The following is a 55,622-nucleotide window of genomic DNA, read 5'->3' as shown; positions in this document are numbered from 1 at the left end:
ACCTGGACCCACTGGCATTGGCGTCCTGCCGTGCGAATGCCGAACTCAACGGGGTTGAACTGGGCTATTCGGCGGATTTTTTCGCCGAGGCCGACCGCTTCGACCTGATCCTGGTGGCCGACGTGCTCTACGACCGCGCCAACCTGCCGCTGCTCGACCAGTTCCTCACGCGCGGGCGTGAAGCACTGGTGGCGGACTCGCGGGTGCGGGACTTTCAGCATCCGGATTATCAGCGCCTGGCGATACTCGATGCCCTGACATTGCCGGACTTGGCCGAGCCTTGGGAGTTTCGCAAGGTGAGCCTGTACCATTCGCGGCGCCAGCCCTTATAGTTGCCCCATTCCCGCTTTATTCGAGACGCCCCATGAGTGAGCCCACGCCGTATATCTTCGACGCCACCACCGCCACGTTCGACCAGGCGGTGATCCAGAACTCCTTCGAAAAGCCCGTGCTCGTGGACTTCTGGGCCGAGTGGTGCGCGCCGTGCAAGGCGTTGATGCCGATGCTGGCGAAGATCGCCGAGAGTTATCAGGGCCAATTGCTGCTGGCCAAGGTCGATTGCGAGGCCGAGCAGGACATCGTTGCGCGCTTTGGTATTCGCAACCTGCCGACGGTGGTGCTGTTCAAGGACGGCCAACCGGTGGACGGGTTTGCCGGGGCGCAGCCGGAGTCGGCGGTGCGGGCGATGCTCGAACCTCACGTGCAGATGCCGCCGCCGGCTGCGGCGGACCCGCTGGAGCAGGCTCAGGCGCTGTTTGCCGAGGGCCGTATCAGTGAAGCCGAAGCCGTGCTGGTCGCGCTGCTGGGCGAAGACAACAGCAACGCCGGCGCGCTGATTCTGTACGCGCGCTGCCTGGCCGAACGCGGTGAATTGGGTGAAGCCCAGGCCGTTCTCGACGCCGTCAAGAGCGACGAGCACAAGGCCGCCCTCGCTGGCGCCAAGGCGCAAATCACCTTCCTGCGCCAGGCCGCCGACCTGCCCGACCCCGCCGACCTGAAAAGCCGCCTGGCGCAAAACCCGCAGGACGATGAAGCGGCCTATCAGTTGGCCATTCAGCAACTGGCGCGCCAGCAGTACGATGCCGCGCTGGAAGGCTTGCTCAAACTGTTCATCCGCAACCGCAGCTACAGCGAAGGCTTACCGCACAAGACCTTGCTGCAGGTGTTCGAACTGCTGGGCAACGATCACCCGCTGGTGACCGCGTACCGCCGCAAGCTGTTCGCCGCGCTGTACTAATCGCCCTGTAGGAGCGAGCTTGCTCGCGAAAAACTCAAGGACACCGCATTCATTCAGGATGGGCGCGTTGTGGTTGACGCTCTTCGCAAGCAAGCTCGCTCCTACAACGGGTCAATCCAGGTATAGAGCGGCGTATCACCGCCGCTGCTGACCTTGACCTGGCCGCTATGGCGCAGGCGCACCAGCAGGCGCTTGCCCGCCGCGGCGTCGCCGGCCAGTCCTTCCAGTTGATCGAGCAATTCCAGCCCGTTGAGCTGGCCGGCGGCGCGCAACAGGTCCTGGGCGTTCTGCCACAGGTCATCGTTCTGCTTGACCGCAACAGCCGGCGCAGCGGTGGCGCTGGGCACCGGCGGCGTCTGCAACTGCGCGCGCAGGCGTGCCCAATCAGCGTCATCCAGCTCCAGAGTCAAGTCCACCGGCAGGTCGCCGACAGTTCCACGAATCCGCAACATCGTCCCTACTCCTGCATTTTTTCCGACGGGCATGCTCCCATGCGGCTTGCGCAACGCCAAGCGGACGGTCAAACTCTCGGCACTATTGTTATAAGATCACATAACATAAATTTCATGTTCTGGAGCTTCCCCATGCGCCGTCTGCTGCTTGCTTTGCCGTTTGCCCTGCTGCCACTGGCTATCGCCCACGCCGCTGACGAGCATGATCATGAGCATGCCAGCCTGGGAGCCCATGAACACGGGGTCGGCCGTCTCAACGCGGCGCTCGACGGCCAGGCCCTGGAGCTTGAGCTGGACAGCCCGGCGATGAACCTGGTGGGGTTCGAACACCCGGCCACCAGCGCCGCCGACAAAGCCAAGGTCGCCGCCGTGCGCAAACAGCTGGAAAACCCAGCCGCCCTGTTCAACCTGCCCAAGGCCGCCGGTTGCGTGGTCAGCACCCAGGAACTCAACAGCCCGCTGTTCGGCGACAAGCCCGAAGCCGAGCATGATGACGACGATGACGACCACGCCACCGCCGACAAAGACGCGGCCGCCCACGAGCACCATCACGACCACAGCGAAATCCACGCCCACTACCAGTTCACCTGCGCCACGCCGACGGCCTTGAGCAACCTCGACCTGAGCCAAGTGTTCAAGACCTTCCCCGCCACCCAGAAAATTCAGGTACAACTGATCGGCCCGAGCGGCCAGCAAGGTGTGGAAGCGACGGTCACAGCAGCCACCCTGAAGTTCTGAGTAGCCATGAGCCACGCATTGATCGAACTGTCCGACCTGGGCTTCAACTGGCCCGGACACCCGCCGTTGCTGGACATCCCCGCGTTCCGCCTGGAACCGGGGGAGACCCTGTTTCTCAAGGGTCCCAGCGGCAGTGGCAAGACCACCCTGCTCGGCCTGCTGGGCGGCGTGCAGACACCCGGCCGGGGCAGCATCCGTCTGCTCGGCCAGGAACTGACCGACCTCTCGGCCGGTGCCCGCGACCGTTTTCGCGTCGACCATACCGGCTACATCTTCCAGCAGTTCAACCTGCTGCCGTTCCTGTCGGTGCGCGAAAACGTCGAGTTGCCGTGCCACTTTTCCAAGCTGCGCGCGCAGCGGGCCAAGCAGCGCCACGGCAGTGTCGACCAGGCCGCCGCGGCGTTGCTGGCGCACCTGGGGTTGAAGGACAGCGCCCTGCTGGAGCGCCGCGCCGACTCGCTGTCGATCGGCCAGCAACAACGGGTGGCCGCCGCCCGTGCGCTGATCGGCCAGCCGGAGCTGGTGATCGCCGACGAACCCACCTCGGCGCTGGACTACGACGCCCGCGAAGCCTTCCTGCAACTGTTGTTCGCCGAATGCCGCGAGGCCGGCGCCAGCCTGTTGTTTGTCAGCCATGACCAGAGCCTGGCTCCGCTGTTCGACCGTCACCTGTCGCTGGCCGAACTCAATCGCGCCGCCACGCCCGCAGAGGTTTGAGATGTATCTGTTCCGTCTAGCCATGGCCAGCCTGGCTAACCGCCGCTTTACCGCGATCCTCACCGCCTTCGCCATCGCCCTTTCGGTGTGCCTGCTGCTGGCCGTGGAGCGGGTACGCGTTGAAGCGCGCAACAGTTTCGCCAGCACCATCAGCGGCACCGACCTGATCGTCGGCGCGCGCTCCGGCTCGGTCAACCTGCTGCTGTATTCGGTGTTCCGCATCGGCAACGCCACCAACAATATCCGTTGGGACAGCTACGAACACTTCGCCGCCAACCCGCAGGTGAAATGGGCGATTCCGATCTCCCTCGGCGACTCCCATCGCGGCTACCGGGTGATGGGCACCAACGAATCCTATTTCGAGCACTACCAGTACGGCCGCAAGCAACACCTCGAACTGGCCAGCGGCCGCGCCTTCGCCACCGATCCGTTCGAAGTGGTACTCGGCGCCGAAGTGGCCGAAGCGCTGCACTACAAGCTCGGCGATCAGTTGGTGCTGGCCCATGGCGTGGCCGTGGTGAGCCTGGTCAAGCACGATGACAAACCGTTCACCGTGGTCGGCATCCTCAAGCGCACCGGCACCCCGGTGGACCGCACACTGCATATCAGCCTCGGCGGCATGGAGGCGATCCATATCGACTGGCACAACGGCGTGCCGGCCCAGGGCAAAGGCCGCATCAGTGCCGATCAGGCGCGCAACATGGACCTGACCCCGCAGGCGATCACCGCCTTCATGCTCGGCTTGAACAACAAGATCTCCACCTTCGCCCTGCAACGCGAGATCAATGAATTCCGTGGCGAACCAATGCTGGCGATCCTGCCCGGCGTGGCGCTGCAAGAGCTGTGGAGCATGATGGGCACCGCCGAAAAAGCGCTGTTCGTGATCTCGCTGTTCGTGGTGCTGACCGGTTTGATCGGCATGCTCACCGCGATCCTCACCAGCCTCAACGAGCGTCGTCGCGAAATGGCGATCCTGCGTTCGGTGGGCGCGCGGCCGTGGCATATCGCGACGTTGCTGATCTTCGAAGCCTTCGCCCTGGCGCTGTCCGGTGTGATCGCCGGCGTGGGTCTGCTGTACGTGTGCATCGCCGCTTCACGCGGGTACCTGCAGGCCAACTACGGCCTGGACCTGCCGATGGCCTGGCCCAGCGAGTATGAATGGAGCTTGCTCGCCGGTATCCTCGCGGCGGCGCTGTTGATGGGCAGCGTGCCGGCGTGGCGGGCCTATCGACAATCCTTGGCCGATGGCCTGTCCATACGTTTATGAGGAAGGCTTCGATGCGTCGTGCCCTGTTTGCCCTGTTGTTGCTGCTGGCCGCGCCCGCCTGGGCGGAGGATCAGCCCAAGGATTTGTCCTGGCAGGAAATGATCCCGGCGGACGCGCCGCCGGAAATCCCCAATATGAAACCGCTGCACGACCTGTCGAAAATGGCCGATGCGTTGTCGGTGGAGGCCGCGCCAGCGGCCAAGCAGGACTTGCCCAACGCACCGGTGGTGCCAAGCCTCGACGGCCGGCATATCCGCCTGCCGGGCTATATCGTGCCGCTGGAAGTCAGTGAAGAAGGCCGTACCACCGAGTTCCTGTTGGTGCCGTATTTCGGCGCGTGCATTCACGTACCGCCACCGCCGTCGAACCAGATCGTGCATGTGAAAAGCGAAGTCGGCGTGAAGCTCGACGAGCTGTATCAGCCGTATTGGATCGAAGGCGTGATGCAGGTCAAACCGTCCTCCAGTGAGCTGGCCGACGCCGGCTATCAGATGGATGCCGAGAAGATTTACGTCTACGAATTGCCGGAATAGCGCTTATCACCCATTCATTGAGCTGCGTCAAAAGACCGAACGGAACGATCTTTACCATTGGATGTACAACCTTTAAACGTCCTCTGGAGCTCCCATGAACAATAAGTCTCTGCTCGGCGCGTCACTCTTCGCGCTCGCCCTCGCCGCCCCCGTTGCCCACGCTTACGAGGCCGGTGACATCCTGATTCGTGCCGGTGCGATTACCGTGAACCCGAACACAGACAGCGGCAACGTCAAAGTTGACCAGGGCCCATCGACCGGCGCCAACCTGGGCGGCAAGGCGACCTTGAGCAGCGACACGCAACTGGGTCTGAACTTCGCCTACATGTTCAGCAGCCACTGGGGTATCGAACTGCTGGCGGCCACCCCGTTCTCGCATGACGTGAAACTCAAGGGCACTTCCGTAGGCGCAGCCAACGGTAAGCTCGGCTCCCTGAAACAACTGCCGCCAACCCTGAGCGTCGTGTACTACCCGCTGGACAGCGCCTCGAAGTTCCAACCGTATGTGGGTGCCGGTATCAACTACACCTGGATCTATGACGAGAGCCTCAGCGGCAGCGCGAAACAAAGCGGTTTCAGCAACTTCAAGGCCGACAACTCCTGGGGCTGGGCCGCACAGATCGGTGCTGACTACATGATCACCGACAAGTGGATGATCAACGGCCAGGTCCGTTATATCGACATCAGCACCACGGCCACCGTGGAAAACAACGGTCTGGGCCCAGGCACTCGCGCCAAGGTCAATGTTGACGTTGATCCATTCGTTTACATGGTTGGTATCGGCTACAAGTTCTAAGCGATATTTAACAAACACCGCAAAACCAATGTGGGAGGGGGCTTGCCCCCGATAGCGGTGGCTCAGTCAATGAATCTGTTGACTGACGCCACGCTATCGGGGGCAAGCACCCTCCCACATTTTGCTTTGGGGTGTTTCAGCTACGGCGGTAGAACCGATCCAGCAACGCCGGCAACCCTGCTCGCCACGCCCGCGGCTTGATGCCGAAGGTGTGGAGGATTTTCTTGCAGGCCAGCACCGCGTGTTGTGGTTCTTCACCGGCATCCGGCCGAGCCGCATGGGCCTGGGCGGTGGGGGCTTCGATCACCAGCGCACGGAAACTGCGCGCTTCGGTGAGGATCGCCTGGCCCAGCGCCAACGGCGTGGTCGCCTCGTGACCGGCGTAGTGATAAGTGCCCCACAGCGGCGCCGCGCAGTCGAGTTGCTTGAGCACGGAGATGATCACCCGCGCCGCATCGTCCACCGGCGTCGGATTGCCGCGACGGTCATCTGCCATCAGCAGTTCTTCAGTCTGCTCGGCCCGCGCCAGGAAACGCCCGAGGGTGCCGTCGACACTGTCATCCAGCAGCCAGCCAAAGCGCAGCAACACATGCTGCGGGCAGGTGGCGCGCACGCTCTGTTCGATACGCCACAACGCCTGGCCGCGCAGGCCCAGGGGCACCGGCTCGTCCTTTTCGCTGTAGGCAGTGGCGCGGGAGCCATCGAACACGCGGTAGCTGGACGGTTGCAGCAAGGTGATGCTGTGGTGCTGACACAGTTCGGCCAGGCGTTCGATCGCCGACTCCTGGGCGGCCAGACGGCTTTCGCTGACCGTTTCGGCCTGGAACCAATCGAAATAGTAGGCGAGGTTGATCAACGCATCGGGACGGGTGTCGTCGAGCAATTGGGTAAGGCTCGCGGCATCCCAGCCGTCTTGGGGCGGTTTGGGGGCGAGGAAACCGATGTCTTCCTCTGCACCGAGGCGAATCAGCGCCTGCCCGAGGGCATTCCCGCCGCCCAACAACATAAGGCGCATTCGCATAGATTGAGCTGGCCCGGTCTGTTTGGAACGATGGTTAGTATCGACAGGCGTTTGAGCCTTGCCGTGGGTATTTGCCAGAATCGTTGCATTTTGCGGGTTTGTAGCGCAACCGTCACGGACAAAGTGCGGGCTTGCAACTTGGCCCGGGCGGTTGCATATAGGGATCATGAACCTTCCTGAAACAACCGATACGGTCTTGAACGGCTTTCACCCCGCCGTCAGCGCCTGGTTCCGCAGCACCTTCCCCTCGGTGACCCACGCCCAGGCCCAGGCGTGGCCGCTGATCCGCCAGCGCCGCTCGACGCTGATCGCCGCACCCACCGGCTCCGGCAAGACGCTGACGGCCTTCCTCGCAGTGCTCGATGACCTGGTTCATCAAGGCCTGGCCAACGGCGGGCAACTGCCGGATGAAACCCAGGTGGTGTATGTGTCGCCGCTCAAGGCGCTGTCCAACGACATCCAGATCAACCTGCAAACCCCGCTGACCGGGATCACCGCGCATTTACAGCAACTGGGCCTGCCACCGCTGGCGATCCGCACCGCCGTGCGTACCGGCGACACGCCGCAAAAAGACCGCGTGCTGATGCGCAAGCGTGCGCCGCATATTCTGGTGACCACGCCGGAATCGCTCTACGTGCTGCTGGGCTCGGACTCCGGCCGGCAGATGCTCGCCAGCACGCGCACGGTGATCGTCGATGAGATCCATGCGATCGCGGCGAGCAAACGCGGCAGTCACCTGGCCCTGAGCCTCGAACGCCTGCAAGGCTTGTGCGCCGAGCCGTTGATACGCATCGGTCTGTCGGCCACGCAAAAACCCATCGAGGCGGTGTCGCGTTTTCTGGTGGGCACGGCACGTCCGTGCGCAATCGTCGACATCGGCCATGCGCGCCCGCGTGACCTGGATATCGAAGTGCCGCCGGTGCCGCTGTCAGCGGTAATGGCCAACGACGTGTGGGAATTGGTCTACGACCGCCTCGCCGCCCTCGCCCGCGAACACCGCACCACGCTGATTTTCGTCAACACCCGGCGCCTGGCCGAACGCCTGGCGCGGCATTTGAGCGAGCGCCTGGGCAAGTCCGCCGTGGCCGCGCACCACGGCAGCCTGGCCAAGGAGTTGCGCCTGGACGCCGAACAACGGCTCAAGGCTGGCGCGCTGCAAGTGCTGATCGCCACCGCATCCCTGGAACTGGGGATCGATATCGGCGAGGTCGACCTGGTGTGCCAGATCGGCTCGCCCGGTTCCATCAATGGGTTTCTGCAAAGAGTCGGTCGCTCCGGGCACCAGGTCGGCGGCACGCCCAAGGGGCGCCTGTTCGCCACCACCCGCGATGACCTGATCGAATGCGCCGCCCTGCTCGACTGCGTGCGCCGGGGCGAGTTGGACACCCTGCACATCCCGGTCGCGCCGCTGGACGTGCTGGCCCAGCAAATCGTCGCCGAAGTCAGCGCACGGGAATGGCCGGAACAGGCGCTGCTCGAACTTATCCACCGCGCCGCGCCCTATGCCGAGCTGGATGAACGCCATTACCAGGCGCTGGTGCAGATGCTCTGCGACGGCTACAACGGCCGCCAGGGCATCCGCAGCGCCTACCTGCACCGCGACGCCGTGACCGGCACCCTGCGCGGCCGTCGGGGCGCCAGGCTGACCGCCGTGACCAGCGGCGGCACCATCCCCGACAACGCCGACTACAGCGTGTTGCTCGAGCCTCAGGGCCTGAACATCGGCAGCGTCAACGAAGACTTCGCGGTGGAAAGCATCGCCGGGGATGTCTTCCAGCTCGGTAATACGTCCTACCGGATCTTGCGGGTCGAAGCCGGCAAGGTGCGGGTCGAGGACGCCCATGGCCAGCCGCCGACCATCCCGTTCTGGCTCGGCGAAGCGCCGGGGCGCAGCCGCGAACTGTCGGCGGCGGTCGCGCGTTTGCAGGGCCAGTTGGACGAACTGCTCGGCGCCACGCCCGGCGATCTGCAACCCACCCTCGCCTGGCTCACCGACACCCTGGGCCTGAACCGCGCCAGCGCCGAGCAGATCGTGGATTACCTGGCCCGCGCGCGCCTGGCGCTCAGCGCGTTGCCGTCCCAGGACACGCTGATCATGGAGCGGTTTTTCGACGAGTCCGGCGGCACCCAACTGATCATCCACACGCCGTTCGGCAGCCGCATCAACCGCGCCTGGGGCCTGGCGCTGCGCAAGCGTTTCTGCCGCACCTTCAACTTCGAACTGCAAGCGGCGGCCAGCGAGAATGCGATCGTGCTGTCGCTGTCCACCAGCCACAGTTTCGCGCTGGATGAGGTGTGGCGTTATCTCAACAGCCAGACCGCCGAGCACCTGCTGATCCAGGCCGTGCTCGACGCGCCGTTGTTCGGCGTGCGCTGGCGCTGGAACGCCGGGGTGGCCCTGGCGTTGCCGCGTTTTACCGGCGGGCGCAAGGTGGCGCCGCAGATCCAGCGGATGAAAAGCGAAGACCTGATCGCCAGCGTGTTTCCCGACCAAATCGCGTGCCTGGAAAACCTCGCCGGCGAGCGCGAAGTACCCGACCACCCGCTGGTCGAACAAACCCTGGATGACTGCCTGCACGAAGCGATGGACAGCGACGCCTGGCTGGCCCTGTTGCGGCGCATCGAGCGCGGCGAGGTACGCCTGATCAGCCGCGACCTGCCGGCGCCCTCGCCCATGGCCGCGGAAATTCTCAGCGCGCGGCCCTACACCTTTCTCGACGACGCGCCGCTGGAAGAACGCCGCACCCAGGCCGTGCTCAACCGGCGCTGGAGCGACCCGCAGAGCACCGACGACCTTGGCGCGCTGGACGCCGACGCCATCGCCGGCGTGCGCGAAGAGGCCTGGCCGGCGCCCCATGGCCTGGATGAAATGCATGAAGCGTTGATGAGCCTGGCGTGCATCGTCGACAGCGAGGTCACGCCGCAATGGCGGCAGTGGTTGCAAACGCTGGCCAAGGGCGGACGCGCCTGTCATCTGCCCCAAGGCCAGTGGGTGGCGGTGGAACGCCTGAGTTGCTTGCGGGCGATTTACCCCAACGACTTGCCGCTGTTGCCCGGCTTCGATGAGCCCTGGACCTTCGATGACGCGCTGGTGGAAGTGCTGCGCGCGCGCCTCGGGGGGTTCGGCCCGCTGAGCCTGATCGAAATCGCCGCGCCCCTTGGGCTGCCGGTGACCGACATCGCCCAGGCCCTGGCCCGCCTGGAGCAGGAAGGCTATGTGTTGCGCGGGCGTTTCAGCCCCGGCGCCCGCGAGGAACAATGGTGCGAACGGCACCTGCTGGCGCGGATTCATCGCTACACGGTCAAGCGCCTGCGCCGGGAAATCGAGCCTGTGGCGTTGCAGGACTTCATGCGCTTTCTGTTCGATTGGCAGCACCTGTCCGACGGTACGCGTGGCCAGGGCAGCGCGATGTTGCCGCAGATCGTCGCCCAGTTCGAAGGCTACGCGGCGGCCACCTCGGCCTGGGACAGTGACTTGCTCAGCGCGCGGCTCAAGGATTACACATCAACCTGGCTCGACGACCTGTGCCGCAGCGGCAAGCTGGTGTGGACACGCCTGAGCAACAAGCCCGGCGCCACCGCCCTGCGCAGCACGCCCGTGGTGCTGCTGCCACGCAGCCAGGTGCCGCTGTGGAGCGGGCTGACCGAACAGACCGACAGCACGACGTTGTCGCCCAAGGCGCAGAAAGTCCACCAGACCCTGCGCGAACACGGCGCGTTGTTTTTCGATGAGCTGGCCCACGAAGCCCATCTGCTGCGCAGCGAGCTGGAAACGGCGCTGCAGGAGCTGGTCGGTGCCGGCCTGGTGAACGCCGACAGCTTCGCCGGGCTGCGTGCGCTGACCACACCCGCGAGTAAACGCCAGGCGCGCAGCAGCCGGCGCGGGCGCGGTGCATTCGTCGGCGGCATGGACGATGCCGGGCGCTGGGCGCTGATCCGGCGCCCGTCGACCGCCGCCGGCCCGCACTCGGCCGAAACCCTGGAGCATGTGGCGATGACCTTGCTGCGCCGCTACGGCGTGGTGTTCTGGCGACTGCTGGAGCGCGAGGCGGATTGGCTGCCAAGCTGGCGCGAACTGTTGCGCACCTTTCACCGCCTGGAGGCACGCGGGGAGATTCGCGGCGGGCGGTTCGTCAGCGGGTTGGCGGGCGAACAGTTCGCCTTGCCGGAAGCGATCCCGCTGCTGCGTGAGGTGCGGCGGCGGGCCCATGATGGAAGCCTGATCGCGGTGTGCGGGACTGATCCGCTGAACCTGGTGGGCACGCTATTGCCGGGCAGCAAAGTGCCGGCGGTGAGTGGTAACCGGATTGTGTATCGCGATGGGTTGCCAGCGGCAGTGATGGTGGCTGGCAAGCAACAGATACTGCTGGATGTGGATCAGCAGGCGGTGCAGGAGAGGCTGATCAGGCATTGAGTCGGGGTGACTTTGAAGGCCTCATCGGGGGCAAGCCCCCTCCCACACGTTGATCTGTGAACACAATCAAATGTGGGAGGGGGCTTGCCCCCGATGAGGCCAGAACATCATCAGGCCTATAGGAAGCTGACGAGGCGAGCGAGGGCGGTGACGACGAAACATTCTTCACACACCAAACCGGCTGCGATACTCGCTGGGCGCCAGGCCGGTGATTTTCTTGAAGGTGGCGCGAAACGCGCTGGGGTCCTGATAGCCCACGGTCCAGGCGATATGGTCGATGGTGCCGTTGGTGAACTCGAGCATTTGCCGGGCTTTGCCCACTCGCAGGTGCTGGCAGTATTCGGTGGGTTTCAAACCCGTCGCGCCGCGAAAGCGCCGCAGGAACGTGCGTTCTTCGAGGCCGGCTTCCTGCGCCATCGCCGCCACCGAGACATCCACCGCGCCACTGGCTTGCAACCAGTGCTGCACTTTCAGGATCGCGCCGTCGCCATGCCCGAGAATCGGCGCAAAGTTGCTGCCGCACTGGCTGGCGCTGTCGCTGTGTTCGATCACCAGAAAGCGCGCCGTGTCCGCCGCAACGCTCGGCCCCATGAGGCGGTCGACCAGGCGCAGGCCCAGTTCGGACCACGCCATCAGCCCGGCGGTGGTGATCAGGTCGCCGTCATCGACGATCGGTTTATCCGCTTCCAGACGCACCGCGGGGTAATGCTCTGCGAACGTACTGGCGGAAGACCAATGGGTGGTGGCGCTGCGCCCGTCCAGCAAACCACTGCGCGCCAGCATGATCGAGCCGATGCACACGCCACCGAGCACGGTGCCCGCCGCGTGTTGTTGGCGTAGCCATTGCAACAACGCGGGTGGCGTCTGTTGCTCGGTGAATTCGCCAATCGACGGTGGTACCAGCACGGCCATCAGCGGTTGGCCGGGGCCGGGATGGCTGGCGAATACGCGCGCGGGCGTACCATCTGCCGCCACCTGCCAATGGCTGACCCGCAGCAGCGGCAATTGCGCGGATTGGTGCGCGGCGGCGATCCGGTTGGCCACCCCGAACAGATCGGTCAGGCCATGCACCGCCGCCAGTTGCGCGCCCTGATAGATCAACACACCCAACTCGATGATCGAGCGTTCCACGGCCATTGTCAGTTTTCCCCCTGTTATTGTCGGTGCAGCCAATCCCCGGTCGGTGCGCCAGCTAAGATACTGGCGCCCATCAACCCATCACGAGGCAACACACATGGCCAAGCAAGCGCTCATCCTAATCGATATCCAGAACGACTACTTCCCCCAAGGCAAGTGGCCGCTCGACGGCGTGGAAGCCGCGGCAGACAAGGCCGCGCAGGCGCTGCAGGCATTTCGCCAGGCGGGCGATGCGGTGATTCATGTGCGCCATGAGTTCACCTCGGAAGATGCGCCGTTCTTCACCCCAGGCTCCGAAGGCGCGCATCTGCACCCCAAGGTGCTGAACGAAGGCAGTGAGCCGGTGGTGCTTAAACATTTCGTGAATGCGTTTCGCGAAACCCAGCTGCGCACCGTGCTGGAACAACGCAGCATCACTGACCTGGTGGTGGTCGGCAGCATGAGCCATATGTGCATCGACGCCGTGGTACGGGCGGCGGCGGACCTCGGTTACAAGGTCACCGTGCTCCATGACGCCTGCGCCACGCGGGATCAGGAGTTCAACGGGCAAGTGATTCCGGCGGCGCAGGTGCATGGGGCGTATATGGCGTCGTTGGCATTTGGGTATGCGAGCGTGGTGTCGACGCAGGAATACTTGCAGGCGCAAGCGGCGGCGGCCTGACCGCCACGTGCGGGCGTGGGGCTAGCGGGTTGCGATGATGAACAGGCGCGGGAAAGGCAGCAGCACGGTGCCATCAGCCAGGGCCGGATAAGCCTGGGTAATTCGCGCCTGATAGTCCTGTAGGAAGGCGGCTTTTTCGTCGTCACTCAACGGTGCGAGGAACGGCCGCAATGCCGAGGCCTTGAACCACTCCACCACAGCCGCGTGATCCGCCAGCGGGTGCAGGTAGGTGGTGCGCCACACGTCGACGGCGCTGCAGTGTTTGCTCAGCAGTTCGTAGTAATAGCTCGCCGTGTGCCGTTCATTGTGTTTGACCGCGCCGATCCTGGCGGACCATGGGCCATCGGCGGCGACTTCACGCGCCAGCCGATGGGCGGGCTCGTCGAGGTTGTCCGGGGTTTGCACCGCCAGGGTTCCGCCGGAGGTCAACTGGCTGACCAGGTGCGGGTAAAGCGTGGCGTGGTCCGGCAGCCATTGCAGGGAAGCATTCGCCAGGATCACATCGAACGGTTGCGCCGGGCTCCAGGCGCCGATATCCGCCCGTTCGAAGTTCAGCGTCGGCAGGCGCTTGCGGGCGTCGGCCAGCATGTCGTCGGAGCTGTCCATGCCGGTGACGCGAGCCTGCGGAAAACGTTCGGCCAACACTTGCGTGGAATTACCGGGGCCGCAGCCCAGGTCGACGGCAGTTTGCACCGCGGTATTGGGAATGGCCGCGACCAGATCACGGACGGGGCGTGTGCGCTGTTGTTCGAACAGCGTGTATTGCTTGGCGGACCAGGTCATCGCGGCGTTCCTTGTGTTTAAAGGTTGGCCACAGCCTAAATCGTGTGAGCCGCGAGAACAAACGCCAGGGATCACCTCACCATCGGAAGATGCCAACGCCCTTACGCAGCGCGCGCAAAACCGAACTAAGATCAGATTAGACCTGCACGAGCCAAGTCCTCTGCGGGTCGTTAATACCCATGCCAGCGTAGTGTCTACGGACGGTTTTCTGGCCTTCACCGCCAAGTCTGTACACGTCAATGGAGCTACGCCATGACTTATCTGACAACTCGCGAAGGCAACGAGCTTTACTATAAGGACTGGGGCAGCGGCCAGCCTGTTATGTTCTGCCACGGCTGGCCACTGAACAGCGACAGCTGGGAATCGCAAATGCTGCATTTCGCCAACAACGGTTTTCGCGCCATCGCGCATGACCGCCGAGGGCATGGCCGCTCAAGCCAGCCGTGGGGCGGCAATGACATGGACCACTACGCGGACGACCTGGCGGAACTGATTGAGCACCTGAATCTGAGCAACGTGATCCTCTTCGGTTTTTCCACCGGAGGCGGTGAAGTTGCACGCTATATCGCTCGTCATGGCACTTCGCGCGTGGCCAAAGCCGGCTTGATCTGCGCGGTAACGCCATTGATGCTGAAAACCCCCAGTAACCCCCAAGGGACGCCGATCGAAGTTTTTGACGGGATGCGTGCCGACTCTATTGCCAACCGTTCGCAGCTCTACCTTGATCTGGCCAGCGGCCCTTTCTATGGATTCAACCGGGTAGGCGTCAAACCCTCGCAAGGCTTGATCAATTCATTCTGGATGCAGGGTGTAATGGGAGGGCACAAAAATACCTTCGACAGCATCAAGGCATTTTCTGAAACCGACTTTCGGGATGACCTGAAGCATTTCAATATCCCCACGCTCATTATCCATGGGGGCGACGATCAGATCGTGCCGATCCAGGCGTCAGCCTTGGAAAGCAAACGCCTCATTCCAGACGCCCAGTTGTTGGTGTATTCAGGCGCCCCTCATGGGTTGACCGACACTCACAAGCAGCGGGTCAACGCCGATATGTTGCGCTTCGCGCAGTTTTAGACGATGTAAGGCGCATAAAAAACCGCGCGGCCTTGTCGGCGGCGCGGTTTTTTTAGTTTGCTGCGGGGTGCGCTGGTATGGCCTAGAACGGAATATCGTCATCAAAGCTGTCGAAATCCGCAGCTGGTTGCGGAGCGGCCTGCTGTGGCGCTGGGCGCGACTCACGCTGTGGTTGCTGGCTTGGCTGCGGACGCGACTGCTGTGGACGCGGTGCCGAGTTGGACATGCCGCCCTGGCCCTGTTGGTCGCCCTGTGGACGGCCGCCGAGCAGTTGCATGGTGCCTTGCATGTCGACCACGATTTCAGTGGTGTAACGCTTGATGCCGTCTTTTTCCCACTCGCGGGTCTGCAGTTTGCCTTCGATGTAGACCTGCGAACCTTTGCGCAGGTATTCACCGGCGATCTCTGCCACTTTGCCGAACATCGACACACGGTGCCATTCGGTTTTCTCGACCTTCTGGCCGGTCTGCTTGTCGGTCCACTGTTCGCTGGTCGCCAGACTCAGGTTGGTCACGGCGTTACCGTTAGGCAAGTAGCGAACTTCGGGATCCTGGCCGCATGTACCGACCAATATGACTTTGTTAACCCCACGGGCCATAACGTTCTCCTAAGCTGGGCGCGCTGTCGGCACTGGGTTGACCAGTTGCTCGAGCGTCGCGCGATCCAATAATTCGGTGTCCAATTTGATGTAGATGGCGGCTTCTTCAGCAATAACCACAGCATCGGTAACCCCTGTAACGGCCTTAAGGCGCTCGGCCAAGCCAGCTTCGCGTATCGCTTCAGGCGATAACGGCAAGCGCAGACTCGTCACATAGGGAGGTTCGCGCATGGTAACAGCAAAGGCTAGCCAGAGGGCAGCCAGACCTGCGCATCCGAGGAACACAACCGACAAACCGCCGTGCTGGAACATCCAGCCACCCATGATGCCGCCCAGTGCAGAGCCCAGGAACTGGCTGGTGGAATACACCCCCATCGCCGTGCCCTTGCCGCCGGCCGGTGAAACTTTACTGATCAGCGAAGGCAGCGAAGCCTCCAGCAGGTTGAACGCGGTGAAGAACACCACCGTACCGATTACCAGCGCCCGCAGGCTGTCGCCGAACTGCCAGAAGAATAGCTCAGTGAGCATCAGCGTCACGACGGCGCCGAGCAAAATTCGTTTCATTTTGCGTTTCTTCTCGCCATAGATGATGAACGGGATCATGGCGAAGAATGAAATCAGCAGCGCGGTCAGGTAGACCCACCAGTGTTGTTCCTTGGGCAACCCGGCTTTTTGCACCAGGGCCAGGGGCAAGGCCACGAAGCTGCACATCAGCATCGCGTGCAACACGAAGATACCCAAATCCAGGCGCAGCAGGTCCGGGTGCTTGAGGGTCGGCAGCAGCGCCTGGCGCGCGACGCCGGATTCACGGTGCTGCAGAGTGCCGGTGGAACGCGGCACCATGAAGGCCACGATCACGATACCGAACAACGCCATGCCGCCGGTGGCCAGGAACAGCCCGTGCAAACCGAAGGCGCGGGTCAGCAACGGGCCGACCACCATCGCGACGGCGAACGACAGGCCGATGGTCATGCCGATCATGGCCATGGCCTTGGTGCGGTGTTGTTCGCGGGTCAGGTCCGACAGCAAGGCCATGACCGCTGCGGAAATCGCGCCGGCGCCCTGTAGGACACGCCCGGCAATCACGCCCCAGATCGAATCGGACTGGGCCGCGAGTACGCTGCCGAGGGCAAACACGATCAACCCGAGGTAGATCACCGGGCGGCGGCCGATGCGGTCGGAAATGATCCCGAACGGAATCTGGAAAATTGCCTGGGTCAGGCCATAAGCGCCAATGGCCAGGCCGATCAGGGCGGGGGTCGCGCCTGCGAGATCCATCCCGTAGGTCGCCAGCACCGGCAACACCATGAACATGCCAAGCATACGGAAGGCGAACACCAGGGCCAGACCGCTTGCTGCTCGGGTCTCGCCGCTACTCATGCGTTCGCTGTGGGGATCGTGCATGGAAAAACCTCGTGTGAACCGGCGGCGATTCTACCAGTCCCATCGATTGAGAGGGTATATGCGGCGGTTTGCCGCGCAGGTTTCATGTAAGGCTGCACCTGGCACCTTGACAGTGTATATTCATCCAGTCTTTAGCCGTATACTCCGGCATTATTTACGCCCGCCGTGCGAGGCCATCTTGGACAAGATCCTGATTCGTGGGGCTAGAACCCACAACCTGAAGAACATCGACCTGACCCTGCCCCGGGACAAACTGATCGTCATCACCGGTTTGTCCGGGTCCGGCAAATCGTCGCTGGCGTTCGACACGCTGTACGCCGAAGGCCAGCGGCGCTATGTCGAGTCGCTGTCGGCCTATGCCCGCCAGTTTCTGTCGATGATGGAAAAGCCCGACGTCGACACCATCGAAGGCCTGTCGCCGGCAATTTCCATCGAGCAGAAGTCGACTTCCCACAACCCGCGCTCCACCGTGGGCACCATCACCGAGATCTACGACTACCTGCGCCTGCTGTATGCGCGCGTCGGTATCCCGCGCTGCCCGGACCACGACATCCCGCTGGAAGCCCAGACCGTCAGCCAGATGGTCGACCTGGTGCTGGCCCAGCCGGAAGGCGCCAAGCTGATGCTGCTGGCGCCGGTGATTCGCGAGCGCAAGGGTGAACACCTTTCAGTGTTTGAAGAACTGCGCGCGCAAGGTTTCGTGCGTGCGCGGATCAACGGCAAGCTGTACGAGCTGGACGAAGCGCCGAAGCTCGACAAGCAGAAGAAGCACTCGATCGATGTCGTGGTCGACCGCTTCAAAGTACGCGCCGACTTGCAGCAGCGCCTGGCGGAATCCTTCGAGACAGCCCTGAAGCTGGCGGACGGTATCGCCCTGGTCGCGCCGATGGACGACGAACCGGGCGAAGAGATCATCTTCTCCGCACGCTTTGCCTGCCCGATCTGTGGCCACGCCATCAGCGAGCTGGAACCCAAGCTGTTTTCCTTCAACAACCCGGCCGGCGCCTGCCCGACCTGCGATGGCCTGGGCGTGAAGCAGTTTTTCGATATCAAGCGCCTGGTCAATGGCGAGCTGACGCTGGCGGAAGGTGCGATACGCGGCTGGGACAGGCGTAACGTCTATTACTTCCAGATGCTCGGCTCATTGGCCTCGCACTATAAGTTCAGCCTGGAAGTACCGTTCAACCAACTGCCGGCGGATCAGCAGAAGGTCATTCTCAACGGCAGCGGTTCGCAGAACGTCGACTTCAAATACCTCAACGACCGTGGCGATATCGTCAAGCGCTCGCATCCGTTCGAAGGCATCGTGCCCAACCTCGAACGCCGCTACCGCGAGACCGAGTCGGCGAGCGTGCGGGAAGAACTGGCCAAGTTCCTCAGCACCCAGCCCTGCCCGGATTGCCGAGGCACCCGCCTGCGCCGTGAGGCGCGGCACGTATGGGTTGGCGAGAAGACCCTGCCGGCGGTGACCAACCTTCCGATTGGCGACGCCTGTGAATATTTCGGCGTACTCAAGCTGACCGGACGCCGTGGGGAGATTGCCGACAAGATCCTCAAGGAGATTCGCGAGCGCCTGCAGTTCCTGGTCAACGTCGGCCTGGATTACCTGTCGCTGGACCGCAGCGCCGATACCTTGTCGGGCGGTGAAGCCCAGCGCATCCGCCTGGCCAGCCAGATCGGCGCCGGTCTGGTGGGCGTGTTGTATATCCTCGATGAGCCGTCGATTGGCTTGCACCAGCGCGATAACGATCGCCTCCTGGGCACGCTGAAACACCTGCGGGACATCGGCAACACGGTGATCGTGGTCGAGCACGACGAAGACGCGATTCGCCTGGCCGATTATGTGGTCGATATCGGCCCGGGCGCTGGCGTGCATGGTGGGCATATCGTCGCCCAAGGCACGCCTGCCGAGGTGATGGCTCATCCAGACTCGCTGACCGGCAAGTACCTGTCCGGGCGCGTGAGGATTGAAGTGCCGTCCAAGCGCACGCCACGCAACAAGAAGATGGCGTTGCACCTCAAGGGCGCGCGCGGCAACAACCTGCGCAATGTCGACTTGGAAATTCCGCTGGGTCTGTTGACCTGCGTGACGGGTGTTTCCGGCTCGGGCAAGTCGACGCTGATCAACAACACGCTGTTCCCGTTGAGCGCCACCGCCCTGAACGGCGCGACCACGCTGGAAGCGGCTGCACATGACAGCATCAAGGGCCTGGAGCTCCTCGACAAAGTGGTCGATATCGACCAGAGCCCGATTGGCCGTACCCCCCGCTCCAACCCGGCGACCTATACCGGGCTGTTCACGCCCATTCGCGAGTTGTTCGCCGGCGTGCCGGAATCCCGCTCGCGGGGCTACGGGCCGGGCCGGTTCTCGTTCAACGTCAAGGGCGGGCGCTGCGAAGCGTGCCAGGGCGATGGCTTGATCAAGGTGGAGATGCACTTCCTGCCGGACATCTACGTGCCGTGCGATGTGTGCAAGAGCAAGCGCTACAACCGCGAAACCCTTGAGATCAAATACAAGGGCAAGAACATCCACGAAACCCTGGAGATGACCATCGAGGAAGCGCGGGTGTTCTTCGACGCGGTTCCGGCGTTGGCGCGCAAGCTGCAGACGCTGATGGATGTGGGCTTGTCGTACATCAAGCTGGGGCAATCGGCGACCACGCTGTCCGGTGGTGAAGCGCAACGGGTCAAGCTGTCCCGTGAGCTGTCCAAGCGCGATACCGGTAAAACCCTGTATATCCTCGATGAGCCGACCACGGGCCTGCACTTCGCGGACATTCAGCAATTGCTGGATGTGTTGCACCGCCTGCGTGACCACGGCAACACCGTGGTGGTGATCGAGCACAACCTGGATGTGATCAAGACCGCCGACTGGCTGGTCGACCTCGGGCCGGAAGGCGGTTCCAAGGGCGGTCAGATCATCGCGGTAGGTACACCGGAGCAGGTCTCCGAGATGCCGCAATCGCACACGGGTTACTACTTGAAACCGTTGCTCGCGCGCGACCGGGCCTGATTTATCCGGCCCAATAAAAAGCCCCTGTCACTTCAACGGTGACAGGGGCTTTTTTACAGCCGGGAATCAGAACTGCGATTGCAGGTAATTCTCCAGGCCGACCAGCTTGATCAGGCCCAGCTGCTTTTCCAGCCAGTAGGTGTGATCTTCTTCGGTATCGGCCAACTGCACGCGCAGAATTTCACGGGTGACATAGTCGTTGTGCTGCTCGCACAGCTCGATGCCCTTGCACAGCGCGGCACGGACCTTGTTCTCGAGGCGCAGGTCAGCGGCGAGCATCTCAGGCACCGTTGTGCCTACGTCCAAGTCGTCGGGACGCATGCGTGGCGTGCCTTCGAGCATCAGGATACGGCGCATCAGCGCGTCGGCGTGCTGGGTCTCTTCTTCCATCTCGTGGTTGATACGCTCGTAGAGCTCGGTAAAGCCCCAGTCTTCGTACATACGCGAATGGATGAAATATTGGTCACGAGCCGCGAGTTCGCCCGTCAGCAACGTGTTGAGGTAATCGATTACGTCGGGGTGACCTTGCATCGCCCTACATCTCCCTGCTTGAAAGTCTTTAGTTTGAACCATGCTGACCCATAGGTCACGGAGCCAACGGCAGAAAAGTGAAGATTTCCTGAGAAAAGCGGCTGAATTAACGCAAAAACCGCCCAAATGAGGGCGGTTCTGCTTATCGTTTAGAGTCAGTTAATCGATACACCCAGCGCCTTTGCGATTGCTTCTCCATAAGCCGGATCGGCTTTGAAGAAGTGCTGCAACTGACGCTGGACCACATCACTGGAAACCCCCGCCATGGCGCCGGCGATGTTGCCGGTGAGCAAGGCTTTCTGCTCATCGTTCATCAGGCGGAACAGCGCACCGGCGTGGCTGTAATAGTCGGTGTCTTCGCGGTGATCGTAACGATCCGCGGCACCGCTCAGGGCCAATGCGGGCTCGGCGTACTGTGGCGCTTGTTTCGGCGCGTCGGCGTAGCTGTTTGGCTCATAGTTGGGCGCCCCACCGCCGTTGCTGCCGAAGGCCATCGAGCCATCACGCTGGTAGCTGTTGACCGGGCTACGTGGGGCATTCACCGGCAATTGCTGGTGGTTGGTGCCGATACGGTAGCGGTGGGCATCTGCGTAAGCGAAGACGCGACCTTGCAGCATGCGGTCCGGCGACAGGCCAACACCCGGGACCATGTTGCTCGGGCCGAACGCCGCTTGTTCCACTTCGGCGAAGTAGTTCTGCGGATTACGGTTGAGCTCCAGTTCACCGACTTCGATCAGCGGGAACTCCTTCTGCGACCAGGTTTTGGTCACGTCAAAGGGGTTCTCGTAATGTGCGTTGGCCTGGGCCTCGGTCATGATCTGAATGCAGACGCGCCATTTCGGGAAATCCCCGCGCTCGATCGCACCAAACAGATCGCGCTGTGCGTAATCAGGGTCGGTACCGGCCAAACGTGCCGCCTCGGCCGGTGCCAGGTTCTTGATGCCTTGCTTGGTCTTGTAGTGCCACTTCACCCAGTGCCGCTCGCCCTTGGCGTTGATCAAGCTGTAGGTGTGGCTACCGAAGCCGTGCATGTGGCGGTAACCGTCAGGGATACCACGATCGGAAAACAGGATGGTGACCTGGTGCAGCGCCTCCGGGGAGTGCGACCAGAAATCCCACATCATCTGCGCGCTTTTCAGATTGCTTTGCGGCAGGCGTTTTTGAGTGTGGATGAAATCAGGGAACTTGAGTGGGTCGCGGATGAAGAACACCGGGGTGTTGTTACCGACGATGTCCCAGTTGCCTTCTTCGGTGTAGAACTTCAAGGCAAAGCCACGAGGGTCGCGCTCGGTATCCGCCGAACCACGTTCGCCACCGACCGTGGAGAAACGCAGAAAGGTCGGCGTTTGTTTACCAACGGCCTCGAACAGCTTGGCGCTGGTGTACTGAGTAATGTCCCGGGTGACGGTGAACGTGCCGTAAGCACCCGAACCTTTGGCGTGTACGCGACGCTCAGGGATGTTTTCGCGGTTGAAGTGAGCGAGCTTCTCGATCAGGTGAAAATCATCGAGCAACAACGGGCCACGCGGGCCGGCGGAACGGGAGTTCTGGTTGTCCGCCACGGGAGCGCCGCTGGCGGTGGTAAGAATTTTGTTCTGGCTCATGTTCAATCTTCCTCAGGTCGGACTTGGAACTGCCGGCTAATCGGCTTGCAGTGAGTATTGATCATCAACATGACGTCTACAAATTCATTAAATTGTGGACATCAATAGAAAATTACTACCAATACACCCGACGCCCATAATGCCGCGGCCAGATCGATGCACGCTTGTATCCATGGCGCTTTTCTTACGCGCACAAAAAACCGGGCGCTAGGCCCGGTTCTTCGTTACAGACTGTCGTCTTACTCGGCGCTTACAGCTTCGCCGGCAGTAGCACGATCAACCAACTCGACATACGCCATAGGCGCGTTGTCGCCAGCGCGGAAACCGCACTTGAGGATGCGCAGGTAGCCACCCTCACGGGTAGCGTAACGCTTGCCCAGGTCGTTGAAGAGCTTACCAACGATAGCTTTCGAACGAGTACGGTCGAAGGCCAGACGGCGGTTAGCCAGGCTGTCTGTCTTAGCCAAAGTGATCAGCGGCTCAGCAACGCGACGCAGTTCTTTAGCTTTCGGCAGTGTAGTTTTGATCAGCTCGTGCTCGAACAGCGACACCGCCATGTTTTGGAACATGGCCTTACGGTGCGAGCTGGTACGGCTCAGGTGACGTCCACTTTTACGATGACGCATGGTTCATTCCTTACCAAACTCACGTTCGGTGATTACGACGATCAGGCAGTCGCCTTGTCGTCCTTCTTAAGACTTGCAGGCGGCCAGTTGTCGAGGCGCATGCCGAGGGACAGACCGCGGGAGGCCAGAACGTCCTTGATTTCAGTCAAGGATTTCTTGCCCAGGTTCGGAGTCTTCAACAGTTCTACTTCGGTACGCTGAATCAGGTCGCCGATGTAGTAAATGTTTTCCGCCTTAAGGCAGTTAGCCGAACGTACAGTCAGTTCCAGATCGTCAACCGGGCGAAGCAGGATCGGATCGATCTCGTCTTCCTGCTCGATTACCACTGGTTCGCTGTCGCCTTTGAGGTCGACGAACGCAGCCAACTGCTGTTGCAGAATGGTTGCAGCGCGACGGATAGCCTCTTCAGGGTCCAGAGTACCGTTGGTTTCCAGATCAATAACCAGCTTGTCCAGGTTAGTACGCTGCTCGACACGGGCGTTTTCCACCACGTATGCGATACGGCGAACCGGGCTGAACGAAGAGTCAAGCTGCAAGCGACCAATGCTGCGGCTTTCGTCTTCATCGCTCTGACGCGAGTCGGCCGGTTCATAACCACGACCACGAGCTACAGTGAGCTTCATGTTCAGGGCGCCGTTAGACGCCAGGTTAGCGATTACGTGATCGGGGTTAACGATCTCGACATCATGATCCAGCTGAATATCGGCAGCGGTAACCACCCCCGAACCCTTCTTCGACAAGGTCAGCGTAACTTCGTCACGGCCGTGCAGCTTGATAGCCAGACCTTTAAGGTTCAACAGGATTTCAATTACGTCTTCCTGTACACCTTCGATGGCGCTGTACTCGTGGAGCACACCGTCAATCTCGGCCTCGACTACTGCACAGCCGGGCATTGAGGACAACAGGATGCGGCGCAGCGCGTTGCCCAGGGTGTGGCCAAAACCACGCTCGAGAGGCTCGAGTGTGATTTTGGCGCGGGTTGGACTGACAACCTGCACATCAATGTGGCGGGGTGTCAGGAACTCATTTACCGAAATCTGCATGGATGCACCTATTTTCTAGCCCTTACTTGGAGTAGAGCTCGACAATCAGGCTTTCGTTGATGTCGGCGGACAGATCACTGCGAGCTGGAACGTTCTTGAAAACGCCCGACTTCTTCTCAGTGTCTACTTCTACCCATTCTACGCGGCCACGTTGGGCACACAGATCGAGAGCTTGGACAATGCGAAGTTGGTTTTTTGCTTTCTCGCGAACAGCGACCACGTCACCAGCACGAACCTGGTAGGACGGAACGTTTACGGTCTGGCCGTTAACGCTGATCGACTTGTGCGATACCAGCTGACGGGATTCGGCACGAGTAGAACCAAAGCCCATACGGTATACAACGTTGTCCAGACGGCATTCGAGCAGTTGCAGCAGGTTTTCACCGGTTGCACCTTTCTTGCCAGCAGCTTCTTTGTAGTAGCCGCTGAACTGACGCTCGAGAACGCCGTAGATACGACGGACCTTCTGCTTTTCACGCAGTTGGGTGCCGTAATCGGACTGGCGACCGCGGCGTTGGCCGTGGATACCAGGTGCTGCTTCAATGTTGCACTTCGATTCGATCGCGCGCACGCCGCTCTTCAGGAAGAGATCGGTGCCTTCGCGACGAGCGAGTTTGCATTTTGGACCAATGTAACGAGCCATTCTTTACAATCTCCTGGATTACACGCGGCGCTTCTTCGGCGGACGGCACCCGTTGTGCGGGATTGGCGTCACGTCGGTGATGCTGGCGATCTTATAGCCACAGCCGTTCAAAGCACGGACAGCGGACTCACGACCTGGACCTGGACCTTTGACGTTAACGTCGAGGTTTTTCAGGCCGTATTCCAGCGCAGCTTGACCAGCACGTTCAGCAGCTACTTGAGCAGCGAACGGGGTGGACTTGCGGGAACCGCGGAAACCCGAACCACCGGAGGTAGCCCAAGAAAGCGCGTTACCTTGACGGTCGGTGATGGTCACGATGGTGTTGTTAAAAGAAGCATGGATGTGGGCGATGCCATCAACCACTGTCTTTTTAACTTTTTTACGAGGACGAGCAGCAGGTTTTGCCATGATAATTTTCCTGTCGATTCGCGGGGGCGATTACTTGCGGATCGGCTTACGCGGACCTTTACGGGTACGCGCGTTAGTCTTGGTACGCTGACCGCGTACTGGAAGACCACGACGATGACGCAGACCGCGATAGCAACCGAGGTCCATCAAACGCTTGATTTTCATGTTGATTTCGCGACGCAGGTCACCTTCAGTGGTGAACTTCGCCACTTCGCCACGCAGCAATTCAACCTGCTCGTCGCTCAGATCCTTGATCTTAGCGGCTGGGTTTACCCCAGCGACCGCGCAAATTTTCTGCGCAGTAGTGCGACCAACACCATAGATGTAGGTCAGCGAGATAACAGTGTGCTTGTTATCTGGAATGTTAACGCCTGCAATACGGGCCATTCAGTGGGACTCCAATTGACAGCTACCTACGCCCCGGAAGCCAAGAAATAGGGCGCGAGATAATATCGCTGTAATAACAAATAATCAACCCGGCAGCGCACTAGCTGCCGGGCTTCAAGCGGATCACACTCAGCCTTGGCGCTGTTTGTGACGCGGTTCCGCGCTGCAAATTACTCGAACAACACCTTCGCGGCGAATAATCTTGCAGTTACGGCACAGCTTTTTCACCGATGCACGAACTTTCATCACCAACTCCTCGAACCTTATGGGTACTCAGCGCAACATGCCGCTGCCGTAACCCTTCAGGTTGGCTTTCTTCATCAGGGATTCGTACTGGTGCGAAACGAGGTGCGATTGTACTTGGGACATGAAGTCCATCACAACCACGACCACGATCAGCAACGAGGTCCCGCCAAGGTAGAACGGAACGTTTGCTGCAACCACCAGGAACTGGGGCAACAAGCACACGGCCGTCATATATAGAGCACCGAACAGGGTCAAACGAGTCAGAACGCCATCAATGTAGCGTGCAGACTGCTCACCTGGACGGATGCCCGGAATAAAGGCACCGGACTTCTTCAGGTTTTCCGCTACGTCTTTCGGATTGAACATCAACGCCGTATAGAAGAAGCAGAAGAAAATAATCCCTGCACTAAACAGCAGAATATTCAACGGCTGACCAGGAGCGATCGACTGAGAGAGGTCCTGCAGCCAGCCCATGTTTTCAGACTGACCAAACCAGGTACCCAACGAAGCCGGAAACAGCAAGATGCTGCTCGCGAAAATCGCCGGAATAACACCGGCCATATTCACTTTCAGCGGCAAGTGGCTGGTCTGCGCGGCAAAGACCTTGCGGCCCTGCTGACGCTTGGCGTAGTGAACAGCAATACGACGCTGGCCACGCTCAATGAACACCACAAAACCGATAATCGCTACTGCCAGCAAACCGATGGCGACCAGGGCGAAAATGTTGATATCACCCTGACGTGCAGACTCGAAAGACTGCCCGATCGCTCTCGGAAGACCGGCGACGATACCTGCGAAAATCAACATCGAGATACCGTTACCAACACCACGCTCAGTAATCTGCTCACCCAGCCACATCATGAACATCGCACCAGCCACAAACGTGGATACCGCGACGAAATGGAAGCCAAAGTCACCAGTGAACGCAACACCCTGCCCCGCCAGGCCAACGGACATGCCGATAGCTTGAACCAGGGCGAGGATGACAGTGCCGTAGCGGGTGTACTGGCTAATCTTGCGACGGCCAGCTTCACCTTCCTTCTTCAACTGCTCCAGCTGCGGGCTGACGGCGGTCATCAGTTGCATGATGATCGATGCCGAAATGTACGGCATGATCCCCAGTGCAAAGATGCTCATCCGTTCCAGCGCGCCGCCGGAAAACATGTTGAACAAGCTAAGAATGGTCCCCTCATTCTGTCGAAACAGGTCTGCGAGTCGGTCCGGGTTGATACCTGGAACCGGGATGTGTGCGCCTATTCGGTAGACGATAATCGCCAGGAACAGAAAACGCAGACGAGCCCAAAGTTCAGACATACCGCCTTTGCCGAGCGCTGAGAGAGCACCTTGCTTAGCCATTTATTCCTCGAACTTGCCGCCAGCTGCTTCGATAGCCGAACGCGCACCTTTGGTGGCGCCGATTCCCTTGCCGATAGTGACAGCGCGAGTCACTTCACCGGACAGCATGATTTTCACACGCTGTACGTTGACGTTGATCACGTTGGCATCTTTCAGGGTCTGCACAGTAACGATGTCGCCTTCCACTTTAGCCAGCTCGGACAGACGCACTTCTGCGCGGTCCATGGCTTTCAGGGATACGAAACCGAACTTAGGCAGGCGACGATGCAGCGGCTGTTGACCGCCTTCAAAGCCTGGAGCAATGGTGCCACCGGAGCGGGAGGTTTGACCTTTGTGGCCACGGCCACCAGTCTTACCCAAACCGCTACCGATACCACGGCCCGGACGATGCTTTTCGCGACGGGAACCCGGCGCTGGACTCAGATCATTGAGTTTCATCGATTAACCCTCGACACGCAGCATGTAGTAAGCCTTGTTGATCATCCCGCGATTCTCGGGAGTATCCTGGACTTCTACAGTGTGACCGATGCGACGCAGACCCAAACCCTTAACGCACAATTTGTGGTTAGGGATGCGGCCGGTCATGCTTTTGATCAGCGTTACTTTAACGGTAGCCATGATCAGAAGATCTCCTTGACGCTTTTGCCACGCTTGGCGGCAATGGATTCAGGAGACTGCATTGCTTTCAAACCCTTGAAAGTGGCGTGAACCACGTTTACTGGGTTAGTCGAGCCGTAGCACTTGGCCAGAACGTTCTGAACGCCAGCAACTTCGAGGACAGCACGCATAGCGCCGCCAGCGATGATACCGGTACCTTCAGAAGCAGGCTGCATGTACACCTTCGAAGCGCCATGGGCGGACTTCATTGCGTACTGCAGAGTGGTGCCGTTCAGATCAACTTGGATCATGTTGCGACGAGCAGCTTCCATTGCCTTCTGGATCGCAGCAGGCACTTCACGTGACTTGCCACGGCCGAAGCCAACGCGCCCTTTACCATCACCCACCACGGTCAACGCGGTGAAAGTGAAGATACGGCCGCCTTTAACGGTTTTGGCTACGCGGTTAACTTGAACCAGCTTCTCAATGTAGCCTTCGTCGCGCTTTTGGTCGTTATTTGACATAACTTAGAACTCCAGCCCAGCTTCACGAGCAGCATCAGCCAGCGCCTTGACGCGACCGTGATACTTGAAGCCAGAGCGGTCGAAAGCCACCTGCGAGACGCCAGCGGCTTTAGCACGCGTAGCGACCAGCTGGCCAACCTTAGTGGCCGCGTCGATGTTGCCGGTGGCACCATCACGCAGTTCTTTATCCAAAGTCGAGGCGCTTGCCAGGACTTTGTTGCCGTCGGCCGAGATGACCTGGGCGTAGATGTGCTGCGACGAGCGGAACACGCAGAGACGCACGACTTCGAGTTCGTGCATTTTCAGGCGTGCTTTGCGAGCGCGACGCAGTCGAGTAACTTTTTTGTCGGTCATTTGCTATGCCCTACTTCTTCTTGGCTTCTTTACGACGGACGACTTCGTCCGCGTAGCGCACACCTTTGCCTTTGTACGGCTCTGGTGGACGGAAGTCGCGGATCTCAGCGGCCACCTGACCTACCAGCTGCTTATCGATGCCCTTGATCAGGATATCGGTTTGGCTAGGGGTCTCAGCGGTGATGCCTTCCGGCAGTTCGTAATCCACTGGGTGCGAGAAGCCAAGGGCCAGGTTCAAAACCGTGCCTTTTGCTTGCGCTTTGTAACCAACACCGACCAGCTGGAGCTTACGCTCGAAGCCTTGGCTTACGCCTTGGACCATGTTGTTTACCAACGCACGCGTGGTACCGGCCATTGCGCGAGTTTGTTGATCGCCATTGCGAGCAGCGAAACGCAGCTCACCAGCTTCTTCAACGATCTCAACGGACGAATGGATGTTCAGTTCAAGAGTACCCTTGGCACCCTTCACCGAAAGCTGTTGGCCTGCGAATTTTACTTCGACACCGGCTGGCAGCTTAACGGGGTTCTTAGCGACGCGAGACATGCTTATCCCCCCTTAGAACACAGTGCAAAGAACTTCGCCGCCGACACCGGCAGCGCGCGCAGCACGATCCGTCATCACACCTTTGTTGGTGGAGACGATAGACACGCCAAGACCGCCACGAACTTTCGGCAGATCTTCAACGGACTTGTACTGACGCAGGCCTGGACGGCTAACGCGCTTCACTTCCTCGATGACCGGACGGCCTTCGAAGTACTTCAGCTCGATGGACAGCAGTGGTTTGATTTCGCTGCTGATCTGATAACCCGCAATGTAGCCTTCGTCTTTCAGGACTTTGGCAACAGCTACCTTCAACGTGGAAGATGGCATGCTTACGACGGACTTTTCAGCCATCTGGGCATTACGGATACGAGTTAGCATGTCCGCTAACGGGTCCTGCATACTCATGGGCTAGACGCTCCTAATACAAAAAAATTAGCCTTGCGGCTACATATGTCGCTGAGTATCTCCGGGCATAGAAAACACGGGCTCAGGCGAGCCGGGTATTCTAGACACACTCCGGAAATGAAACAAGCCCCAAAAGGGGCTTGTTCCAGATTCAAGGTACCGGCGGTCAGTATCTTGCGATTCAGACCGTCCGGACTTTGAAAGTACTTACCAGCTGGCTTTAACCAGACCTGGTACGTCACCACGCATTGCCGCTTCACGCAGTTTGTTACGGCCGAGGCCGAACTTGCGGTAAACGCCGTGTGGACGACCGGTCAGGCGGCAGCGGTTACGCATGCGCGAGGCGCTTGCGTCACGTGGCTGCTTCTGCAGAGCTACTGTGGCTTCCCAACGTGCTTCTGGACTTGCGTTCAGATCAACGATGATTGCTTTCAGTGCTGCACGCTTCTTGGCGTACTTGGCAACCGTGAGCTGACGTTTCAGCTCGCGGTTTTTCATGCTCATCTTGGCCATGGTCCTACTCCAATCAGTTGCGGAACGGGAATTTGAAAGCACGCAACAGGGCGCGACCTTCATCATCGTTCTTGGCAGTGGTGGTCAGGGTGATGTCCAGACCGCGGAGAGCATCGATCTTGTCGTAGTCGATTTCCGGGAAGATGATCTGCTCTTTCACGCCCATGCTGTAGTTACCACGACCATCGAAGGACTTGGCATTCAGGCCGCGGAAGTCGCGGACCCGAGGCAGGGAGATCGACAGCAGACGATCCAGGAATTCGTACATACGCTCACGGCGCAGAGTCACTTTGACGCCGATCGGCCAACCTTCACGGACTTTAAAGCCAGCGATGGATTTCCGAGCGTAAGTCACAACGACTTTTTGACCGGTGATCTTTTCCAGGTCAGCAACAGCGTGCTCGATGACTTTTTTGTCGCCGATCGCTTCGCCCAGACCCATGTTCAGGGTGATTTTGGTAACGCGCGGAACTTCCATCACGTTCCCGAGCTTAAGTTCTTCCTTAAGCTTGGGGGCGATTTCCTTCCGGTAAATCTCTTGTAGTCGTGCCATGGTCTTATCTACCTAGCAGTGTTCAAGCATCAACCGCTTTTTGGGTCGACTTGAAGACACGAATTTTCTTACCGTCTTCTACTTTGAAACCAACGCGGTCAGCCTTGTTGGTTTCGCCGTTGAAGATGGCGACGTTAGAAGCGTGCAGTGGCGCTTCTTTCTCGACGATACCGCCTTGTACGCCCGACATAGGGTTAGGCTTGGTATGACGCTTGACCAGGTTCAGACCACCGACGACCAGACGGTCGTCAGCGAGAACCTTCAGCACCTTACCGCGCTTACCTTTGTCTTTGCCGGCGATCACGATGATCTCGTCGTCACGACGAATCTTTTGCATGTCGGATCTCCTTACAGCACTTCTGGGGCGAGCGAGACGATCTTCATGAACTTCTCAGTACGAAGTTCACGCGTCACTGGCCCAAAGATACGGGTGCCGATCGGCTCTTGCTTGTTGTTCAGAAGAACAGCAGCGTTGCCATCAAAGCGGATAATGGAGCCATCTGCACGGCGAACGCCGTGACGAGTGCGGACTACAACAGCAGTCATCACTTGGCCTTTTTTCACTTTACCGCGAGGAATTGCTTCCTTCACGGTAACTTTGATGATGTCACCGATACCAGCGTAACGACGATGGGAGCCACCCAGCACCTTGATGCACATAACACGGCGAGCGCCGCTGTTATCGGCCACATCGAGCATGGATTGAGTCTGAATCATATAATTTCTCCGACCCCTAGTCCTTAGACTTCCACAGCGCGTTCGAGAACATCAACCAGTGCCCAAGACTTGGTCTTGGCCAGCGGACGAGTTTCACGAATAGTGACTTTGTCGCCGATGTGGCACTGGTTGGTTTCGTCGTGCGCGTGCAGCTTAGTCGAACGCTTAACATATTTACCGTAGATCGGGTGCTTAACGCGACGCTCGATCAAAACGGTGATGGTTTTGTCCATCTTGTCGCTGACAACACGGCCAGTCAGCGTACGGACAGTCTTTTCGGCTTCAGCCATGATCACTTACCTGCCTGCTGGTTGAGCACAGTCTTCACGCGAGCGATGTCACGCTTAACTTGCGAGAGCAGATGAGACTGCCCCAACTGGCCAGTTGCTTTCTGCATGCGCAGATTGAACTGGTCGCGCAGCAGGCCGAGCAGTTGCTCGTTCAGCTGCTGTGCGGATTTTTCACGAAGTTCATTCGCTTTCATCACATCACCGTCCGTTTAACAAAGGCGGTGGCGAGCGGCAGCTTTGCAGCAGCCAGGGCAAAAGCCTCACGCGCCAGCTCTTCAGTTACACCCTCGATTTCATACAGGACTTTGCCTGGCTGAATCTGGGCTACCCAGTATTCCACGTTACCCTTACCTTTACCCATCCGAACTTCGAGGGGCTTTTTGGAGATCGGCTTGTCCGGGAATACACGGATCCAGATCTTGCCGCCACGTTTTACGTGACGGGTCAGAGCACGACGCGCTGACTCGATCTGACGAGCGGTGAGACGACCACGAGCTACAGACTTCAGCGCGAATTCGCCGAAGCTGACTTTGCTACCGCGCTGAGCCAGACCACGGTTGTGGCCTGTCATCTGCTTGCGGAACTTCGTACGCTTTGGTTGCAACATTTGGCGTACCCCTTACTTAGCAGCTTTTTTACGAGGCGCTGGTGCTTGTGGTTTCAGTTCTTCTTGGCGACCACCAATTACTTCGCCTTTGAAGATCCAAACCTTTACACCGATCACACCATAAGTGGTGTGAGCTTCGTAGTTGGCATAGTCGATGTCGGCACGCAGGGTGTGCAGTGGCACACGACCTTCGCGATACCATTCAGTACGTGCGATTTCAGCACCGCCGAGACGACCGCTCACTTGGATTTTGATGCCTTTGGCACCAATACGCATGGCGTTCTGTACGGCGCGCTTCATAGCGCGACGGAACATGACGCGACGCTCCAGCTGCTGAGCTACGCTCTGCGCAACCAGCATACCGTCGAGCTCCGGCTTGCGGATCTCTTCGATATTGATGTGCACAGGCACACCCATTTGCTTGGTCAGGTCCTGACGCAGTTTCTCAACATCTTCACCTTTCTTCCCGATAACGATACCTGGACGAGCGGTGTGGATGGTGATACGTGCAGTTTGTGCCGGACGATGGATATCGATACGGCTTACGGACGCGCTTTTTAGTTTGTCTTGGAGATACTCACGCACCTTCAGATCAGCGAACAAATAGTCCGCATAAGTCCGACCGTCTGCGTACCAGACGGAGGTGTGCTCCTTGACGATTCCCAGGCGAATGCCAATGGGATGTACTTTCTGACCCATCTCTTCGACTCCGTTACTTGTCAGCAACCTTGACAGTGATATGGCAAGACCGCTTGACGATGCGATCAGCACGGCCTTTGGCACGCGGCATGATACGCTTCAGCGAACGCCCTTCGTTGACGAAAACGGTGCTGACCTTCAGGTCATCAACGTCTGCGCCTTCGTTATGCTCGGCGTTGGCTACGGCCGACTCCAGCACTTTCTTCATGATCTCGGCGGCTTTCTTACTGCTGAAAGCCAACAGGTTGAGCGCTTCGCCCACCTTCTTCCCGCGGATCTGGTCGGCGACCAAGCGGGCTTTCTGGGCGGAGATTCGAGCGCCCGACAACTTAGCGGCTACTTCCATTTCCTTACCCCTTAACGCTTGGCTTTCTTGTCTGCCACGTGCCCACGATAAGTGCGGGTACCGGCAAACTCGCCTAGTTTGTGGCCGACCATGTCTTCGTTAACGAGAACTGGGACGTGTTGACGACCGTTGTGTACTGCGATGGTCAGACCGACCATTTGTGGCAGGATCATCGAACGACGCGACCAGGTCTTAACTGGTTTGCGATCGTTCTTTTCCGCCGCCACTTCGATCTTCTTCAGTAGGTGAAGATCAATAAAAGGACCTTTTTTCAGAGAACGTGGCACTGTCGTATCCCTCTATTTACTTGCGACGACGGACGATCATTTTGTCGGTACGCTTATTACCACGAGTCTTCGCGCCCTTAGTCGGGAAGCCCCATGGCGATACCGGATGACGACCACCAGAGGTACGACCTTCACCACCACCGTGTGGGTGGTCAACCGGGTTCATGGCAACACCACGAACGGTTGGGCGAACGCCACGCCAGCGTTTGGCACCAGCTTTACCCAGCGAACGCAGGCTGTGCTCGGAGTTCGAGACTTCACCCAGGGTCGCGCGGCATTCAGCCAGCACTTTACGCATCTCACCAGAACGCAGACGCAGGGTCACGTAGACACCTTCACGAGCGATCAGCTGAGCCGAAGCACCAGCGGAACGAGCGATTTGCGCGCCTTTACCTGGCTTCAATTCGATGCCGTGTACGGTGCTACCAACTGGAATGTTACGCAGTTGCAGAGCGTTGCCCGGCTTGATCGGTGCCAGAGCACCTGCGATCAGCTGGTCACCAGCACTCACGCCTTTAGGGGCGATGATGTAGCGACGCTCGCCATCTGCGTACAACAGCAGAGCGATGTGAGCAGTACGGTTTGGATCGTATTCGATACGCTCGACAGTGGCAGCGATGCCATCTTTGTCGTTGCGACGGAAGTCGACCAGACGATAATGCTGTTTATGGCCACCACCGATGTGACGAGTGGTAATGCGACCATTGTTGTTACGACCACCAGTCTTCGATTTCTTCTCGAGCAGCGGTGCGTGAGGAGCGCCTTTATGCAGCTCCTGGTTGACCACCTTGACCACAAAACGGCGGCCAGGGGAAGTCGGTTTGCATTTAACGATTGCCATGATGCACCCCTTCCTTACTCAGCACTGCTGCTGAAATCGAGATCTTGGCCTGGCTGAAGGGAGATAACTGCCTTCTTCCAGTCATTACGCTTGCCCAGACCGCGAGCAGTGCGCTTGCTCTTACCCAGAACATTCAGGGTAGTAACACGCTCTACTTTCACGCTGAACAGGCTTTCGACGGCCTTCTTGATTTCCAGCTTGGTTGCGTCAGTTGCAACCTTGAAAACGAACTGGCCTTTCTTGTCAGCCAGAACCGTAGCCTTTTCGGAAACGTGCGGGCCAAGCAGAACTTTAAATACGCGTTCCTGGTTCATCCCAGCAGCTCCTCGAATTTCTTCACGGCCGACACGGTGATCAACACCTTGTCGTATGCGATCAGACTAACTGGATCGGAACCTTGCACGTCACGTACATCAACGTGTGGCAGGTTGCGAGCAGCCAGGTACAGGTTCTGATCAACAGCTTCAGACACGATCAAGACGTCAGTCAGGCCCATGCCGTTCAGCTTGTTCAGCAGATCTTTGGTTTTCGGTGCTTCAACAGCGAAGTCCTGAACCACGACCAGACGATCAGTACGCACGAGTTCAGCAAGGATGGAGCGCAGTGCTGCGCGGTACATCTTCTTGTTGAGCTTCTGAGTGTGATCCTGCGGACGAGCTGCGAAAGTGGTACCGCCGCCGCGCCAGATTGGGCTACGGATAGTACCGGCACGAGCACGGCCAGTACCTTTCTGACGCCAAGGGCGCTTACCGCCACCACGAACGTCGGAACGGGTCTTTTGCTGCTTGCTACCTTGACGGCCGCCGGCCATGTAGGCCACGACTGCTTGGTGAACGAGCGTCTCGTTGAATTCGCCGCCAAATGTCAGTTCGGAAACTTCGATCGCTTGAGCGTCATTTACATTTAATTGCATGTCAGCTTCCCCTTAACCGCGAGCCTTGGCCGCTGGACGTACAACCAGGTTGCCGCCAGTAGCGCCAGGAACAGCACCCTTGACCAACAACAGATTGCGTTCAGCGTCGACGCGCACTACTTCGAGGGACTGCACGGTCACGCGCTCAGCGCCCATATGACCGGACATTTTTTTGCCCTTGAATACACGACCAGGAGTCTGGCACTGGCCAATAGAGCCCGGGACGCGGTGGGAAACGGAGTTACCGTGAGTGTTGTCTTGGCCACGGAAATTCCAACGCTTGATCGTACCCTGGAAGCCTTTACCCTTGGACTGACCGGTTACATCAACCAGTTGACCAGCGGCGAAGATTTCAGCGTTGATCAGATCGCCAGCCTGGTAGTCGCCTTCTTCAAGACGGAACTCCATAACAGTGCGACCAGCTGCAACGTTTGCTTTAGCGAAGTGACCTGCTTGAGCAGCAGTCACGCGCGAAGCACGACGCTCGCCGACAGTGACTTGCACTGCACGATAGCCATCGGTTTCTTCAGTTTTGAACTGGGTGACGCGATTCGGTTCGATCTCAATGACCGTGACCGGAATGGAGACACCTTCTTCGGTGAAAATACGGGTCATACCGCATTTACGACCGACTACACCAATAGTCATGTTGTAAACCTCATGAGTGTACGGGGCTTTCACCCGCTATGGCCGCCCATTTCAGAGCGTTACACGACTAAGACCCAAGTCTTAGCCGAGGCTGATCTGTACTTCCACACCGGCCGCCAGATCAAGCTTCATAAGTGCATCAACGGTTTTATCCGTTGGCTGGACGATGTCCAGTACGCGCTTATGAGTACGGATCTCGTACTGGTCACGCGCGTCTTTGTTGACGTGCGGGGAGACCAGAACGGTGAACCGCTCTTTACGGGTAGGCAGTGGAATTGGACCACGCACTTGAGCACCAGTACGTTTCGCGGTTTCCACGATTTCCTGGGTGGATTGGTCGATCAGGCGATGGTCAAAAGCCTTCAACCTGATACGGATTTGCTGATTTTGCATTGGATTTCAGACTCCGGCTGCTATTCCCAGCGAGCGCAATACGCCCGTTAAAAGGAGGCGCAATTCTATAGACGCCCCAGATAGGTGTCAACCCAATAAAAAAAGCCCCCGCTGAGCGGGGGCTTTTTCAAAACCTCGAAGCTAACTCAAAAAAGAGCTTACTCGATGATTTTAGCTACAACGCCAGCACCAACGGTACGGCCGCCTTCACGGATAGCGAAGCGCAGACCGTCTTCCATTGCGATGGTTTTGATCAGGGTAACAGTCATTTGAATGTTATCGCCTGGCATTACCATTTCAACGCCTTCTGGCAGTTCGCAGTTACCAGTCACGTCAGTAGTACGGAAGTAGAACTGTGGACGGTAGCCTTTGAAGAACGGAGTGTGACGACCGCCTTCTTCCTTGCTCAGAACGTAAACTTCTGCGGTGAACTTGGTGTGCGGCTTAACGGTACCTGGCTTAACCAGAACCTGACCACGTTCAACGTCATCACGCTTGGTGCCGCGCAGCAGTACGCCGCAGTTCTCGCCAGCACGACCTTCGTCGAGCAGCTTGCGGAACATTTCAACACCGGTGCAAGTGGTAACGGTGGTGTCACGCAGACCAACGATTTCCAGTGGGTCTTGAACGCGAACGATACCACGCTCGATACGACCAGTCACAACAGTACCGCGACCCGAGATCGAGAATACGTCTTCGATTGGCATCAGGAATGGCTTGTCGGTCAGACGAACTGGTTCTGGGATGTAGCTGTCCAGAGTTTCAACCAGTTTACGAACGGCAGTGGTGCCCATTTCGTTGTCGTCTTTGCCTTCCAGCGCCATACGAGCAGAACCGATGATGATCGGAGTGTCGTCGCCTGGGAAGTCGTAAGTGCTCAGCAGATCGCGCACTTCCATCTCAACCAGTTCCAGCAGCTCAGCGTCGTCTACCAGGTCAGCCTTGTTCAGGAAAACCACGATGTACGGAACGCCTACCTGACGGGACAGCAGGATGTGCTCACGGGTTTGTGGCATCGGACCATCAGCGGCCGAGCAAACCAGGATCGCGCCGTCCATCTGGGCAGCACCAGTGATCATGTTCTTCACATAGTCAGCGTGACCTGGGCAGTCAACGTGAGCGTAGTGACGAATCTTCGAGTTGTACTCGACGTGCGCGGTGTTGATGGTGATACCACGAGCTTTTTCTTCTGGTGCGCTGTCGATTTTATCGAAATCAACGATTGCGGAACCGAATACTTCGGAGCAAACGCGAGTCAGAGCAGCAGTCAGAGTGGTTTTACCGTGGTCAACGTGACCGATGGTGCCAACGTTGACGTGCGGTAGGGAACGATCAAATTTTTCTTTAGCCACGACAATTAACTCCTTGCCTAAAGGACTGAATCAGCCTTGTTTTTTGGATACAGTTTCAGCGATGTGCGCCGGAGCTGTGTTGTATTTTTTGAATTCCATAGAGTAGCTTGCGCGACCCTGGGACATGGAGCGAACGTCGGTCGCATAACCGAACATCTCACCCAACGGAACCTCGGCGCGAATCACTTTGCCGGAAACCGTGTCTTCCATACCCAAGATCATGCCGCGACGACGGTTAAGGTCGCCCATGACATCACCCATATAGTCTTCAGGTGTAACAACTTCTACCGCCATGATTGGCTCAAGCAACTCACCACCGCCCTTCTGGGCCAGTTGCTTGGTTGCCATGGAAGCAGCCACCTTGAACGCCATCTCGTTGGAGTCGACGTCGTGGTAAGAACCGTCAAAAACGGTTGCTTTCAGGCCGATCAGGGGATAGCCGGCGACAACACCGTTCTTCATCTGCTCTTCGATACCCTTCTGGATAGCAGGGATGTATTCCTTAGGAACAACACCACCTACTACTTCGTTCACGAATTGCAGACCTTCCTGACCTTCGTCAGCAGGAGCAAAACGGATCCAGCAGTGACCGAACTGACCACGACCGCCGGACTGACGAACGAACTTGCCTTCGATTTCACAGTTCTTCGTGATGCGCTCACGATAGGAAACCTGAGGCTTACCGATGTTGGCTTCGACGTTGAACTCACGGCGCATCCGGTCAACCAGGATGTCCAGGTGCAACTCGCCCATGCCGGAGATGATCGTTTGACCAGTCTCTTCATCAGTCTTGACGCGGAAAGATGGATCTTCCTGAGCAAGTTTGCCCAGAGCGATACCCATTTTTTCCTGGTCATCCTTGGTCTTAGGCTCTACGGCAACCGAAATAACCGGCTCCGGGAAGTCCATACGAACCAGGATGATTGGCTTAGCAGCGTCGCACAAAGTTTCACCAGTGGTGACGTCCTTCATGCCGATCAGGGCCGCGATGTCACCAGCGCGCACTTCCTTGATCTCTTCACGGGCGTTTGCGTGCATTTGCACCATACGACCCACGCGCTCTTTCTTACCTTTAACCGAGTTGATCACGCCGTCGCCGGAGGCCAACACGCCCGAGTAAACGCGGACGAAAGTCAAGGTACCCACGAATGGGTCGGTTGCGATCTTGAACGCCAGAGCCGAGAACGGCTCGCTGTCATCGGCGTGACGCTCCATCTCTTCTTCCTCGTTATCAGGGTTGGTACCCTTGATAGCAGGAATGTCGGTTGGAGCAGGCAGGTAGTCGATAACGGCGTCGAGAACCAGGGGAACACCCTTGTTCTTGAAGGAAGAACCACAAACAGCCAAGACGATCTCACCAGCGATAGTACGCTGACGCAGAGCGGCCTTGATTTCCGCGTTGGTGAGTTCTTCACCTTCGAGGTACTTGTTCATCAGCTCTTCGCTGGCTTCGGCAGCAGCCTCAACCATGTTGTTACGCCACTCGTCAGCCAGCTCCTGCAGTTCAGCAGGGATAGGCTTACGAACAGGAACCATACCTTTGTCAGCGTCATTCCAGTAGACGGCTTCCATGGCGATCAGATCGATCTGGCCCTGGAAGTTATCTTCGGAACCGATTGCCAATTGAATTGGCACCGGAGTGTGACCCAGACGCTGCTTGATCTGACCGATCACGCGCAGGAAGTTGGCACCAGCACGGTCCATCTTGTTTACGTAAACAAGACGTGGAACGCCGTATTTGTTGGCTTGACGCCATACGGTTTCCGACTGAGGCTCAACACCCGAGGTACCGCAGAACACAACGACAGCGCCGTCGAGTACACGCAGGGAACGTTCAACTTCAATAGTGAAGTCTACGTGGCCCGGGGTATCGATAACGTTGAAGCGGTGCTCGTCTTTGTACTGCTTCTCGGAACCTTTCCAGAAGGCGGTAATAGCAGCAGAAGTAATGGTAATACCACGCTCCTGCTCCTGAACCATCCAGTCTGTGGTCGCGGCGCCGTCATGCACCTCGCCCATCTTGTGACTTTTGCCGGTGTAAAAAAGGACGCGCTCGGTGGTGGTGGTTTTACCAGCATCCACGTGAGCAACGATACCAATGTTACGGTAGCGATTAATCGGTGTAGTACGAGCCATAAAGCCCTCGCAAATTGAGTGACGCTGGATTTAGAAGCGGTAGTGCGAGAAAGCCTTGTTAGCTTCAGCCATACGGTGCACGTCTTCACGCTTCTTAACAGCAGCGCCTTTACCTTCAGCAGCGTCCAACAGTTCGCCAGCCAAACGCAGAGCCATAGACTTCTCGCCACGCTTACGGGCGAAGTCTACCAACCAGCGCATTGCCAGGGCGTTACGACGGGACGGACGAACTTCAACCGGAACCTGGTAAGTAGCACCGCCTACACGGCGCGACTTCACTTCGACCAGCGGAGCGATGGCGTCGAGAGCTTTCTCGAAGATTTCCAGGGGGTCGCTGTTCTTGCGTTCTTTAACCTTTTCCAGCGCGCCATAAACGATACGCTCGGCAACGGCTTTCTTGCCGCTTTCCATCACGTGGTTCATGAACTTGGCCAGGATTTGGCTTCCGTATTTTGGATCGTCAAGCACTTCGCGCTTGGCTGCTACGCGTCTTCTTGGCATGGATAAGCCCTCAAACGGTCTTCAGGTTCGCTCGGAATCGGTGCCCTTTCGGGACGCCTCCGACCTTACTCTTATCGACTCAGAAAATAAGATGATTCAGTTTTACAAAAAGCCGCTACTACTTAGGCTTCTTGGTACCGTACTTCGAACGACCCTGGTTACGACCTTTAACGCCGGAAGTATCCAAGGAGCCGCGTACGGTGTGGTAACGAACACCTGGCAAGTCTTTTACACGACCGCCGCGGATCAGTACCACGCTGTGCTCTTGCAGGTTGTGGCCTTCACCGCCGATGTACGAGGAAACCTCGAAACCGTTGGTCAGACGCACACGGCATACTTTACGCAGTGCCGAGTTAGGTTTTTTCGGCGTAGTGGTATACACGCGAGTGCATACGCCACGACGTTGCGGGCAGTTCTGCAGCGCAGGTACGTCGGATTTCTCGACGATACGCTTACGCGGCTGACGTACCAGCTGGTTGATAGTTGCCATCTACTAGCTCCACTGTTGTCTTGCGACGCTATTGTCTTGCAAGAAAAGCAAAATGGCAGGAACGAATTCCCGCCAAATTTAGGGGTACAAGAGTCTAAAGAGGATCTTGCCCCCAGTCAAGGCAAGGCCCCGACCTCCCCTCTCAACGAACCGGGGCAAAACTGCCTCGATCCGACGAATGGGGGCTGCCAGGGCCCAGACTTATTTATCGCAGAACTCAGTTACCGCTTGAGTTCAGCGCTTCGGTCAGTGCAGCTTCCACTTCACTGGCGCTTACGCGCAACGGCTTGTCAGCATCACGGCGGCGCTTGCGCTCGCTGTGGTAAGCCAAACCGGTACCGGCTGGGATCAGACGACCCACAACCACGTTTTCTTTCAGGCCGCGCAGGTAATCGCGCTTGCCGGTTACCGCTGCTTCGGTCAGTACGCGAGTGGTCTCCTGGAAGGAGGCCGCCGAGATGAACGACTCAGTGGACAACGACGCCTTGGTGATACCCAGCAGTACACGAGTAAATTTGGAAACAAATTTCTCGTCGGCTGCCAGACGTTCGTTTTCTACCAGTACGTGAGTCAGTTCCATCTGGTCGCCCTTGATGAAACTGGAATCGCCTGATTCAGCGATTTCAACTTTACGCAGCATCTGACGCAGGATGGTCTCGATGTGCTTATCGTTGATCTTCACGCCTTGCAGACGGTAAACGTCCTGGATCTCGTTAACGATGTACTTGGCCAGCGCACTCACACCCAGCAGACGCAGGATGTCGTGTGGATCGCTCGGACCGTCGGAGATAACTTCGCCGCGGTTTACCTGTTCGCCTTCGAACACGTTCAGGTGACGCCACTTCGGAATCAGCTCTTCATACGGATCGCTACCGTCGTTCGGGGTAATGACCAGACGGCGCTTGCCCTTGGTCTCTTTACCGAACGCGATGGTGCCGCTGACTTCAGCCAGAATCGACGCTTCTTTCGGACGACGAGCTTCGAACAAGTCGGCAACACGCGGCAGACCACCGGTGATGTCACGGGTCTTCGAAGTCTCTTGCGGGATACGCGCGATAACGTCACCGATCGCGATCTTCGCACCATCCGCTACACCGACCAGGGCGTTGGCTGGCAGGAAGTACTGAGCGATTACGTCAGTGCCTGGCAGCAACAGATCCTTGCCGTTGTCATCGACCATCTTCACGGCAGGACGGATGTCTTTACCGGCAGCTGGACGATCTTTCGCGTCGAGGACTTCAATGTTGGTCATACCGGTCAATTCGTCAGTCTGACGCTTGATCGTGATGCCTTCTTCCATGCCCACGTAGGTCACGGTACCTTTCATTTCGGTAACGATTGGGTGAGTGTGCGGATCCCACTTGGCCACGATTGCGCCAGCGTCGACCTTGTCACCTTCTTTAACCGAAATCACAGCACCATACGGCAGCTTGTAGCGCTCACGCTCACGACCGTAGTCGTCAGCGATTGCCAGCTCACCGGAACGGGACACCGCAACCAGGCAACCATCCACTCGCTCAACGTGCTTCAGGTTGTGCAGGCGGACGGTACCGCCGTTCTTCACCTGAACGCTGTCGGCTGCGGAGGTCCGGCTTGCCGCACCACCGATGTGGAATGTACGCATGGTCAGCTGGGTACCCGGCTCACCGATGGACTGGGCAGCGATAACGCCGACCGCTTCACCGATGTTCACCTGGTGACCACGAGCCAAGTCACGGCCATAGCACTTGGCGCAAATGCCGAAGCGGGTTTCGCAGCTGATCGGCGAACGAACGATCACTTCGTCGATGCTGTTGAGTTCGATGAACTCGACCCACTTCTCGTCAACCAGGGTGCCGGCAGGAACGATAATTTCCTCGGTACCCGGCTTGAATACGTCACGGGCAATAACACGGCCCAATACGCGCTCACCCAGCGGCTCTACAACGTCACCGCCTTCAATGTGCGGTGTCATCAGCAGGCCGTGCTCGGTGCCGCAATCGATCTCGGTTACAACCAGATCTTGTGCAACGTCTACCAGACGACGAGTCAGGTAACCGGAGTTAGCGGTTTTCAACGCGGTATCCGCCAGACCTTTACGAGCACCGTGAGTAGAGATGAAGTACTGAAGTACGCTCAAACCTTCACGGAAGTTCGCAGTAATCGGCGTTTCGATGATGGAACCGTCCGGCTTGGCCATCAGGCCACGCATACCGGCGAGCTGACGGATCTGCGCAGCAGAACCCCGTGCGCCCGAGTCGGCCATCATGTACATCGAGTTGAAAGACTCTTGATCGACTTCTACGCCATGACGGTCGATAACCTTCTCTTTCGAGAGGTTAGCCATCATCGCCTTCGACACTTCGTCGTTGGCCTTGGACCAAAGGTCGATCACTTTGTTGTACTTCTCGCCCTGGGTTACCAGGCCGGAGGCGTACTGGCTTTCGATCTCTTTCACTTCATCGGTGGCAGCACTGATGATGCGGGCTTTTTCATCCGGGATAACGAAGTCGTTAACACCGATGGAAACGCCGGAAATGGTCGAATAGGCAAAACCGGTGTACATCAACTGGTCAGCGAAGATCACGGTCTCTTTCAGACCAACCACGCGGTAGCACTGGTTGATCAGCTTGGAGATCGCCTTTTTCTTCATCGGCAGGTTGACGACGTCGTAAGACAAACCTTTTGGCACAACCTGGTACAACAGCGCACGGCCGACAGTGGTGTCGACGATACGGACATTGCTCACGCTGCCGCCGTCACGGTCGTTCACGGTTTCGTGAATCCGCACTTTGACCTTGGCGTGCAGTGCGGCTTCGCCGGCACGGAACACACGGTCAACTTCCTGCAGGTCAGCGAACACACGACCTTCGCCCTTGGCGTTGATCGCTTCACGGGTCATGTAGTACAGACCCAGTACAACGTCCTGCGACGGAACGATGATTGGCTCACCGTTGGCTGGCGACAGGATGTTGTTGGTCGACATCATCAACGCACGCGCTTCCAACTGGGCTTCCAGTGTCAGCGGTACGTGCACGGCCATTTGGTCGCCGTCGAAGTCGGCGTTGTACGCAGCACAGACCAGAGGGTGCAGCTGGATAGCCTTACCTTCGATCAGTACCGGTTCAAACGCCTGGATACCCAGACGGTGAAGGGTCGGTGCACGGTTGAGGAGAACCGGGTGTTCGCGGATCACTTCAGCGAGAACGTCCCAAACCTCTGGCAGTTCGCGCTCGACCATTTTCTTGGCCGCTTTGATCGTGGTCGCGAGACCGCGCATTTCCAGCTTGCCGAAGATGAACGGCTTGAACAGCTCAAGGGCCATCTTCTTAGGCAGACCGCACTGATGCAGACGCAGGGTCGGGCCTACGGTAATTACCGAACGACCGGAGTAGTCAACACGCTTACCGAGCAAGTTCTGACGGAAACGACCTTGCTTACCCTTGATCATGTCAGCCAGGGATTTCAGAGGACGCTTGTTCGAACCGGTGATAGCGCGGCCACGACGACCGTTGTCGAGCAGGGCATCGACGGCTTCTTGCAACATACGCTTTTCGTTGCGCACGATGATGTCCGGAGCGGACAGATCGAGCAGGCGCTTCAAGCGGTTGTTACGGTTGATCACGCGGCGGTACAGGTCGTTGAGGTCGGACGTCGCGAAACGACCACCGTCCAACGGTACCAGCGGACGCAGGTCTGGCGGCAGAACCGGCAGAACGGTCAGCACCATCCACTCTGGCAAGTTGCCGGAACCCTGGAAGGCTTCCATCAACTTCAGACGCTTGGACAGCTTCTTGATTTTGGTTTCGGAGTTGGTTTGCGGAATTTCTTCACGCAGACGGCCAATCTCGTGTTCCAGGTCGATAGCGTGCAGCAGTTCGCGGACAGCTTCGGCACCCATGCGGGCATCGAAATCGTCGCCGAACTCTTCCAGCGCTTCGAAGTACTGCTCGTCGTTCAGCAGCTGACCTTTTTCAAGGGTGGTCATGCCTGGATCGATAACGACATAGCTCTCGAAGTAGAGAACGCGTTCGATATCACGCAGGGTCATGTCCATCAGCAAGCCGATACGGGACGGCAGCGATTTCAGGAACCAGATGTGGGCAACCGGCGAAGCCAGTTCGATGTGCGCCATGCGCTCACGACGAACCTTGGCCAGTGCAACTTCAACGCCGCACTTCTCGCAGATCACACCACGGTGCTTCAAGCGCTTGTACTTACCGCACAGGCACTCGTAATCCTTTACCGGGCCAAAGATCTTGGCGCAGAACAGGCCGTCACGCTCGGGTTTGAACGTACGGTAGTTGATGGTTTCCGGCTTTTTAACTTCACCGAACGACCACGAACGGATCATCTCAGGCGATGCCAGTCCAATACGGATGGCGTCGAACTCTTCGACTTGACCCTGGTTTTTCAGCAAATTCAGTAGGTCTTTCAAGGCCTTTCCTCCTGGCGGAGCAGAGAGCGGGCCAAATAGCCCCGCTCTCGATTCGCGTCACGTGTTATTCGGTTTCCAGATCGATATCGATGCCGAGGGAACGAATTTCTTTGATCAACACGTTGAAGGACTCGGGCATGCCCGGCTCCATACGGTGATCGCCGTCCACGATGTTTTTGTACATCTTGGTCCGACCGTTCACATCGTCCGACTTCACTGTGAGCATTTCTTGCAGAGTGTAAGCAGCACCGTATGCTTCCAGTGCCCAGACCTCCATCTCCCCGAAACGCTGACCACCGAACTGAGCCTTACCACCCAGCGGCTGCTGGGTAACCAGGCTGTACGAACCGGTAGAACGAGCGTGCATCTTGTCGTCTACCAAGTGGTTCAGCTTCAGCATGTACATGTAGCCAACAGTAACCGGGCGCTCGAACTTGTTGCCGGTGCGGCCGTCGAACAGCTGCATCTGGCCGCTTTCGGGCAGGTCTGCCAGTTTCAGCATGGCCTTGATTTCGCTTTCCTTGGCACCGTCGAACACCGGGGTAGCCATTGGAACGCCGCCGCGCAGGTTCTTCGCCAGATCCAGGATTTCCTGGTCGGAGAAGGTATCCAGCTCTTCTTTGCGGCCGCCGATCTCGTTGTAGATCTCGTGCAGGAACTTGCGCAGGTCAGCAACCTTGCGCTGCTCTTCGATCATACGGTTGATCTTCTCGCCCAGACCTTTGGCCGCGAGGCCCAGGTGGGTTTCGAGGATCTGACCAACGTTCATACGTGAAGGTACGCCCAACGGGTTGAGGACGACGTCGACCGGGGTGCCATTGGCATCGTGCGGCATGTCTTCAACCGGCATGATCACGGAGACCACACCCTTGTTACCGTGACGACCGGCCATCTTGTCGCCCGGTTGGATGCGGCGACGGATTGCCAGGTAAACCTTGACGATTTTCAGCACGCCTGGAGCCAGGTCATCGCCCTGCTGCAGTTTGCGCTTCTTGTCTTCGAACTTGTCGTCCAGCAGACGGCGGCGATCGACGATGTAGGCCTGGGCCTTCTCGAGCTGCTCGTTCAGAGCGTCTTCAGCCATGCGCAGTTTGAACCACTGGCCGTGCTCAAGACCGTCGAGGACTTCGTCGGTGATGTCCTGACCTTTCTTCAGGCCCGCGCCGCCTTCGGCCTTGTGGCCTACCAGAGCGGAACGCAGACGTTCGAAGGTCGCGCCTTCAACGATACGGAACTCTTCGTTCAGGTCCTTGCGGATCTCGTCGAGCTGGGTCTTCTCGATGGACAGTGCACGAGCATCACGCTCAACGCCGTCGCGGGTGAAGACCTGTACGTCGATGACAGTACCTTTGGTACCGGTCGGTACGCGCAGGGAGGTGTCTTTAACGTCGCTGGCTTTTTCACCGAAGATGGCACGCAACAGCTTCTCTTCCGGAGTCAGTTGGGTCTCGCCTTTCGGAGTGACCTTACCGACCAGGATGTCGCCTGCGCCAACTTCAGCACCTACGTAAACGATACCGGCTTCGTCCAGCTTGTTCAGTGCAGCTTCACCCACGTTCGGGATGTCTGCAGTGATTTCCTCTGGCCCAAGCTTGGTATCACGCGCCACACAGGTCAGTTCCTGGATGTGGATCGTGGTGAAGCGGTCTTCTTGAACCACACGCTCGGACAGGCAGATGGAGTCTTCGAAGTTGAAGCCGTTCCACGCCATGAACGCGATACGCATGTTCTGGCCCAACGCCAGTTCACCCATGTCGGTGGACGGGCCGTCAGCCATGATGTCGCTGCGCTGAACGCGATCACCCTTACGCACCAGCGGACGCTGGTTGATGCAGGTGTTCTGGTTCGAGCGGGTGTATTTGGTCAGGTTGTAGATGTCGACACCGGCTTCGCCAGTTTCAACTTCGTCATCGGCAACACGCACCACGATACGGCTGGCATCAACGGAGTCGATCACGCCGCCACGACGAGCCACGACGCAAACGCCGGAGTCACGGGCTACGTTACGCTCCATGCCGGTACCTACCAGCGGCTTGTCAGCACGCAGGGTCGGTACAGCTTGACGCTGCATGTTGGAACCCATCAACGCACGGTTGGCGTCATCGTGTTCCAGGAACGGGATCAGCGACGCGGCGACCGAAACTACCTGCTTGGGCGATACGTCCATCAAGGTGACGTCTTCCGGCGCCTTGACGGTGAACTCGTTCAAGTGACGAACAGCTACCAGCTCGTCGACCAGGACCTTCTTCTCGTTCATCGTGGCCGAAGCCTGAGCGATCACGTGATCGGCTTCTTCGATGGCGGACAGGAATACGATCTCGTCGGTGACCAGAGCGTCTTTCACCACACGGTACGGGCTCTCAAGGAAGCCGTACTGGTTGGTGCGCGCATAGGCGGCCAGGGAGTTGATCAGACCGATGTTCGGACCTTCCGGCGTTTCGATCGGGCAAACACGACCGTAGTGCGTCGGGTGTACGTCACGGACTTCGAAGCCAGCACGCTCACGGGTCAGACCGCCCGGGCCCAGTGCAGATACACGGCGCTTGTGGGTGATCTCGGAGAGCGGGTTGTTCTGGTCCATGAACTGCGAGAGCTGGCTGGAACCGAAGAACTCTTTCACCGCCGCAGCCACTGGCTTGGCGTTGATCAGGTCTTGCGGCATCAGGCCTTCGCTTTCAGCCATCGACAGACGCTCTTTGACCGCACGCTCAACACGTACCAGGCCAACGCGGAACTGGTTCTCGGCCATTTCGCCTACGCAGCGAACACGACGGTTACCCAGGTGGTCGATGTCATCGACGATGCCTTTGCCGTTACGGATGTCGACCAGAGTCTTCAGGACCGCAACGATGTCTTCCTTGCACAGCACGCCCGAACCTTCGATCTCGGTACGACCGATACGACGGTTGAACTTCATCCGGCCGACCGCAGACAGGTCATAGCGCTCAGGGCTGAAGAACAGGTTGTTGAACAGGGTTTCGGCAGCGTCTTTGGTCGGTGGCTCGCCAGGACGCATCATGCGATAGATCTCGACCAGCGCTTCCAATTGGTTGCTGGTGGAGTCGATCTTCAGGGTGTCGGAGACGAACGGACCGCAGTCGATATCGTTGGTGTACAAGGTCTCGATGCGAACAACCTGGGCCTTGGCGATTTTTGCCAGGATCTCGGTGTTCAGCTCGGTGTTGCACTCAGCCAGGATTTCGCCTGTGGCCGGGTGAACGATGACCTTGGCGGTCGTGCGACCCAGGACGTAGTCCAGAGGCACTTCCAGCGACTTGATACCGGCTTTTTCGATCTGGTTGATGTGGCGCGCAGTGATACGGCGGCCGGCTTCAACGATGACCTTGCCATTTTCGTCCTGGATATCCAGGACAGCAATTTCACCACGCAGACGCGAAGCGATCAGTTCCAGGCTGAGGGTTTCGTCCTTCAGGCTGAACACGTTGGTGGTGTAGAAAGCATCAAGCACTTGCTCAGTGGTATAGCCGAGCGCGCGCAGCAGTACCGAGGCCGGCAGCTTGCGACGACGGTCGATACGCACGAACACGCAGTCTTTCGGGTCGAACTCGAAGTCCAACCACGAACCACGGTACGGAATGATCCGCGCGGAGTACAGGAGCTTACCGGAGCTGTGCGTCTTGCCGCGGTCGTGGTCGAAGAACACGCCCGGGGAACGGTGCAGCTGGGAAACGATAACACGCTCGGTACCGTTGATAACGAAGGTACCGTTTTCAGTCATCAATGGGATTTCGCCCATGTAGACTTCTTGCTCTTTGATGTCCTTGATCGCTTTGTTCGACGATTCTTTGTCGAAAATGATCAGACGGACTTTTACCCGCAAAGGTACGGCGTACGTAACACCGCGCAACACGCATTCTTTGACATCAAATGCCGGTTCGCCCAGGCGATAACCGACGTACTCCAGCGCAGCATTGCCGGAGTAGCTGATGATCGGGAAAACGGATTTGAAGGCCGCATGCAGGCCCACGTCGCGGAACTGATCTTTGGTCGCTCCCGCCTGCAAGAATTCACGATACGAATCCAGCTGGATAGCCAGAAGGTACGGGACATCCATGACGTCCGGCAACTTGCTAAAGTCCTTGCGGATACGTTTTTTCTCAGTATATGAGTAAGCCATCAGCGTTCCCCAGCTTGGTCACCTGCTTGTTTGGCCCTCCCGACGGGAGCAGCCAGAAAATCTTGCAAACCCCTTGGTTTGCACCACCGCACCGGGTGGCTACAGCACGTTAATGGCGGCGACCGAGTCGACAGCCAAGAACGGAAAAAGGCCGGTGGCAAGAGCCACCAGCCATCAGCCTTCAGCTTAACGCTTGGGCTGGAGACGCAAGGTCGATGCTTACTTCAGCTCGACTTTAGCGCCTGCTTCTTCCAGAGATGCTTTGGCTTTGTCAGCTGCGTCTTTGGCAACAGCTTCCAGAACCAAGGCAGGAGCGCCGTCAACTACAGCCTTGGCTTCTTTCAGGCCCAGACCGGTCAGTTCACGAACTGCCTTGATCACGTTTACTTTCTTCTCGCCAGCTTCCAGCAGCATGACGTTGAATTCGGTTTGCTCTTCAGCAACAGCAGCAACAGCGGCTGGGCCAGCGGAAGCAGCGGCAGCAGAAACGCCGAATTTTTCTTCGAAAGCTTTGATCAGCTCAACAACCTGCAGAACCGACATTTCAGCTACGGCGTTGAGGATATCTTCTTGGGAGATAGACATTACTGTATTTCCTGAATTGGGGGACGGCCTACGCGGCCATCGAAATAAACAAAAATACGCGAGAGAAAATGCTCAGCCTTAGGCTGCGGCAGCTTCTTTTTGCTCGCGAACTGCAGCCAGAGTACGAGCCAGCTTGCTGGTAGCGCCTTGAATCACGCTCATCAGTTGCGAAATAGCTTCGTCACGGGTCGGCAGTGTTGCCAGTACGTCGATTTGGTTAGCTGCGAGGAACTTGCCCTCGAACGCAGCTGCCTTGATCTCGAACTTGTCCTGACTCTTGGCGAACTCTTTGAACAAACGGGCAGCAGCGCCTGGATGTTCTGTGGAGAACGCGATCAGAGTCGGGCCGGTGAACACGTCGTTGAGGACACTGTATTCAGTGTCAGCAACAGCGCGCTTGAGCAGGGTGTTACGTACAACACGTACGTATACGCCAGCTTCACGAGCCTCTTTACGGAGTCCGGTCATAGCGCCTACTGTCACACCACGGGCATCAGCCACGACAGCGGACAGAGCAGCTTTGGCAGCCTCGTTGACTTCAGCGACGATGGCCTTCTTGTCTTCGAGATTAATTGCCACGGGTTTAACTCCTGCTTGTTACCGTTTCATCTGGCCGAAGCCGGATGTCGTTTTGGTGTCTGATTCGGTAAGGAACCGGGAGCACCATCTGCGTAGGCTTGAGGTTTAAGACTTGCGTCGCCTACGGTCTTGGATAGCCCCCGCCAGGCAGGGACCCCAATTTTTTCAATTGGCGCGATCGCTCACGCCAACTTGTGTCTTATACGTCCAGCGAGCCTTGGTCGATGACCAGACCTGGGCCCATAGTGGTGCTCAGGGTAACGCGCTTGACGTAGATGCCTTTCGAGGAAGCTGGTTTGATACGCTTCAGATCAGCGATCAGGGCTTCAACGTTTTCCTTCAGCTTGACGGCATCGAAGCCGACTTTGCCAACGGAAGTGTGAATGATGCCGTTTTTGTCGGTGCGATAACGAACCTGACCAGCCTTGGCGTTTTTAACCGCGGTAGCGACGTCTGGGGTTACGGTGCCGACTTTTGGGTTAGGCATCAGGCCACGTGGACCAAGGATCTGACCCAACTGACCTACAACGCGCATTGCATCCGGGGAAGCAATAACGACGTCATAGTTCAGGTCGCCGCCTTTCATTTCGGCAGCCAGGTCGTCCATGCCAACGCGATCGGCGCCGGCGGCCAGAGCAGCTTCAGCTGCTGGACCTTGGGTGAAGACAGCAACACGTACAGTCTTGCCAGTACCGTGTGGCAGCACAGTAGCGCTACGAACGACCTGGTCGGATTTACGTGGGTCAACACCCAGGTTCACAGCAACGTCAACCGACTCGCTGAACTTGACAGTCGACAGCTCGGTCAGCAGGGCAGCAGCGTCTACAAAGTTGTAGGCCTTGCCTGCTTCGATTTTGCCGGCGATAGCCTTTTGGCGCTTGGTCAGCTTAGCCATTACACACCCTCCACGTTAAGGCCCATGCTACGAGCAGAACCGGCGATGGTACGCACGGCTGCATCCATATCAGCTGCAGTCAGATCCGCGTTTTTGGTTTTCGCGATTTCTTCCAGCTGAGCACGAGTCACGGTGCCAACCTTAACGGTGTTAGGACGAGCGGAACCGCTAGTCAGACCAGCAGCTTTCTTCAACAGAACCGAAGCCGGGGTCGACTTGGTTTCGAAGGTGAAGCTACGGTCGCTGTATACAGTGATGATCACTGGAGTCGGCAGACCTGGCTCAAGACCCTGAGTACGGGCGTTGAAGGCCTTGCAGAATTCCATGATGTTCACGCCGTGCTGACCCAGAGCTGGACCGACGGGTGGGCTAGGGTTGGCCTGAGCGGCCTTCACTTGCAGCTTGATGTAAGCGGTAATCTTCTTGGCCATGAGGCACTCCAATTACGGGTTCGAACGCCTCGAAAGGCTCCCCGGTTACTTGCGCGTTTATCCCAGTGACGACAAAACCCCACAGCCTAGGCTGCGGGGTTGGGATGCTTGCTCAGTTAGACCTTTTCGACCTGACTGAACTCCAACTCTACCGGAGTAGAGCGTCCGAAAATGAGCACTGCCACTTGGATCCGGCTCTTTTCGTAGTTAACTTCTTCGACGGTGCCGTTGAAATCAGCAAACGGACCATCGGTGACACGAACAACCTCACCTGGCTCGAACAACGTCTTCGGCTTAGGCTTGTCGCTACCGTCAGCAACACGACGCAGAATCGCTTCTGCTTCTTTGTCGGTGATCGGAGCAGGCTTATCGGCAGTACCGCCAATGAAGCCCATGACACGAGGGGTATCCTTGACCAAGTGCCAAGTACCTTCATTCATGTCCATCTGAACCAGCACGTAGCCTGGGAAGAACTTGCGTTCACTCTTGCGCTTCTGCCCATTCCGCATTTCAACCACTTCTTCAGTGGGAACCAGAATTTCGCCGAAGCCATCTTCCATGCCTGCCAGCTTTACGCGCTCCAGCAAAGAGCGCATAACATGCTTCTCGTAACCCGAGTAAGCATGCACAACGTACCAACGCTTAGCCACGGGACACCCTTAGCCAACAATCAAGGAAACAAGCCAGCCGAGCAGGGAATCAAGCCCCCACAACAGCAACGCCATAACCAGAACAACAGCCACAACAATCAACGTGGTCTGCGTGGTTTCTTGGCGAGTCGGCCAAACGACTTTACGAATTTCGGTGCGAGCTTCCTTTACCAGGACCGCGAAAGACTTGCCTTTGGCAGTCTGCAGGCCTACAAAGGCAGCTACAGCAGCGAGGGCGAGCAAAGCGAGTACGCGGTACAGGATCGGCGAAGCAGAATAGTACTGATTGCCAACAACGCCTACGACCACCAATGCGACTACAGCGAGCCACTTGACCAGATCGAAACGAGAGCTTTGAGCTTCAGCCTTAGGAGTCATCTATGAAGATCCTGTGAAAAGAAAGCCAGATACACCACGTGAATCTGGCAGGTCAGGAGGGAATCGAACCCCCAACCTACGGTTTTGGAGACCGTCGCTCTGCCAATTGAGCTACTGACCTAAAACAAAATCAGGCCGACCATTATGCAGGCCTGAAAAAGACTTTACAACAGCCAACCCCTAGAGACTTGAAACCAACCGGCGAAAACGCCCGTTACAACAGAATCAAGCCGAGATAGCCGTTAAAACAAAGGCAGATATTTTCATATCTGCCTTGTTATATGGAGCTCTTGAGCGGATTTGAACCGCTGACCTCACCCTTACCAAGGGTGTGCTCTACCAACTGAGCTACAAGAGCAAAACACGCTGCACAACCTGCAAACTTGGAGCGGGTAGCGGGAATCGAACCCGCATCATCAGCTTGGAAGGCTGAGGTTCTACCACTAAACTATACCCGCGGAGCTTGCAGCTCACGCTAAAAATGGTGGAGGGGGAAGGATTCGAACCTTCGAAGTCGTAGACGTCAGATTTACAGTCTGATCCCTTTGGCCGCTCGGGAACCCCTCCTAAGCGAGCCGGCATTCTACATCATGCCAGCCTTCTGTCAAGCATTTTCTCATTAAAAATATGAGGTTAGCTGCGTTGACCTTCGCTTCACACTGTAGGCCTTAAAGGTCTTCACTGCGAAGCGGGCGCCATTCTATGCAAACTATTCGAGAGTTGCAATGCCTTCGCACAGCATTATTTTATGTTTTAACTCATTGAATTCCTTAGCAAGGTTTTCAAACGGCAGATCCTCAGCCAGACGCCGGCTTTCAGGGGCCACACGAAGCCAGTAACCGGACGCCTCAGGTGTGCTCAACAGTTGAACCTTGACCTTTATATCCAGGCTCGTGAGGCGCTGCTCAAGCGACTGCGCCTGACGCTGGTCGGCAAAGCCGCCGATGTATAAGCAGGTATTCTGCGCCTCGGGCGCTTTTGCTCGGTCACGCCGGGACACCGAGTCCGAGGACTCGCTTAGCAGCCGAATATCCTGCTGAGGGCCACGATACAGACTCAGGGGCGTGACATCCTTGGCGCGCAACGGCGCCTCTTGCTGATGCCAAACGTAATAGAAGGCATTAAGAACGAGTAAAAGTAAAAACAGCCAACGCATAAACACCTCAGGACAATGGACACGCCATGGCCAGACCAACGAAAACCAGGTCCGGGACCAACCGCGCCTGCGGCACGGCGTCCGAGACCAGATCAGCATCCCCACCCGTCAGGAATACGGTGAAATCATCACCCCAGTAGCTGCGGGCCAACTCGAGCTGGGTCAACACGAACCCCCTGAGCATCAGCGTACAACCACGCTCGACAGCCTCCGCGGTCGTGCGCCCGGGGGAGAGCCGCTCCAGGGCACGCTCAGCCGCCGCGTCGTCGTAGCGTATCTTGCGGGTGTGCGTGCGCAACTGGTTGCGCATCAACGGCATGCCGGGGCAAATGAAGCCGCCCAGGTGCTGACCGTCTGCCGCGATGAAATCGGCGGTGGCTGCGGTACCAAAATCGAGTACCAGGCACGCGCCCGAAGCCAACTTGAAGCCACCCAGCATCGCCAGCCAGCGATCAAGACCAAGGCGTTCGAAGTCTTGGTAGCCATTGCGCACGCCAGCCATCTCACGCGCGGGGACAGCACAGGAGACGACAACACCGAAAGCCCCTTGCAAAGCCTCGACCAGCTTATTGGTCTCTTCTGAAGCCCGAACACTCACCAATCGGCAACGCGCCAACGACAGGCCTGGTAGCGCTGCCAGGCTTTCAATCAATGCGAGGTCCGACCCCACAACACCTTCGGCGCAAGCTTTCGCCTGATCCGATTCAAGTACGCGCCATTTGATAAAGCTATTCCCACAGTCGAGCTCAAGAATCATCACGCAACCTCAGGCTTAGCTCACCACCGCTGTATATTTTTTCAACACCATCGACGCTCAAACGCAACGCACCCTGGCGGTCGACCCCCAGAACCACCCCGTCAACCTGATTGACTCCAGCAATGAGGGACACCGCCCTGCCCTGCCACAAGTGATTCTGCTCCCACTCCTCCTGAAGCGCCGCAAAGCCGGAGGCGGCGTGTCGCTCCAAGTAACGTTGCAACTGCAGCCCCAGCCGCGCCACCAGTAGATTGCGATCTACGGGAGAGCCCGTTTCAAGCTGCACCGACGTCCACTGCTGATCGATTGCCGCGACTTTCTGCATATTTACGTTGATGCCGATCCCGAGCACAACGTGGCAGATATCAGCAGGATCGCCGACCAACTCCAGCAGGATACCGGCAATTTTCTTCTGCCCCACCAAGACATCGTTTGGCCATTTCAAGGCGGCTCCTTGCACGCCCGACTCGCGCAAGGCCTGCATGACCGCAAGCCCCACAACCAGGCTCAACCCCTCTAGCTGCCGCAGACCACCCTCGATGCGCAGCACGAGGCTGTAATACACATTCTGAGCGAACGGGCTGACCCACTTGCGCCCCCGTCGACCTCGCCCGGCGCTCTGCTGCTCGGCGAGCACCAGGAATGGTGCCGCGCAACCCGCATCGACAAGGCGCAAGGCTTCAGCATTGGTGGAGTCAATGGAATCGGATATGTGGACGGGCCACGCCAGAGAAGGCGCCTTCAGCGCGATGTCTTCGGCATTCAAGAACACCAGCGGCGATGCCAATTGGTACCCCCTGCCACGCACTTTGTGGATGGGCAGGTTTAACTCAGCCTCAAGATGCTGAAGCTGCTTCCATACAGCACTGCGACTGACGCCCAGGGCAGCGCCCAGCGCTTCCCCGGAGTGGAATCGACCATCTTTCAGAAGTTTTAACAACGTCAGCATGCAAGTATCGCCTCACAATGAGGCACGCATGATAGCCATGCGCAGGGTCATTGCATAGAAAGGCCGGGCCTTAGCACTGACGTCCGTCGCAAAGAGCCACTTGACCTTTCCGACAGCCCAAAACAAAACCCCTGTCTGCGCGAGCAAACAGGGGTTCTGGAATTTAATCTTGACGATGACCTACTCTCACATGGGGAAACCCCACACTACCATCGGCGATGCATCGTTTCACTGCTGAGTTCGGGATGGGATCAGGTGGTTCCAATGCTCTATGGTCGTCAAGAA

At 58.2% G+C, this 55,622-nt stretch carries 62 protein-coding genes, 4 tRNA genes and 1 rRNA gene (1 of these 67 running past the window's edge); 11 read left to right on the top strand and 56 right to left on the bottom strand.

Annotation, left to right across the window (positions count from 1 at the left end; all coding sequences use genetic code 11):
- A protein-coding gene (locus tag TU80_RS23205) for a class I SAM-dependent methyltransferase (RefSeq protein WP_057005479.1) crosses the window boundary here: on the top strand, positions 1 to 332 show its 3' portion. It extends 331 nt beyond the left edge of the window; only the last 332 of its 663 coding nucleotides appear in the window; its start codon lies beyond the left edge, outside the window; its stop codon occupies positions 330 to 332.
- A gap of 32 nt (positions 333 to 364) precedes the next feature.
- Positions 365 to 1,237 (top strand): thioredoxin, encoded by an 873-nt coding sequence (gene trxA / locus TU80_RS23200; protein WP_057005478.1) that lies wholly within the window; start codon positions 365 to 367, stop codon positions 1,235 to 1,237.
- A gap of 101 nt (positions 1,238 to 1,338) precedes the next feature.
- Here trxA and TU80_RS23195 read toward each other — a convergent pair whose 3' ends face one another.
- Positions 1,339 to 1,689 carry a hypothetical protein gene (locus TU80_RS23195; RefSeq protein WP_057005477.1) on the bottom strand — a complete coding sequence of 117 codons (351 nt, stop codon included), beginning with the start codon at positions 1,687 to 1,689 and terminating at the stop codon, positions 1,339 to 1,341.
- 132 nt (positions 1,690 to 1,821) lie between these two features.
- On the opposite strand from TU80_RS23195, the gene TU80_RS23190 reads away from it, so the two are divergent.
- The 5 genes from TU80_RS23190 (at position 1,822) to TU80_RS23170 (ending at position 5,740) form a co-directional block, all read left to right on the top strand.
- Positions 1,822 to 2,427: a DUF2796 domain-containing protein gene (locus TU80_RS23190; protein WP_057005476.1), complete on the top strand. Its 606-nt coding sequence runs from the start codon at positions 1,822 to 1,824 to the stop codon at positions 2,425 to 2,427.
- 6 nt (positions 2,428 to 2,433) lie between these two features.
- Positions 2,434 to 3,144, top strand: a complete 711-nt coding sequence (locus TU80_RS23185; protein ID WP_057005475.1) for an ABC transporter ATP-binding protein — start codon at positions 2,434 to 2,436, stop codon at positions 3,142 to 3,144.
- A gap of 1 nt (position 3,145) precedes the next feature.
- Positions 3,146 to 4,411, top strand: coding sequence for an ABC transporter permease (locus TU80_RS23180; protein ID WP_026140362.1), 1,266 nt, complete (start codon positions 3,146 to 3,148; stop codon positions 4,409 to 4,411).
- Between the two features lie 11 nt (positions 4,412 to 4,422).
- Positions 4,423 to 4,944 (top strand): DUF3299 domain-containing protein, encoded by a 522-nt coding sequence (locus TU80_RS23175; RefSeq protein WP_046482555.1) that lies wholly within the window; start codon positions 4,423 to 4,425, stop codon positions 4,942 to 4,944.
- Positions 4,945 to 5,038: 94 nt separating this feature from the next.
- Complete coding sequence (locus TU80_RS23170) at positions 5,039 to 5,740, top strand: OmpW/AlkL family protein (RefSeq protein ID WP_057005474.1); 702 nt, start codon at positions 5,039 to 5,041, stop codon at positions 5,738 to 5,740.
- Positions 5,741 to 5,876: 136 nt separating this feature from the next.
- On the opposite strand, the gene TU80_RS23165 is transcribed toward TU80_RS23170, so the two are convergent.
- The gene (locus TU80_RS23165) at positions 5,877 to 6,761 is read right to left on the bottom strand and encodes a sugar nucleotide-binding protein (protein WP_026140363.1); all 885 of its coding nucleotides are present in this window, start codon (positions 6,759 to 6,761) and stop codon (positions 5,877 to 5,879) included.
- 166 nt (positions 6,762 to 6,927) lie between these two features.
- Between TU80_RS23165 and TU80_RS23160 the strand changes: the two genes are divergently transcribed.
- Positions 6,928 to 11,175, top strand: coding sequence for a DEAD/DEAH box helicase (locus tag TU80_RS23160; RefSeq protein WP_057005473.1), 4,248 nt, complete (start codon positions 6,928 to 6,930; stop codon positions 11,173 to 11,175).
- A 165-nt stretch (positions 11,176 to 11,340) separates the two neighbouring features.
- Here TU80_RS23160 and TU80_RS23155 read toward each other — a convergent pair whose 3' ends face one another.
- Entirely contained in the window at positions 11,341 to 12,312 is a 972-nt protein-coding gene (locus tag TU80_RS23155) for a GlxA family transcriptional regulator (RefSeq protein WP_046482562.1), read from the bottom strand.
- A gap of 97 nt (positions 12,313 to 12,409) precedes the next feature.
- Between TU80_RS23155 and TU80_RS23150 the strand changes: the two genes are divergently transcribed.
- Entirely contained in the window at positions 12,410 to 12,973 is a 564-nt protein-coding gene (locus tag TU80_RS23150) for a cysteine hydrolase family protein (RefSeq protein WP_057005472.1), read from the top strand.
- Positions 12,974 to 12,994: 21 nt separating this feature from the next.
- On the opposite strand, the gene tam is transcribed toward TU80_RS23150, so the two are convergent.
- Entirely contained in the window at positions 12,995 to 13,756 is a 762-nt protein-coding gene (gene tam, locus TU80_RS23145) for a trans-aconitate 2-methyltransferase (protein ID WP_046381880.1), read from the bottom strand.
- A gap of 252 nt (positions 13,757 to 14,008) precedes the next feature.
- Between tam and TU80_RS23140 the strand changes: the two genes are divergently transcribed.
- Entirely contained in the window at positions 14,009 to 14,833 is an 825-nt protein-coding gene (locus TU80_RS23140) for an alpha/beta fold hydrolase (RefSeq protein ID WP_057005471.1), read from the top strand.
- Positions 14,834 to 14,915: 82 nt separating this feature from the next.
- Here the strand turns inward: TU80_RS23140 and TU80_RS23135 are convergent, their stop codons facing one another.
- Both TU80_RS23135 and TU80_RS23130 read right to left on the bottom strand, forming a co-directional pair.
- Entirely contained in the window at positions 14,916 to 15,431 is a 516-nt protein-coding gene (locus TU80_RS23135; RefSeq protein ID WP_017849542.1) for a single-stranded DNA-binding protein, read from the bottom strand.
- A 9-nt stretch (positions 15,432 to 15,440) separates the two neighbouring features.
- Positions 15,441 to 16,835, bottom strand: a complete 1,395-nt coding sequence (locus TU80_RS23130; protein WP_046381879.1) for an MFS transporter — start codon at positions 16,833 to 16,835, stop codon at positions 15,441 to 15,443.
- 178 nt (positions 16,836 to 17,013) lie between these two features.
- Here TU80_RS23130 and uvrA point away from each other — a divergent pair, with 178 nt between their 5' ends.
- A complete protein-coding gene (gene uvrA / locus TU80_RS23125; RefSeq protein WP_017849544.1) occupies positions 17,014 to 19,848 on the top strand; it encodes an excinuclease ABC subunit UvrA in 2,835 nt (944 codons plus the stop codon).
- A gap of 66 nt (positions 19,849 to 19,914) precedes the next feature.
- On the opposite strand, the gene bfr is transcribed toward uvrA, so the two are convergent.
- From bfr to rrf, 50 genes are all read right to left on the bottom strand, one after another.
- A complete protein-coding gene (gene bfr, locus TU80_RS23120; RefSeq protein ID WP_017848805.1) occupies positions 19,915 to 20,379 on the bottom strand; it encodes a bacterioferritin in 465 nt (154 codons plus the stop codon).
- Between the two features lie 155 nt (positions 20,380 to 20,534).
- Positions 20,535 to 21,983 carry a catalase gene (locus TU80_RS23115; protein ID WP_017848804.1) on the bottom strand — a complete coding sequence of 483 codons (1,449 nt, stop codon included), beginning with the start codon at positions 21,981 to 21,983 and terminating at the stop codon, positions 20,535 to 20,537.
- Positions 21,984 to 22,222: 239 nt separating this feature from the next.
- Positions 22,223 to 22,609, bottom strand: coding sequence for a 50S ribosomal protein L17 (gene rplQ, locus TU80_RS23110; RefSeq protein ID WP_003176402.1), 387 nt, complete (start codon positions 22,607 to 22,609; stop codon positions 22,223 to 22,225).
- 41 nt (positions 22,610 to 22,650) lie between these two features.
- On the bottom strand, positions 22,651 to 23,652 hold the full coding sequence (locus TU80_RS23105; RefSeq protein WP_003176403.1) for a DNA-directed RNA polymerase subunit alpha: 1,002 nt from the start codon (positions 23,650 to 23,652) through the stop codon (positions 22,651 to 22,653).
- A 22-nt stretch (positions 23,653 to 23,674) separates the two neighbouring features.
- Positions 23,675 to 24,295 (bottom strand): 30S ribosomal protein S4, encoded by a 621-nt coding sequence (gene rpsD / locus TU80_RS23100; RefSeq protein ID WP_003176404.1) that lies wholly within the window; start codon positions 24,293 to 24,295, stop codon positions 23,675 to 23,677.
- Between the two features lie 18 nt (positions 24,296 to 24,313).
- Complete coding sequence (gene rpsK / locus TU80_RS23095) at positions 24,314 to 24,703, bottom strand: 30S ribosomal protein S11 (RefSeq protein WP_002555466.1); 390 nt, start codon at positions 24,701 to 24,703, stop codon at positions 24,314 to 24,316.
- 30 nt (positions 24,704 to 24,733) lie between these two features.
- Positions 24,734 to 25,090, bottom strand: coding sequence for a 30S ribosomal protein S13 (gene rpsM, locus TU80_RS23090; RefSeq protein ID WP_017848803.1), 357 nt, complete (start codon positions 25,088 to 25,090; stop codon positions 24,734 to 24,736).
- Positions 25,091 to 25,219: 129 nt separating this feature from the next.
- On the bottom strand, positions 25,220 to 25,336 hold the full coding sequence (gene rpmJ / locus TU80_RS31960) for a 50S ribosomal protein L36 (protein ID WP_002555468.1): 117 nt from the start codon (positions 25,334 to 25,336) through the stop codon (positions 25,220 to 25,222).
- Between the two features lie 27 nt (positions 25,337 to 25,363).
- On the bottom strand, positions 25,364 to 26,692 hold the full coding sequence (gene secY, locus TU80_RS23085; protein ID WP_003176406.1) for a preprotein translocase subunit SecY: 1,329 nt from the start codon (positions 26,690 to 26,692) through the stop codon (positions 25,364 to 25,366).
- The gene (gene rplO / locus TU80_RS23080; protein ID WP_003176407.1) at positions 26,693 to 27,130 is read right to left on the bottom strand and encodes a 50S ribosomal protein L15; all 438 of its coding nucleotides are present in this window, start codon (positions 27,128 to 27,130) and stop codon (positions 26,693 to 26,695) included.
- 3 nt (positions 27,131 to 27,133) lie between these two features.
- Complete coding sequence (gene rpmD / locus TU80_RS23075; protein WP_003176408.1) at positions 27,134 to 27,310, bottom strand: 50S ribosomal protein L30; 177 nt, start codon at positions 27,308 to 27,310, stop codon at positions 27,134 to 27,136.
- A gap of 2 nt (positions 27,311 to 27,312) precedes the next feature.
- The gene (rpsE, locus tag TU80_RS23070; protein WP_003186035.1) at positions 27,313 to 27,813 is read right to left on the bottom strand and encodes a 30S ribosomal protein S5; all 501 of its coding nucleotides are present in this window, start codon (positions 27,811 to 27,813) and stop codon (positions 27,313 to 27,315) included.
- A 3-nt stretch (positions 27,814 to 27,816) separates the two neighbouring features.
- On the bottom strand, positions 27,817 to 28,167 hold the full coding sequence (gene rplR / locus TU80_RS23065; RefSeq protein WP_003186037.1) for a 50S ribosomal protein L18: 351 nt from the start codon (positions 28,165 to 28,167) through the stop codon (positions 27,817 to 27,819).
- Positions 28,168 to 28,177: 10 nt separating this feature from the next.
- Entirely contained in the window at positions 28,178 to 28,711 is a 534-nt protein-coding gene (rplF, locus tag TU80_RS23060; protein ID WP_003176412.1) for a 50S ribosomal protein L6, read from the bottom strand.
- Between the two features lie 12 nt (positions 28,712 to 28,723).
- On the bottom strand, positions 28,724 to 29,116 hold the full coding sequence (gene rpsH, locus TU80_RS23055) for a 30S ribosomal protein S8 (RefSeq protein ID WP_017848802.1): 393 nt from the start codon (positions 29,114 to 29,116) through the stop codon (positions 28,724 to 28,726).
- A 207-nt stretch (positions 29,117 to 29,323) separates the two neighbouring features.
- The gene (gene rpsN, locus TU80_RS23050; protein ID WP_003176414.1) at positions 29,324 to 29,629 is read right to left on the bottom strand and encodes a 30S ribosomal protein S14; all 306 of its coding nucleotides are present in this window, start codon (positions 29,627 to 29,629) and stop codon (positions 29,324 to 29,326) included.
- Between the two features lie 13 nt (positions 29,630 to 29,642).
- A complete protein-coding gene (gene rplE / locus TU80_RS23045) occupies positions 29,643 to 30,182 on the bottom strand; it encodes a 50S ribosomal protein L5 (protein WP_003194642.1) in 540 nt (179 codons plus the stop codon).
- Between the two features lie 22 nt (positions 30,183 to 30,204).
- Positions 30,205 to 30,519 (bottom strand): 50S ribosomal protein L24, encoded by a 315-nt coding sequence (rplX, locus tag TU80_RS23040; RefSeq protein WP_007896770.1) that lies wholly within the window; start codon positions 30,517 to 30,519, stop codon positions 30,205 to 30,207.
- Between the two features lie 11 nt (positions 30,520 to 30,530).
- On the bottom strand, positions 30,531 to 30,899 hold the full coding sequence (gene rplN / locus TU80_RS23035; protein WP_002555479.1) for a 50S ribosomal protein L14: 369 nt from the start codon (positions 30,897 to 30,899) through the stop codon (positions 30,531 to 30,533).
- Between the two features lie 23 nt (positions 30,900 to 30,922).
- Positions 30,923 to 31,189 (bottom strand): 30S ribosomal protein S17, encoded by a 267-nt coding sequence (rpsQ, locus tag TU80_RS23030; protein ID WP_003176419.1) that lies wholly within the window; start codon positions 31,187 to 31,189, stop codon positions 30,923 to 30,925.
- A gap of 2 nt (positions 31,190 to 31,191) precedes the next feature.
- Entirely contained in the window at positions 31,192 to 31,383 is a 192-nt protein-coding gene (gene rpmC, locus TU80_RS23025) for a 50S ribosomal protein L29 (protein WP_002555481.1), read from the bottom strand.
- On the bottom strand, positions 31,383 to 31,796 hold the full coding sequence (gene rplP, locus TU80_RS23020; RefSeq protein WP_003232424.1) for a 50S ribosomal protein L16: 414 nt from the start codon (positions 31,794 to 31,796) through the stop codon (positions 31,383 to 31,385). The genes rpmC and rplP overlap by 1 nt, the downstream gene beginning before the upstream one ends.
- Positions 31,797 to 31,808: 12 nt before the next feature.
- Entirely contained in the window at positions 31,809 to 32,495 is a 687-nt protein-coding gene (gene rpsC, locus TU80_RS23015; RefSeq protein ID WP_003176422.1) for a 30S ribosomal protein S3, read from the bottom strand.
- A 13-nt stretch (positions 32,496 to 32,508) separates the two neighbouring features.
- The gene (gene rplV / locus TU80_RS23010) at positions 32,509 to 32,841 is read right to left on the bottom strand and encodes a 50S ribosomal protein L22 (protein WP_003103908.1); all 333 of its coding nucleotides are present in this window, start codon (positions 32,839 to 32,841) and stop codon (positions 32,509 to 32,511) included.
- An 11-nt stretch (positions 32,842 to 32,852) separates the two neighbouring features.
- The gene (gene rpsS / locus TU80_RS23005; RefSeq protein ID WP_002555486.1) at positions 32,853 to 33,128 is read right to left on the bottom strand and encodes a 30S ribosomal protein S19; all 276 of its coding nucleotides are present in this window, start codon (positions 33,126 to 33,128) and stop codon (positions 32,853 to 32,855) included.
- Positions 33,129 to 33,144: 16 nt separating this feature from the next.
- Positions 33,145 to 33,969, bottom strand: coding sequence for a 50S ribosomal protein L2 (gene rplB / locus TU80_RS23000; RefSeq protein ID WP_003210080.1), 825 nt, complete (start codon positions 33,967 to 33,969; stop codon positions 33,145 to 33,147).
- A gap of 14 nt (positions 33,970 to 33,983) precedes the next feature.
- Positions 33,984 to 34,283 carry a 50S ribosomal protein L23 gene (gene rplW / locus TU80_RS22995; RefSeq protein ID WP_002555488.1) on the bottom strand — a complete coding sequence of 100 codons (300 nt, stop codon included), beginning with the start codon at positions 34,281 to 34,283 and terminating at the stop codon, positions 33,984 to 33,986.
- On the bottom strand, positions 34,280 to 34,882 hold the full coding sequence (rplD, locus tag TU80_RS22990; protein WP_003210082.1) for a 50S ribosomal protein L4: 603 nt from the start codon (positions 34,880 to 34,882) through the stop codon (positions 34,280 to 34,282). The genes rplW and rplD overlap by 4 nt, the downstream gene beginning before the upstream one ends.
- Positions 34,883 to 34,894: 12 nt before the next feature.
- Positions 34,895 to 35,530 carry a 50S ribosomal protein L3 gene (gene rplC / locus TU80_RS22985; protein WP_007253310.1) on the bottom strand — a complete coding sequence of 212 codons (636 nt, stop codon included), beginning with the start codon at positions 35,528 to 35,530 and terminating at the stop codon, positions 34,895 to 34,897.
- 81 nt (positions 35,531 to 35,611) lie between these two features.
- Positions 35,612 to 35,923, bottom strand: a complete 312-nt coding sequence (gene rpsJ, locus TU80_RS22980) for a 30S ribosomal protein S10 (RefSeq protein WP_003186070.1) — start codon at positions 35,921 to 35,923, stop codon at positions 35,612 to 35,614.
- A gap of 158 nt (positions 35,924 to 36,081) precedes the next feature.
- On the bottom strand, positions 36,082 to 37,275 hold the full coding sequence (tuf, locus tag TU80_RS22975; RefSeq protein ID WP_017848801.1) for an elongation factor Tu: 1,194 nt from the start codon (positions 37,273 to 37,275) through the stop codon (positions 36,082 to 36,084).
- Between the two features lie 30 nt (positions 37,276 to 37,305).
- Entirely contained in the window at positions 37,306 to 39,411 is a 2,106-nt protein-coding gene (gene fusA / locus TU80_RS22970; protein ID WP_017848800.1) for an elongation factor G, read from the bottom strand.
- 30 nt (positions 39,412 to 39,441) lie between these two features.
- Positions 39,442 to 39,912, bottom strand: coding sequence for a 30S ribosomal protein S7 (gene rpsG / locus TU80_RS22965; RefSeq protein WP_002555493.1), 471 nt, complete (start codon positions 39,910 to 39,912; stop codon positions 39,442 to 39,444).
- A 118-nt stretch (positions 39,913 to 40,030) separates the two neighbouring features.
- Positions 40,031 to 40,402 carry a 30S ribosomal protein S12 gene (gene rpsL / locus TU80_RS22960; RefSeq protein ID WP_002555494.1) on the bottom strand — a complete coding sequence of 124 codons (372 nt, stop codon included), beginning with the start codon at positions 40,400 to 40,402 and terminating at the stop codon, positions 40,031 to 40,033.
- 217 nt (positions 40,403 to 40,619) lie between these two features.
- On the bottom strand, positions 40,620 to 44,819 hold the full coding sequence (gene rpoC / locus TU80_RS22955; RefSeq protein ID WP_017848799.1) for a DNA-directed RNA polymerase subunit beta': 4,200 nt from the start codon (positions 44,817 to 44,819) through the stop codon (positions 40,620 to 40,622).
- Between the two features lie 64 nt (positions 44,820 to 44,883).
- The gene (gene rpoB, locus TU80_RS22950) at positions 44,884 to 48,957 is read right to left on the bottom strand and encodes a DNA-directed RNA polymerase subunit beta (protein ID WP_017848798.1); all 4,074 of its coding nucleotides are present in this window, start codon (positions 48,955 to 48,957) and stop codon (positions 44,884 to 44,886) included.
- A gap of 219 nt (positions 48,958 to 49,176) precedes the next feature.
- Positions 49,177 to 49,542, bottom strand: a complete 366-nt coding sequence (gene rplL, locus TU80_RS22945; protein WP_057005470.1) for a 50S ribosomal protein L7/L12 — start codon at positions 49,540 to 49,542, stop codon at positions 49,177 to 49,179.
- A 78-nt stretch (positions 49,543 to 49,620) separates the two neighbouring features.
- Positions 49,621 to 50,121, bottom strand: a complete 501-nt coding sequence (gene rplJ, locus TU80_RS22940; RefSeq protein WP_057005469.1) for a 50S ribosomal protein L10 — start codon at positions 50,119 to 50,121, stop codon at positions 49,621 to 49,623.
- A gap of 199 nt (positions 50,122 to 50,320) precedes the next feature.
- A complete protein-coding gene (gene rplA / locus TU80_RS22935; protein WP_003232403.1) occupies positions 50,321 to 51,016 on the bottom strand; it encodes a 50S ribosomal protein L1 in 696 nt (231 codons plus the stop codon).
- A complete protein-coding gene (gene rplK / locus TU80_RS22930; RefSeq protein ID WP_003176435.1) occupies positions 51,016 to 51,447 on the bottom strand; it encodes a 50S ribosomal protein L11 in 432 nt (143 codons plus the stop codon). Before rplK ends, rplA begins: the two co-directional genes overlap by 1 nt.
- 116 nt (positions 51,448 to 51,563) lie before the next feature.
- On the bottom strand, positions 51,564 to 52,097 hold the full coding sequence (gene nusG, locus TU80_RS22925; protein ID WP_003176436.1) for a transcription termination/antitermination protein NusG: 534 nt from the start codon (positions 52,095 to 52,097) through the stop codon (positions 51,564 to 51,566).
- Between the two features lie 9 nt (positions 52,098 to 52,106).
- Complete coding sequence (gene secE, locus TU80_RS22920; protein ID WP_003194658.1) at positions 52,107 to 52,475, bottom strand: preprotein translocase subunit SecE; 369 nt, start codon at positions 52,473 to 52,475, stop codon at positions 52,107 to 52,109.
- Between the two features lie 45 nt (positions 52,476 to 52,520).
- Positions 52,521 to 52,596, bottom strand: a tRNA-Trp gene (locus TU80_RS22915).
- A 161-nt stretch (positions 52,597 to 52,757) separates the two neighbouring features.
- Positions 52,758 to 52,833, bottom strand: a tRNA-Thr gene (locus TU80_RS22910).
- 26 nt (positions 52,834 to 52,859) lie between these two features.
- Positions 52,860 to 52,933, bottom strand: a tRNA-Gly gene (locus TU80_RS22905).
- Positions 52,934 to 52,957: 24 nt separating this feature from the next.
- Positions 52,958 to 53,042 (bottom strand) — tRNA-Tyr (locus tag TU80_RS22900).
- Between the two features lie 142 nt (positions 53,043 to 53,184).
- Entirely contained in the window at positions 53,185 to 53,631 is a 447-nt protein-coding gene (locus TU80_RS22895) for a hypothetical protein (protein ID WP_017848796.1), read from the bottom strand.
- Positions 53,632 to 53,638: 7 nt separating this feature from the next.
- Complete coding sequence (locus TU80_RS22890) at positions 53,639 to 54,388, bottom strand: pantothenate kinase (protein WP_057005468.1); 750 nt, start codon at positions 54,386 to 54,388, stop codon at positions 53,639 to 53,641.
- Positions 54,378 to 55,337, bottom strand: a complete 960-nt coding sequence (birA, locus tag TU80_RS22885; RefSeq protein WP_017848794.1) for a bifunctional biotin--[acetyl-CoA-carboxylase] ligase/biotin operon repressor BirA — start codon at positions 55,335 to 55,337, stop codon at positions 54,378 to 54,380. Before birA ends, TU80_RS22890 begins: the two co-directional genes overlap by 11 nt.
- A 167-nt stretch (positions 55,338 to 55,504) precedes the next feature.
- Positions 55,505 to 55,620, bottom strand: a 5S ribosomal RNA gene (rrf, locus tag TU80_RS22880).
- Between the last annotated feature and the right edge of the window lie 2 nt (positions 55,621 to 55,622).

It is taken from the genome of Pseudomonas veronii (genome assembly GCF_001439695.1).
GTDB classification, from domain to species: Bacteria; Pseudomonadota; Gammaproteobacteria; order Pseudomonadales; family Pseudomonadaceae; genus Aquipseudomonas; species Aquipseudomonas veronii.
The sequence above is the reverse complement of the archived record's forward strand: the minus strand, read 5'-3'. Positions and strand labels throughout refer to the sequence as shown.

Excerpts from the sequence above, each read along its gene's own strand:
- trxA (WP_057005478.1), top strand. The coding sequence starts at position 365 with ATGAGTGAGCCCACGCCGTATATCTTCGACGCCACCACCGCCACGTTC.
- TU80_RS23195 (WP_057005477.1), bottom strand. The coding sequence starts at position 1,689 with ATGTTGCGGATTCGTGGAACTGTCGGCGACCTGCCGGTGGACTTGACT.
- TU80_RS23190 (WP_057005476.1), top strand. The coding sequence starts at position 1,822 with ATGCGCCGTCTGCTGCTTGCTTTGCCGTTTGCCCTGCTGCCACTGGCT.
- TU80_RS23185 (WP_057005475.1), top strand. The coding sequence starts at position 2,434 with ATGAGCCACGCATTGATCGAACTGTCCGACCTGGGCTTCAACTGGCCC.
- TU80_RS23180 (WP_026140362.1), top strand. The coding sequence starts at position 3,146 with ATGTATCTGTTCCGTCTAGCCATGGCCAGCCTGGCTAACCGCCGCTTT.
- TU80_RS23175 (WP_046482555.1), top strand. The coding sequence starts at position 4,423 with ATGCGTCGTGCCCTGTTTGCCCTGTTGTTGCTGCTGGCCGCGCCCGCC.
- TU80_RS23170 (WP_057005474.1), top strand. The coding sequence starts at position 5,039 with ATGAACAATAAGTCTCTGCTCGGCGCGTCACTCTTCGCGCTCGCCCTC.
- TU80_RS23165 (WP_026140363.1), bottom strand. The coding sequence starts at position 6,761 with ATGCGAATGCGCCTTATGTTGTTGGGCGGCGGGAATGCCCTCGGGCAG.
- TU80_RS23160 (WP_057005473.1), top strand. The coding sequence starts at position 6,928 with ATGAACCTTCCTGAAACAACCGATACGGTCTTGAACGGCTTTCACCCC.
- TU80_RS23155 (WP_046482562.1), bottom strand. The coding sequence starts at position 12,312 with ATGGCCGTGGAACGCTCGATCATCGAGTTGGGTGTGTTGATCTATCAG.
- TU80_RS23150 (WP_057005472.1), top strand. The coding sequence starts at position 12,410 with ATGGCCAAGCAAGCGCTCATCCTAATCGATATCCAGAACGACTACTTC.
- tam (WP_046381880.1), bottom strand. The coding sequence starts at position 13,756 with ATGACCTGGTCCGCCAAGCAATACACGCTGTTCGAACAACAGCGCACA.
- TU80_RS23140 (WP_057005471.1), top strand. The coding sequence starts at position 14,009 with ATGACTTATCTGACAACTCGCGAAGGCAACGAGCTTTACTATAAGGAC.
- TU80_RS23135 (WP_017849542.1), bottom strand. The coding sequence starts at position 15,431 with ATGGCCCGTGGGGTTAACAAAGTCATATTGGTCGGTACATGCGGCCAG.
- TU80_RS23130 (WP_046381879.1), bottom strand. The coding sequence starts at position 16,835 with ATGCACGATCCCCACAGCGAACGCATGAGTAGCGGCGAGACCCGAGCA.
- bfr (WP_017848805.1), bottom strand. The coding sequence starts at position 20,379 with ATGCAAGGTCACCCCGACGTAATCGATTACCTCAACACGTTGCTGACG.
- TU80_RS23115 (WP_017848804.1), bottom strand. The coding sequence starts at position 21,983 with ATGAGCCAGAACAAAATTCTTACCACCGCCAGCGGCGCTCCCGTGGCG.
- rplQ (WP_003176402.1), bottom strand. The coding sequence starts at position 22,609 with ATGCGTCATCGTAAAAGTGGACGTCACCTGAGCCGTACCAGCTCGCAC.
- TU80_RS23105 (WP_003176403.1), bottom strand. The coding sequence starts at position 23,652 with ATGCAGATTTCGGTAAATGAGTTCCTGACACCCCGCCACATTGATGTG.
- rpsD (WP_003176404.1), bottom strand. The coding sequence starts at position 24,295 with ATGGCTCGTTACATTGGTCCAAAATGCAAACTCGCTCGTCGCGAAGGC.
- rpsK (WP_002555466.1), bottom strand. The coding sequence starts at position 24,703 with ATGGCAAAACCTGCTGCTCGTCCTCGTAAAAAAGTTAAAAAGACAGTG.
- rpsM (WP_017848803.1), bottom strand. The coding sequence starts at position 25,090 with ATGGCCCGTATTGCAGGCGTTAACATTCCAGATAACAAGCACACTGTT.
- rpmJ (WP_002555468.1), bottom strand. The coding sequence starts at position 25,336 with ATGAAAGTTCGTGCATCGGTGAAAAAGCTGTGCCGTAACTGCAAGATT.
- secY (WP_003176406.1), bottom strand. The coding sequence starts at position 26,692 with ATGGCTAAGCAAGGTGCTCTCTCAGCGCTCGGCAAAGGCGGTATGTCT.
- rplO (WP_003176407.1), bottom strand. The coding sequence starts at position 27,130 with ATGAAACTCAATGATCTGAGTCCAGCGCCGGGTTCCCGTCGCGAAAAG.
- rpmD (WP_003176408.1), bottom strand. The coding sequence starts at position 27,310 with ATGGCTACCGTTAAAGTAACGCTGATCAAAAGCATGACCGGCCGCATC.
- rpsE (WP_003186035.1), bottom strand. The coding sequence starts at position 27,813 with ATGTCAAATAACGACCAAAAGCGCGACGAAGGCTACATTGAGAAGCTG.
- rplR (WP_003186037.1), bottom strand. The coding sequence starts at position 28,167 with ATGACCGACAAAAAAGTTACTCGACTGCGTCGCGCTCGCAAAGCACGC.
- rplF (WP_003176412.1), bottom strand. The coding sequence starts at position 28,711 with ATGTCTCGCGTCGCTAAGAACCCCGTTAAGCTGCCAGCCGGTGTCGAA.
- rpsH (WP_017848802.1), bottom strand. The coding sequence starts at position 29,116 with ATGAGTATGCAGGACCCGTTAGCGGACATGCTAACTCGTATCCGTAAT.
- rpsN (WP_003176414.1), bottom strand. The coding sequence starts at position 29,629 with ATGGCCAAGATGAGCATGAAAAACCGCGAGCTGAAACGTCAGCTCACG.
- rplE (WP_003194642.1), bottom strand. The coding sequence starts at position 30,182 with ATGGCACGACTACAAGAGATTTACCGGAAGGAAATCGCCCCCAAGCTT.
- rplX (WP_007896770.1), bottom strand. The coding sequence starts at position 30,519 with ATGCAAAAGATTCGTCGTGACGACGAGATCATCGTGATCGCCGGCAAA.
- rplN (WP_002555479.1), bottom strand. The coding sequence starts at position 30,899 with ATGATTCAGACTCAATCCATGCTCGATGTGGCCGATAACAGCGGCGCT.
- rpsQ (WP_003176419.1), bottom strand. The coding sequence starts at position 31,189 with ATGGCTGAAGCCGAAAAGACTGTCCGTACGCTGACTGGCCGTGTTGTC.
- rpmC (WP_002555481.1), bottom strand. The coding sequence starts at position 31,383 with ATGAAAGCGAATGAACTTCGTGAAAAATCCGCACAGCAGCTGAACGAG.
- rplP (WP_003232424.1), bottom strand. The coding sequence starts at position 31,796 with ATGTTGCAACCAAAGCGTACGAAGTTCCGCAAGCAGATGACAGGCCAC.
- rpsC (WP_003176422.1), bottom strand. The coding sequence starts at position 32,495 with ATGGGTCAGAAAGTACATCCCATTGGCATTCGCCTGGGAATCGTCAAG.
- rplV (WP_003103908.1), bottom strand. The coding sequence starts at position 32,841 with ATGGAAGTAGCCGCTAAGTTGTCGGGCGCTCGAATCTCCGCCCAGAAA.
- rplB (WP_003210080.1), bottom strand. The coding sequence starts at position 33,969 with ATGGCAATCGTTAAATGCAAACCGACTTCCCCTGGCCGCCGTTTTGTG.
- rplW (WP_002555488.1), bottom strand. The coding sequence starts at position 34,283 with ATGAACCAGGAACGCGTATTTAAAGTTCTGCTTGGCCCGCACGTTTCC.
- rplD (WP_003210082.1), bottom strand. The coding sequence starts at position 34,882 with ATGCAATTAAATGTAAATGACGCTCAAGCGATCGAAGTTTCCGAACTG.
- rplC (WP_007253310.1), bottom strand. The coding sequence starts at position 35,530 with ATGACTATTGGTGTAGTCGGTCGTAAATGCGGTATGACCCGTATTTTC.
- rpsJ (WP_003186070.1), bottom strand. The coding sequence starts at position 35,923 with ATGCAAAATCAGCAAATCCGTATCAGGTTGAAGGCTTTTGACCATCGC.
- fusA (WP_017848800.1), bottom strand. The coding sequence starts at position 39,411 with ATGGCTCGTACTACACCGATTAATCGCTACCGTAACATTGGTATCGTT.
- rpsG (WP_002555493.1), bottom strand. The coding sequence starts at position 39,912 with ATGCCAAGAAGACGCGTAGCAGCCAAGCGCGAAGTGCTTGACGATCCA.
- rpsL (WP_002555494.1), bottom strand. The coding sequence starts at position 40,402 with ATGGCAACTATCAACCAGCTGGTACGTCAGCCGCGTAAGCGTATCGTC.
- rpoB (WP_017848798.1), bottom strand. The coding sequence starts at position 48,957 with ATGGCTTACTCATATACTGAGAAAAAACGTATCCGCAAGGACTTTAGC.
- rplL (WP_057005470.1), bottom strand. The coding sequence starts at position 49,542 with ATGTCTATCTCCCAAGAAGATATCCTCAACGCCGTAGCTGAAATGTCG.
- rplA (WP_003232403.1), bottom strand. The coding sequence starts at position 51,016 with ATGGCTAAGCTGACCAAGCGCCAAAAGGCTATCGCCGGCAAAATCGAA.
- rplK (WP_003176435.1), bottom strand. The coding sequence starts at position 51,447 with ATGGCCAAGAAGATTACCGCTTACATCAAGCTGCAAGTGAAGGCCGCT.
- secE (WP_003194658.1), bottom strand. The coding sequence starts at position 52,475 with ATGACTCCTAAGGCTGAAGCTCAAAGCTCTCGTTTCGATCTGGTCAAG.
- TU80_RS22895 (WP_017848796.1), bottom strand. The coding sequence starts at position 53,631 with ATGCGTTGGCTGTTTTTACTTTTACTCGTTCTTAATGCCTTCTATTAC.
- TU80_RS22890 (WP_057005468.1), bottom strand. The coding sequence starts at position 54,388 with ATGATTCTTGAGCTCGACTGTGGGAATAGCTTTATCAAATGGCGCGTA.
- birA (WP_017848794.1), bottom strand. The coding sequence starts at position 55,337 with ATGCTGACGTTGTTAAAACTTCTGAAAGATGGTCGATTCCACTCCGGG.